Source organism: Ancylobacter koreensis (assembly GCF_023016525.1).
Lineage (GTDB): Bacteria > Pseudomonadota > Alphaproteobacteria > Rhizobiales > Xanthobacteraceae > Ancylobacter > Ancylobacter koreensis.
On record NZ_JALKCG010000002.1, the window covers coordinates 246,363 to 303,379 of the forward strand.

Genomic DNA, 57,017 nt, shown 5'->3' on the forward strand with positions numbered 1-57,017 from the left:
ATCATCACCCGTATCGGTCCGATGCTGGGCATCATGCCGCGTACCGACGTGCCGCCGGCGGAAAGCCTGCTGACCAACACCACGCTGGCGCAGGCCCAGTAAAGTGGAAACGCCGATTTCCGGTGCGTCAACCGCCTGGAATCGGCTATCTCGAAGACGGTCGGCGCCGCCCGGCCGGGATGCGGCCGGCGCCGACGCCGGGAGAGACGCCGGGATTGCGCGATGTCCGATCCGATACGACCCACGGCCGACTGTTCGCGAACCCTCACCCTGCGCGGGCTGGTGGGCGAGGATGCCGATTATGCCGGCGCCGATCCCGCCATCGAGGTGAGCGAGCCGGCGCTCGACAGCCGCCGGGCGCGGGCGGGTGACGTGTTTTTCGCCCTCTCGGGCAGCAAGGCCGACGGCATGGCCTTCGCGGCCGACGCCCTCAAGCGGGGTGCCGTCGCCGTCGTGGCGGAAAGCGAGCGGCCGGGCTGGCTCGATCCCGCCGTCTCCTATGTCCGGGTCGGCAATGCCCGGCGCGCCGTCGCGCTCGCCGCCGCGCGCGCCTTTCCACGCCAGCCGGAGACCATCGCCGCTGTCACCGGCACCTCGGGCAAGACCTCGGTCGCCGCCTTCGCAAGGCAGCTCTGGCAGGGGCTGGGTCATGCCAGCGCCAGCCTCGGTACGCTCGGCGTGGTGAAACCCTCCGGCGAGGTCTACGGGTCGCTGACCACGCCGGATCCCATCGAACTGCATCGCACGCTGCACGCGCTCGCGGGCGAAGGTGTCACCCATCTGTGCCTGGAGGCCTCCTCGCACGGGCTCGACCAGCACCGGCTCGACGGCGTGCGGCTGAAGGCGGGCGCCTTCACCAATCTCTCGCGCGACCATCTCGACTACCACCCGACCATGGACGCCTATCTCGACGCCAAGATGCGGCTGTTCCGCGATCTGGTGCCGCGCGGCGGCGGGGCGGCGGTGTGGGTGGACACCACCGAGGGTAGCCATGTCGCGCAGGTCGCCGCCGATCACGAGCTGGAGGTGCTCGGCATCGGCGTCGCGGGCGCAGGCATCGCGCTGCTGTCGCGCGCCGACGAGGGGCTCGGCCAGCGTCTGGAGGTCGAGGTCGAAGGCGCGCGCTACGTGCTGCGCCTGCCGCTGGTCGGCGCGTTCCAGGCTTGCAACGCACTGGTGGCCGCCGGGCTCGCCATGCTCACCGGGGCGAGCGCACGCGCGGTGCTGCCGCTGCTGGAAAAGCTCGCCGTGGTGCCGGGCCGGCTGGAACTGGTGGGCACGAAGGACGGTGCCGGCGTGTTCGTCGACTACGCGCACAAGCCCGACGCGCTCGCCAACGCGCTCGACGCGCTGCGCCCCTATGCCAGCGGCCGGCTGATCGTGGTGTTCGGCTGCGGCGGCGACCGCGACCGCGGCAAGCGTCCCCTGATGGGCGCCATCGCCGCCGCGAAGGCCGATGTGGTGATCGTCACCGACGACAATCCGCGCAGCGAGACCCCGGCGGCGATCCGCGCCGCCATCCTGGCGAGCGTACCGGGCGCGCGCGAGATCGGCGACCGCGCCGAGGCGATTTCCGCCGCCATCGCCATGGCACATGCCGGGGATGTCGTGCTGATCGCCGGCAAGGGCCATGAAACCGGCCAGATCGTGGGCGACCGGACGCTGCCTTTCTCGGACCGCGACGTCGCGGTCGCGCTGCTGGAGGAATGATCGACATGCTCGCCGCCCCGTCGCCGCTCTGGACCCCCGAGGCCCTCGCCGCCGCGACCGGCGGCACGCTGACGGGCGGGCCGGCCGGTCCCGTCGGCGGCGTGTCCATCGACACCCGCACGCTGAAGGCCGGCGACGTGTTCTTCGCCATTCGCGGCGACAACAGCGACGGCCATGCCTATGTCGGCAGGGCGGCGGAGAACGGCGCCGCGCTCAGCCTGGTGGAGCGCGGCCGGCTCGGCGAGATGCCGGAAGGCGTCGCCCTGCTCGCCGTGGACGACGTGCTCGGCGCGCTGCAGGCCGCCGGCCGCGCGGCGCGGGCGCGCACGGCGGCGCGCATCGTCGGCGTCACCGGCTCGGTCGGCAAGACCACGACCAAGGAGGCGCTGGCCCTCGCGCTCGGCGCCGACGGGCCGACCCATGCTTCGGCCGCTTCCTACAACAACCATTGGGGCGTGCCGCTCTCGCTCGCCCGCATGCCGGAGGCGAGCGCTTATGGCGTGTTCGAGCTCGGCATGAACCATGCCGGCGAGATCGGCCCGCTCAGCGCCATGGTGCGCCCGCATGTGGCGGTGATCACCACGGTCGAGCCGGTGCACATCGCCCAGTTCCCCAATGTGGAGGCCATCGCCGACGCCAAGGCGGAGATTTTCGCCGGCGTCGAGCCCGGCGGAGCGGCGGTGCTCAACCGCGACAATCCCCATTTCGAGCGCCTCGCACAGGCCGCGAAGGCGGCCGGCATCGGCACGGTGATCGGCTTCGGCGAGGCGGGGGATGCGCAGGTGCGCCTCCTCAGCGTGGCGCTGCAGGCGCAGGGCTCCACCGCCCTCGCCGACGTGATGGGCCAGACGGTCAGCTTCAAGATCGGCCTGCCGGGCCGGCATATCGTGCAGAACGCGCTCGCCGTGCTGGCGGCGGCCAAGCTGACGGGGGCGGACCTGTGCCTCGCCGCGATGGCGCTGTCCTCGCTCGGCCCGCCGCCCGGACGCGGCGTGCGCACCCGGCTCGCGGTGAAGGGCGGCGTCGCGACGCTGATCGACGAGAGCTACAACGCCAACACCGCCTCCATGCGCGCCGCCCTCGCCGTGCTCGGCACCACGCCGGTCGCCGGGCGCGGGCGGCGCATCGCCGTGCTCGGCGACATGCTGGAACTCGGCACGGCGGGGGAGGCGATGCACCGCGACCTCGCCCCCGCCGCCGCGACGGCCGATCTCGTCTTCTGCGCCGGCCCGCTGATGCGCGCGCTGTGGGAGGCGCTGCCGGAAGCGCGGCGCGGCGCCTGGGCGCCCGACGCGGCGGCGCTGCTGCCGCTGGTGGCCGAGCGGCTGCGCGGCGACGACGTCATCATGGTCAAGGGCTCGAACGGCAGCCGCATGGGCCCGCTGGTGCGCGCGCTGGCCGAGCGCTTTCCCGCGCCGAGCCTTGCCGAAGCGGCGGATTCGTCCGAATGAGGCCTGCCGGCCGCCGCTCTCCGATTCGATGCCTTGCTGCCCGGCGACATGCCGGCGTGCCGACCCGTTCCTCCGAAGGTTGATCCCCCATGCTGCAATGGCTTGCCGAACTCCAGGGAAGCGTCCCGGCAGTTAACGTCTTCCGCTACATCACCTTCCGCACCGGCGGCGCCATCATCACCGCCCTGCTCTTCGTCTTCATGTTCGGCCCGGCGATCATCGCGCTGTTGAGGCTGAAGCAGGGCAAGGGCCAGCCGATCCGCACCGACGGGCCGCAGTCGCACCTGCTCACCAAGAAGGGCACGCCCACCATGGGCGGGCTGATGATCTTCTCCGGGCTGATGGTGGCGACGCTGCTGTGGGGGAACCTCTCAAACCCCTATGTCTGGGTGGTGCTGTTCGTCACCATCGGCTTCGGGCTGATCGGCTTTTACGACGACTATCTGAAAGTGACGAAGCAGACCCATAACGGGCTCTCCGGCCGGGCACGCCTCGCCATCGAGGCGCTGATCGCCGGCACGGCGGCGGTGGTCATCATGCATGTCGGGCGCGAGCCGCTGTCCTCCTCGCTCGCCTTTCCGTTCTTCAAGGACCTGCTGATCGACCTCTCCTGGTTCTTTGTCGTGTTCGGCGCCTTCGTCATCGTGGCGGCCGGCAATGCGGTGAACCTCACCGACGGGCTCGACGGGCTCGCCATCGTGCCGGTCATGGTGGCGGCGGCCTCCTTCGGGATGATCTCGTATCTCTCGGGCAACGTGCTGTTCGCCGACTACCTGCAGATCCACTATGTCGCGGGGGTGGGCGAGCTGGCGGTGATCTGCGGCGCCATCATCGGGGCGGGCATCGGCTTCCTGTGGTTCAACGCCCCGCCGGCGCAGATCTTCATGGGCGACACCGGCTCGCTGGCGCTGGGCGGCCTGCTCGGCACCATCGCGGTGGCCACCAAGCATGAGATCGTGCTGGCGGTGATCGGCGGGCTGTTCGTGCTGGAGGCGGTGTCGGTGATCGTGCAGGTGGCCTCGTTCAAGCTCACCGGCAAGCGCGTGTTCAGGATGGCGCCGATCCACCACCATTTCGAGCAGAAGGGCTGGACCGAGCCGCAGATCGTCATCCGTTTCTGGATCATCGCGGTGGTGCTGGCGCTGATCGGGCTGTCCACGCTCAAGCTGCGGTGAGTTTTTCGTCATTCCGGCCGGTCGGCCGTTCCGGGAGGACCGGCAATCCCTGAAAACGCCGTCATGGCCGGGCTTGACCCGGCCATCCACGTCCTGGGGCCGGGGCACGGGAACAACGCCGTGGATCCCCGGGTCAAGCCCGGGGATGACGTCGTACGAAAGGGATGGGCGAGGCGCCTGCCGCCTCACCCGGGCAGCGCCAGCACCTTCTTCACATTGTTGGCGTGAACCTCCTCATAGGGCGCGAAATAGGTCAGCGCACCGGAGGCGATGTCCTCGGCGATGAAGGTGGAGAGGTCCTGGTCGGCCAGCGCCATGTCGGCGCGGGTGTAGAGCAGCTTCTTCACATAGCGGATCGTCGCGTCGATCAGCTCCGGCCCGTAGCCGCCCGCCGCGATCACCTCCGGCGCGCCATGATTGGGCAGGATGCGGGGATAGCCCCATGCCTTGATGCGCTTGAGCTCCTCCACATGCACGGCGAGCCGCTCGGGCTCGGCGACATAGGTGATCGGCTCCTCCAGCGTGTCGCCGGCCAGCATCAGGCCGAGCTCGGGCAGCAGCAGGATCAGCCCGTCATGGCTGTGGATCTCGGCCGGCTCCAGCTTCACCGTGAGCGCGCCGACCTTGAGTTCGGTCGGCCCGGTGATAACGCGGTTGGGCAGCACCAGCGGAAAGATCGGGGGATCGCCGTTCTCCAGCGCGATGCGGTGGCCGGCGAGCGCCTGCTCGGTGCGGTCGAGCGCGATGATCTCGCCGTCGGCGAACACCTCGTTGCCCGCCACATGGTCGTCGTGCCAGTGGCTCAGCACGACGCGGATCGAGGTGACGCCGGCGTCCTTCAGCGCGCGGCGCACGAGGCGGGCGTGCGGGATGGAGATGTGGGTGTCGTAGAGGATCGCCTCCGCGCCATCGACCACCGCATAGACGCACACGCCCAGCGCATAGGCGCCGTCGTCGAGCCAGTTGGGCGCGGCGGAATGGGCGCGCGCGCCCTCGATCCGCCCGTCATAGAAGGCGTAGACATTGGGATGCGGGCGCAGCACGCGCATCGTCGATCCGAGGGGAAGCAAGGCGGGCGCGGCCATCGCGGGCGACTCGTAAAGGGGTGAAGCGCCGATCATTTCATCGGCCCCCGAAATGCGCTAGCCAGATGTGCCCATAACGGGCCTATCCGAGGTCGCGCGTCCATGATTCCCGTCAGTTCCTTCAATGGCCGTCCCGTCGCCCTGTTCGGGCTCGGCGGCTCCGGCCTCGCCACCGCCCGCGCGCTCGTTGCCGGCGGGGCGCGGGTGACGGCGTGGGACGATTCGCCCGCCTCCGTCGAGAAGGCGGCGGCGGAAGGCATCGCGACCGGCGACCTGCGGGCGGCCGACTGGTCCGCCTTCGCCGCGCTGGTGCTGGCGCCGGGCGTGCCGTTGACCCATCCCGAGCCGCACTGGAGCGTGAGGCTGGCGCAGGCGGCCGGCGTCGAGGTGATCGGCGACATCGAGCTGTTCTGCCGCGAGCGCCGCGCCGCCACACGCCGCCCGCCCTTCGCCGCCATCACCGGGACCAATGGCAAGTCGACGACGACCGCATTGCTCGCCCACCTGATGCGGGTCGGCGGACGCGACGCGCAGATCGGCGGCAATTTCGGCCCGGCCATCCTTGGGCTGGAGCCGTGGAAGCAGGGACGGGTCTATGTGATCGAGTGCTCCTCCTACCAGATCGACCTCGCGCCGAGCCTCGACCCGGCGGTCGGCATCCTGCTCAACCTCTCGCCCGATCACATCGACCGGCACGGCACGATGGAGCATTACGCGCAGGTGAAGGAGCGCCTCATCGCCGGCATCGAGGCGGGAGGCACGGCGGTGGTCGGCGTCGACGACGACTGGGCTCGCGCCATCGCCGAGCGGGCGGAAGCGGCCGGCAAGAACGTGGTGCGCATTTCCGTGCGCGAAAAACTCGACGACGGCATCTGGCTCGACGGCACCGATCTCGCGGTCAGCGCGAAGGGCGTGCGCGTCTTTACCCTGCCGCTCGCCGGCATAGGTTCGCTGCGCGGCGCCCACAACGCGCAGAATGCGGCCGCCGCTTTCGCGAGCGCCCGCGCGCTCGGCCTCGCACCGGAGGTGATCGCGGCCGGCATGGCCAGCTTCCCCGGCCTCGCGCACCGCATGGAGCAGGTGCGCACGCTTCGCGGCGTGCTGTTCGTCAACGATTCCAAGGCCACCAATGCCGACGCCGCCGAGCGGGCGCTGACCTCCTTCGACGACATTTTCTGGATCGCCGGCGGCAAGCCGAAGGAGGGCGGCATCGCGCCGCTGCGGCCGTATTTCCCGCGCGTTCGAAAGGCCTACCTGATCGGGGTCGCGGCGGAGGAATTCGCCGCCACGCTGGGCGATGACGTCCCGTTCGAGATGAGCGGCACGCTCGACGTCGCGGTGGCGAGCGCGGCGCGCGATGCCGCCGCCTCCGGCCTGCCGCACCCGGTGGTGCTGCTGTCGCCGGCCTGCGCCAGCTTCGACCAGTACCGCAATTTCGAAGTGCGCGGCGATGCCTTCCGCGATCTCGTCAACGCGCTGCCGGTGGGCTGACCCGGCGCCATTAAGCCGGCGTCAACCTTAACCGTCCGATACTCCGGCATCTGTTTCCCGGAGTGGCGTACATGATCTCGCGTGCCGAACGGACGGTGGTCGGTGAGTGGTGGTGGACCATCGACCGGCTTCTGCTTGGGGCTCTCGCGGCGCTGATGATCATCGGCATCGTGCTGGCGCTGGCGGCGAGCCCGCCGGTGGCGGCGCGCCTCGGCATCGCCGATCCGTTCCATTTCGTGAACCGGCAGGTGATGTTCCTTGTGCCGGCGCTGATCGTGCTGATCGCGACGTCCTTCCTGTCGCCGCGCAACATACGCCGCATCTCGCTGGTGCTGTTCGTCGTGTTCCTGGCGCTGGTCTGCGCGACGCTGGTCATCGGCCCGGAGGTGAAGGGTGCCCGGCGCTGGCTCACCGTCGCCGGCATCACCGTGCAGCCTTCCGAGTTCCTGAAGCCTTCCTTCGTCATCATCGCCGCCTGGCTGTTCTCGGAGAGCGTGCGCCGGCCGGAAATGCCGGGGCAGTTCCTCGCCATCGGCCTTCTGGGCATGGTGGTGACGCCGCTGGTGATGCAGCCGGACTTCGGCCAGACCATGCTGTCGTCGCTGGTGTGGGGCAGCTTGTTCTTCCTCGCCGGGCTGCGCATCATCTGGGTGATCGGCCTCGCCGGCATCGGCGCGGCCGGGCTGTTCGTCGCCTATACGATGGTGCCGCACGTGACGGCGCGCATCGACCGCTTCCTCAACCCGGATTCGGGCGACACCTACCAGATCGACCTGTCGATCAACTCCTTCCTCAATGGAGGCTGGCTGGGGCAGGGGCCGGGCGAGGGCACGTTCAAGAAGGTGCTGCCGGACGGCCATACCGATTTCATCTTCGCCGTCGCCGGCGAGGAGTTCGGCGCCATCTTGTGCATGATGATCGCCGGCCTGTTCGCCTTCATCGTGCTGCGCGCGCTCTCGCGTGCCATGAACGACGAGGACCCCTTCGTGCGCTTCGCCACCGCCGGGCTCGCCATATTGTTCGGGCTGCAGTCCTGCATCAACATGATGGTCAACCTGCACATGATGCCGGCCAAGGGCATGACGCTGCCCTTCGTCTCCTATGGCGGCTCCTCGCTGCTCTCGCTCGCCTACGGCATGGGCATGCTGCTGGCGCTGACCCGCCGCCGCCCGCGCACCGCGACGCTGGCCGAGCTGGAGCGTCTGGGCACGCGCCTCGGCGCGCCGGCGGGCGCGTCGCCTGGCGGGTCTTCCGGCGCTCTGCGGCCGCGCGCCGCCTGAGGATTGTGATGACCGAGACAAGACCGCTCGTCGTGCTGGCCGCCGGGGGAACCGGCGGGCATCTCTTTCCCGCCGAGGCGCTGGCCGGGGTGCTGGCCGCGCGGGGCGTCGACGTCGATCTCGCTACCGACGAGCGGGCGGCGCGCTATGCCGGCCATTTCCCCGCCCGCCGCATCCACGTGCTGCCGGCCGAGACGGTGCGCGGGCGCTCCCCCCTCGCGCTGATGCGCACCGCCGTCACGCTGGGCTACGGGCTGGGGACGGGCTACCGGCTGATGCGGGCGCTCAGGCCCGCAGCGGTCGTCGGCTTCGGCGGTTACCCCACCGTGCCGCCGATCCTCGCGGCCCGGCTCGCCGGCATCCCGACGATCATCCACGAGGCCAACGCGGTGATGGGGCGGGCCAACGCGCTGCTGGCACCCCGCGTCACGGTGATCGCCACCGGCTATCCCGACATCTTCGCGTTCCGTCCGCCGCTGGCGGCCAAGGCGCAGCACACCGGCAACCCGGTGCGCCCGGCCGTGATCGCGGCCGTCTCGCCCTATCAGGCGCCGGCGGAGGGCGGCCCGCTCGACCTGCTGGTCTTCGGCGGCAGCCAGGGCGCGCGGGTGATGAGCGAGATCGTGCCGCCCGCCATCGAAAAGCTCGCCCCGGCGCTGCGGGCGCGGCTGCGCGTCGTGCAGCAGGCGCGGCCGGAGGACATCGAGGCGGTGCGCGCGACCTATGCGCGGATCGGCGTCGCGGCGGAGCTGGCGCCCTTCTTCGCCGACCTGCCGGCGCGCATGGCGCGGGCGCATCTCGTCGTCGCCCGCTCGGGTGCGATGACGGTGGCCGAACTCGGCGTGATCGGCCGGCCCTCCGTGCTGGTGCCGCTGCCCGGCGCGCTCGACCAGGACCAGCTCGCCAATGCGAGCGCGCTCGCCAAGGGGGGCGGGGCGGTGCTGATGCCGCAGGACCGCTTCACCCCGGAGGCCTTCGCCGAACTGATCGCCGTCTATGCCGCCAATCCCGGCGATCTCGCCGCCATGGCCGCCGCCGCCCACCGCATGGGCCGCGCGGACGCCGCCGAACGCCTCGCCACCCTCGTCCTCGCCACGGCCAAGATCGATGCGTGACGCGGCGGTGCGGGCGGCCCATGCGGCTTGGACCAAAGGTCGGGTGACGCGGCCGGCCGGCTCGTCTATTTCTGCGCCCCCGGTAACGCCCGCGCCTCTCAAGCGCGCGGGCGGAAGGAACATCGCATGAAGCTCCCGCTCTCCCTCGGCCCCATCCATTTCGTCGGCATCGGCGGCATCGGCATGAGCGGCATCGCCGAGGTGCTGCACAATCTCGGCTACACGGTGCAGGGCTCGGACGTCTCGGAAAGCGCCAACGTGAAGCGCCTCGCCGAGAAGGGCATCAAGGTGCTGATCGGCCATGCCGGCGCCAATATCGACGGCGCCGAGGTGCTGGTCGTCTCCTCCGCCATCAAGCGCGACAATCCCGAGCTGGTGGCGGCGCGCGCCAAGCGGCTGCCGGTGGTGCGCCGCGCCGAGATGCTGGCCGAGCTGATGCGGCTGAAAAGCTGCGTCGCCATCGCCGGCACGCACGGCAAGACCACGACGACCTCGCTGGTGGCCACCCTGCTCGATGCCGGCGGCTTCGACCCGACCGTGATCAACGGCGGCATCATCAACGCCTACGGCACCAATGCGCGCCTCGGCGACGGCGAATGGATGGTGGTGGAGGCGGATGAGAGCGACGGCACCTTCCTCAAGCTGCCGGTCGAGGTCGCCATCGTCACCAATATCGACCCCGAGCATCTCGACCACTTCAAGACGTTCGAGGCGGTGCAGGCGGCGTTCCGCAGCTTCGTCGACAACCTGCCCTTCTACGGCTTCGCGGTGATGTGCACCGACCATCCGGTGGTGCAGGACCTCGTCGGCCATGTCGAGGACCGGCGGGTCATCACCTATGGCGAGAACCCGCAGGCCGATGCGCGCCTCGTCGACCTCGACCTGCGCGGCGGCCTGTGCCGCTTCGGCGTCATCTTCCGCGACCGCGACGGCCAAGTGGTGCACGAGTTGCGCGAGCTGGTGCTGCCCATGCCGGGCCGTCACAACGCGCTCAACGCCACCGCCGCCATCGCGGTGGCGCGCGAGCTCGGCGCCACCGACGAGCAGATCCGCACCGCGCTTGCCGGTTTCGGCGGGGTGAAGCGTCGCTTCACCCGCACCGGCGAGGTCGGCGGCGTCACCATCTTCGACGATTACGGCCACCACCCCGTCGAGATCGCCGCCGTGCTGCGCGCGGCGCGCGCCTCCACCGAGGGGCAGGTGATCGCGATCGTCCAGCCCCATCGCTACACCCGGCTGCAATCGCTGTTCGACCAGTTCGCCACCTGCTTCAACGACGCCGACCATGTGATCGTCGCCGATGTCTACGCGGCGGGCGAGGCGCCCATCCCCGGCATCGACCGCGACCATCTGGTGGAAGCGCTGAGGGCGCGCGGCCACCGCTCGGTGATCGCGTTGCCGGGACCGGAGGCGCTGGCCGGCCTCGTGAAGGGGCTGGCGCGGCCGAGCGACTACGTGGTCTGCCTCGGCGCCGGTAACATCACCCAATGGGCCTACGCGCTGCCGGAGCAGCTCGGAGCGGGGGCGTGAGCTTCCCCGACATCACCCCGGAGCTTTCCGCCCGCATGCCGGACCTGCGCGGGCGGCTTCTGGCGAATCAGTCGCTCGCCGAGCTGACCTGGTTCCGCATCGGCGGTCCGGCGCAGGTGCTGTTCAGCCCGGCCGACGAGGCCGACCTCGCCTATTTCCTCGCCCATCTGCCGGCGGATGTCCCCGTGACCGTCATCGGGCTGGGCTCGAACCTCATCGTGCGCGATGGCGGCGTGCCGGGCGTCGTCATCCGGCTGGGGCGTGGCTTCAACGAGATCGCCGTGGAGGAGGGCCACCGCCTGCGGGCCGGCACGGCGGTGCCAGATGTGCGGCTCGCCAAGGCGGCGGCCGATGCCGGCATTGACGGCCTCGCCTTCTTCCGCGGCATTCCCGGTGGGCTGGGCGGGGCGCTGCGCATGAATGCGGGCGCCCATGGCGGGGAGACCCGCGACGTGCTTGTCGAGGCGCGCGGCGTCGACCGGGCCGGCAACCTGCGCACCTTCGCCAACGCCGATTTCGGCTTCAGCTACCGCCATTCCGGCGCACCGGCCGACGTGATCTTCACCAGCGCGCTGTTCCAGGGCCGGCCGGGCGAGCCGGCGGCGATCCTCGCCGAGATGGAGCGAATCACGCAGGCGCGCGAGGCCTCGCAGCCGATTCGCGAGAAGACCGGCGGCTCCACCTTCAAGAATCCGCCCGGCCACAAGGCCTGGCAGCTCATCGACGCGGCCGGCTGCCGCGGGCTCGCCAGCGGCCCGGCGCAGGTCTCGACGATGCATTGCAATTTCCTGATCAACACCGGCGGCGCTACCGCCGCCGATATCGAGGGACTGGGCGAGGAGGTGCGTCGCCGCGTGAAGGAGCATTCCGGCGTTACGCTGGAATGGGAGATCAAGCGCATCGGCGTTCCGGGCTGAGCCGTGCGGCCAGAGGGGCGTCCCAGGGGGCGCCGGGGGAGAACTCCATGACGAAGCATGTTGCCGTCCTGATGGGTGGCTGGTCGGCGGAGCGCGAGGTGTCGCTGCGCTCGGGCGAGGCCTGCGCCAAGGCGGCGGAGAGCGTGGGCTACCGCGTCACCCGGGTCGATGTAGGGCGCGACATCGCGCAGGTGCTGACCGCGCTCAAGCCGGATGCGGCGCTGAACATACTGCACGGGCGGCCGGGCGAGGACGGCACCATCCAGGGCATCCTCGAAATCCTGCGCATCCCCTACAGCCATTCGGGGGTGCTCGCCTCGGCGCTCGCCATGGACAAGGCGCAGGCCAAGATCGTGATGGCGGCGCACGGCATCCCCGTGCCGGAGGGGCGGGTGGTGACGCGGGCGGAGGCGGCGCGCGCCCATGTGCTGCCGCGCCCCTATGTGCTGAAGCCGGTGAGCGAGGGCTCCTCGGTCGGCGTGTTCATCGTGCGCGAGGACCAGGAACACCCGCCGCAGGAGCTGCATCGGCCCGACTGGACGCATGGTGATTTGCTTTTGGCCGAGCGTTACATCCCCGGATTGGAGCTGACCTGCGCCGTGATGGGCGATAAGGCGCTCGACGTCATCGAGATTCAGTCCGATCTAAGGTTCTACGATTACGAGGCAAAATACGCTCCCGGCGGATCGCGCCACATTCTCCCGGCACAAATTTTACCGAATGTTTACCAAAAGGTGCGGATGTTAGCGGTCAAGGCGCATCGCGCGCTCGGCTGTCGGGGCATCAGCAGGTCGGACTTCCGATACGACGATCGGACCGGGGACGAATCCGGTCTGGTCTGTCTGGAGGTCAATACCCAGCCCGGAATGACCGAGACGTCGCTTGTGCCCGAACTGGCTGCCCATGCGGGCCATTCGTTCGGTGAGCTTGTACGATGGATGGTGGAGGACGCTTCGCTCGATCGCTGACCCCGCGGCAGACGCCGGCGGGCAAGCGGACCGGCGCGGCCACTGGCGGGAATCAGCGCGGCACGCGCGGTCGGGAGCCTTCGCGCCCCACCGCGCCGGCCACGGATGAGCGTACGCGCCTGTTCGACCGGGCGGTGATCGGCGGGCGGCGGTTTTTCGTCGGGCTCTCCGCCTCGCGCGCGCTGAGCTGCGGCGCGGGCACCTGGCTCACCCTCGCGCTCTTCGCCGCCACCGGCGTCTACGGCCTGGAGCGCGGCGGCCACATGCCGGCCACCGTCGAGGCGATGCGCGACATGGGCGACGCCGCCGCCAACCTCGCCGGCTTCCGAATCGCCAACGTCAATCTCGCGGGCCAGAATCACGTCACTCCCGGCGACATCCTCGCCACGGCAGGCGTGAAGCCGACCTCCTCGCTGCTGTTCCTCGATGCCGAGGGCGCCCGCATGCGCCTTGAGGAACTCGCCTGGATCAAGCGCGCCACGGTGCAGAAGCTCTACCCCGACCGCCTCGACATCCAGATCGTCGAGCGCGAGGGCTTCGCGCTCTGGCAAAAGGACGGCAAGATCAACGTCATCGCCCGCGACGGCACGGTGATCGCCCCCTATTCCGACGATCCGCGCTACATCCGCCTCCCCGTCGTGGTGGGCGACGGCGCGCAGACCAATGTCGTCGAGATCGTCGAGGCGCTGAGCCTCGTGCCGGGCGTGCGCGACAAGGTGCGCGCCGCCATCCGCGTCGCCGACCGACGCTGGACGCTGAAGATGCGCAACGGCATCGACGTGCGCCTGCCCGAGACCGGCCTTGCCGACGCGCTGGAGCAACTCGCCCTTCTTGACCAGCAGAAATCGCTGCTGAGCCGCGACATCACCATCGTCGATCTGCGTCTGCCCGACCGCGTGTCGGTCCGTCTCTCCGACGCCGCCTATGAGGCGCGCCAGGCCGAGCTGAAGGCTCAGGCCAAGGCGAAGAAGGGGAGCAACACATGAGTTCGCGCGCACCGTTCGAGGTCGCCCCGAAGATGCGCCCGCTGGCGCCGCGCCGCACCGGCGTGGTCGGCGTGCTGGAGGTCGGCACCTCCAAGATCGTGTGCATGATCGCCCGGCTGAAGCCGCGCGACGCCACGTCGAGCCTGCGCCGGCGCACCCATTCGGTGGACGTGCTCGGCATCGGCCACACCAGCGCGCACGGCATCAAGGGCGGCACCGTCATCGACATGGAGCGCGCCGAGCACGCCATCCGCCGCGCGGTGGACGCCGCCGAGCGCATGGCCGGCGCGCAGATCGCCTCCGTTGTGGTGGCGCTGGCGGGCGGCCGGCTCTCCTCCGAGCATTTCAATGCCGAGGTCGACCTGCCGGAGCCCGCGGTGGCCGAGGGCGACATCCGCCGCGTGCTCGACGCGGCCTCCACCTTCGCCGTCGCCGAGGGCCGCACCATCCTGCACGCGCTGCCGGTCGGCTACGCGCTCGACGGGGTGGGCGGCATAGGCGAGCCGCGCGGCATGCTGGGGCGCCGGCTCGGCGTCGACCTGCACGTCGTCACCGCCGAGGCCTCGGCGGTGCGCAACCTGCTTCTGTGCATCGAGCGCTGCCATCTCGGCGTCGAGGCGATGGTGGCCGCCCCCTATGCCGCCGCGCTGTCGACCCTTGCCGATGACGAGGCGGAGCTGGGCGTGACGCTGATCGACTTCGGCGCCGGCACCACGACGGTCTCGGTGGTCGAGAACGGCCATTGCGTGCATGTCGACGGCATCGCCATTGGCGGCCAGCACGTGACCAACGATGTGGCGCGGGGCCTGTCGACCCGCCTCGCCGACGCCGAGCGCCTCAAGAGCCTGCATGGAGGCGTGATGGCGATGGGCGCCGACGAGCGCGAGATGCTCACCGTCCCCGGCATCTCGGACGACCATCACGACCAGCCGCGGGCGATCGCCAAGGCGCGGCTGGTGCGCATCGTGCGCCCGCGCGTCGAGGAGATCGTCGAACTGGTGCGCGACCGGCTGATCGCCTCCGGCCACGCCGCCGGCGCGGGCCGCCGCGTGGTGCTGACCGGCGGCGCGGCCCAGCTCACCGGGCTCGCCGAACTGGTCGGCAAGATCCTTGGGCCCCAGGTGCGAATCGGCCGACCGCTCGGCATCTCCAAGCTGCCGGAGGCGGCGCGCGGGGCGCCCTTCGCCGTCGCCACCGGGCTTCTCGTCTATCCGCAGGTCGCCGGGCTCGAACATTTCGAGGCTCGCCGGCGCCGGCTCTCGCAGGTCGAGGGCAGCGGCTACTTCTCGCGCGTCGGACATTGGCTGAGGGAGGCCTTCTGACGTGTTCCACTCAATCCGCGCCGGCGGAACCGGCACCAAAGTGATCGTGACGGGCCTCGTGCCCGCCGGCGTTAGGGGACACTAGAAATGACGATCAACCTCCAGGTACCGGATATCCGCGAGCTGCGTCCCCGGATCACCGTCTTCGGCGTCGGCGGCGCGGGCGGCAACGCCGTCAACAACATGATCACCGCCGGCCTGACCGGGGTCGACTTCGTCGTCGCCAACACCGACGCGCAGGCGCTCACGCTTTCCAAGGCGGAGCGCATCGTGCAGATGGGCGTCGCGGTCACCGAGGGCCTGGGCGCCGGCTCGCAGCCGGAAGTCGGCCGCGCGGCGGCCGAGGAGGCGCTCGACGAGATCCGCGATCACCTCGCCGGCGCGCACATGGTCTTCATCACCGCCGGCATGGGCGGCGGCACCGGCACCGGCGCCGCCCCGGTCATCGCCCGCGCGGCCCGCGAACTCGGCATCCTGACCGTCGGCGTCGTGACGAAGCCCTTCCACTTCGAGGGCCAGCGCCGCATGCGCATCGGCGAGATGGGCATCAACGAGCTGCAGAAGGGCGTCGACACCCTCATCGTCATCCCGAACCAGAACCTGTTCCGGGTCGCCAACGAGCGCACCACCTTCGCCGACGCCTTCGCGATGGCCGACCAGGTGCTCTATTCGGGCGTTGCCTGCATCACCGACCTGATGGTGAAGGAAGGCCTGATCAACCTCGACTTCGCCGACGTCCGCGCCGTGATGCGCGAGATGGGCAAGGCGATGATGGGCACCGGCGAGGCCTCCGGCGAACAGCGCGCTCGCCACGCGGCCGAGGCGGCGATCGCCAACCCGCTGCTCGACGAAGTGTCGATGCGCGGCGCCCGCGGCCTGCTGATCTCGATCACCGGCGGCAAGGACCTCACCCTGTTCGAGGTGGACGAGGCGGCGACCCGCATCCGCGAGGAAGTGGACCCCGATGCCAACATCATCCTCGGCGCCACCTTCGACGAGACGCTGGAAGGGCTCATCCGTGTGTCGGTGGTCGCCACCGGCATCGACCCGGCGGTGATTCCCGAGCAGATTCCGCACACGCTGAACAACCTGCCGGATATCGGCGGGCGCCGCGTGTCGAATGCCGGCCGCGCCGCCGTCGAGGCCCGCCGCGACGCCGCGCTGCGCTCGGTCGCCTCGGCGCTCGCCGACGACCTCTACGCCGCGCCGGCCGAGCCGACCTATGCCAGCCACGCCGCCGACGAGCACGTCTATGCCGGCGAGGCCGCCTATTCGCCGGCCCCCGCCGCCCCGGCGGCGATCGACGAGGTGACGATCCGCCCGATGGCCCCCAAGCCCGCCCTCTACGCCGACCACGAGCCGGCGCCGCTGAACGAGGCGGCCTATGAGGACTACGAGATGGAGCCGTTCATCCCGCCGCAGGCCGAGCGCCCGTCGCCGCGCATGCCGCGTGTCGACGAGCTGCCCATGCCGGCTCAGAACCAGATCCGCGCCGCCCGTGGCGAGGTGCCCGATCATCACCACGCCGACAAGAAGCGCATGACGCTGTTGCAGCGCCTCGCCAATGTCGGGCTCGGCCGCCATGCGGACGAGGAAGAGGCCGAGCCGCCGGCGGATATGCGTCCGGTGGTGCGCCGCGCGCCGCAGGCCGAATCGCGCCCGCTCACCGAAATGCGCCCCGAGGTGTCCGAATACGCCAAGCGCCCGGCGCTGCGCCCGGCCGAGGCGCGTCCGGCCCGTCCGGCCGAGGATGACCACCTCGACATCCCCGCCTTCCTGCGCCGTCAGGGCTGAAGGCAGGAGGATTTCGGACAGGGCGGCGCGTCCGCCCTGTTACACAAGCTGTAACGCGGCGCAGCGCAGGCTCGCGCCGCGTCGCCGTATCTGGCTGGAATTAAACGAATTTTCAGGATTGTGCGGCAGCGTTGCAACGGTAACAGAAGGTAAGCAAGCGTGATTTGGCGCTGACTCACGGCGCCGTTATCTTGCCAGCCAACGATAAGCCGCCGGCACGGAACTCGTTCCGCGTCTTTCCAAAAATGGCGGCTGAGTGTGTTGGTTTTGGGGAATGGGGAAAGCGGAGCGCCTCGCGCGTCCGCTTCGTGGGCTGAATGAACGCTGTGCGGCAGACCACCCTTGGCGATTGCGTGACGCTCACCGGCGTCGGCGTCCATTCCGGCAAGCCGGCGCGGTTGAGCATCGCTCCCGCCGAGGCCGATACCGGCATCGTTTTCCACCGTCTCGATTCGTCCCAGTCCGTGCGCGCCTGCCGCACCGCCGTGCGCGGCAGCGACCTTGCCACCGTGCTGCGTGATTCGAGCGGCCCCGCGGTTTCCACCGTCGAGCACCTGATGGCCTGCTTCGCCGGCCTCGGCGTCGACAACGCCCATGTCGAGATCGACGGGCCGGAAGTGCCGATTCTCGACGGCAGCGCCGGCGACTTCGTGGCCGCCGTGGACGAGGCCGGCATCGTCGAGACCGGCGGCGTGCGCCGCTACCTGCGCGTCCTCAAGCCGGTGCGCGTCGAATCGGAAACCGGCTTCGGCGAGCTCTCGCCTTACGATTTCGGCCTGCGGCTGGAGGTCGAGATTGATTTCGACCACGCCGCCATCGGCCATCAGCGCTTCGCCGCCACCCTGTCGCCCGACGTGTTCCGCAAGGAGCTCGCTGCGGCCCGCACCTTCGGCTTCGTCTGCGATGTCGAGCGGCTCTGGCAGGCCGGCTACGCGCTCGGCGCCTCGCTCGACAACACGATCTGCCTCGGCGACGAGGGCGTGATGAACACCACAGGCCTGCGCTTCGAGGACGAGTTCGTCCGCCACAAGGCGCTCGACGCGGTGGGCGATCTCGCCATCGGCGGCATGCCGATCCTCGGCCGCTACCGCTCCTATCGCGGCGGCCACAAGCTGAACTTCGCGGTCGTCGACGCGCTGCTGTCCGACCGCTCCGCCTACGAGATCGTCGAGGCGCGCATCCCGGCCCGCCGCAGCGTGCGCGGCAATGCGGGCCTGGTGACGGTCGCCGTCCCGGCCTACGCGCCGGAGCTCTGACGCTGCCGGCCTCGCTCTCGTCCGGCCGGTGCCGGCGGGCGGGTCTTCTCCGCCACAGGGCGCATCTTTCCGATCCTTTCGGCCGCGCCTTTGCCCTTGGCCCCGCCAGACGCCATAATCCGGTCGGAAAGCGGCCTTAGCGCGAGACGGCGCGGCACAGGCGGCGAACACAGCGACCAGATCGGGATCGAATTTGTGATGCGTCCTCTCCATCTCGGCCAGCCCACTCCGATGCCTGCCCATGATCGGGCCGCCGCCCGCGCGCGCGCCGCGACCTCCGGCGGCCTCAGGGCGGGCGCGGTGGCGCTGCGGCTGGCGGGGCTGGTGATGATGGGCGCCTCGCTCGGCGGCTGCGCGAGCTGGTTCGACACCAACAAGGAAGAGACCGTCTTCCCCGACGTGCCGGCGGAGCAGCGCTACAATGAGGGCCTGACCCTCATGGCGAAGGAGGAATATTCCGACGCCATCGTCCGCTTCGAGGACGTCGACCGCCAGCACCCCTATTCGGAATGGGCGCGCAAGGCGATCCTGATGACGGCCTATGCCTATTATCTGCAGGGCAAGTACGAGGAATGCATCTCGGCTGCGCGGCGCTACCAGTCGCTGCATCCGGGCTCGGAAGACGCCGCCTATGCGCAGTACCTGATCGCCCAGTCCTATTTCGACCAGATCCCCGACATCAGCCGCGACCAGATGCGCACCCAGCGCGCCATGGACCAGCTCGAAGAGGTCGTGCGCAAATGGCCGAACACCGAATATGCGGTGAGCGCCAAGAAGAAGCTGGAAATCGCCCGCGACCAGCTCGCCGGCAAGGAGATGATGGTCGGGCGCTACTATCTCGAACAGCGCAACTATGCCGGCGCCATCAACCGCTTCAAGGTCGTGGTCACGCGCTACCAGACCACGCGCCATGTCGAGGAAGCGCTGTACCGGCTGACCGAAGCCTATATGGCGCTCGGCGTGATCAGCGAGGCGCAGACCTCCGCCGCCGTGCTCGGCTACAATTTCCCCGACAGTTCCTGGTACAAGGACGCCTACAAGCTCGTGCAGTCGCGCGGGGTGAACCCGCAGATGAACGAGCAGTCCTGGATCGCCAAGGCTTTCAAGGGCTTCGGCCTCGGCTAGGTGCGCCTCTCCCCGCGCGTGTCTGGGACGCAGGCCCTCGACCTGCGGCCGAAAATCGGAACATAATGAGAACAGCGGTGCATGGCGGCGCGCGACCTGCTAGAAGAGCGCCCGTGATCCCGCGCGGATTCGGTCTGGAGCGTCACGCATGCTGGTCGCCCTGTCGATCAGGGATATCGTGCTCATCGAGCGGCTGGACCTGTCCTTCCAGCCGGGCCTGACCGTGCTGACCGGCGAGACCGGCGCGGGAAAGTCGATCCTGCTCGATGCCTTCACCCTCGCGCTGGGCGGACGCGGCGACGGCTCGCTGGTGCGCCACGGCACCGCGCAGGGCCAGGTGACGGCCGAGTTCGATCTCGCCGCCGGCCATCCCGTCCGCGCCCTTCTGCAGGAAGCCGGCATCGACGACGAGGGCGCGCTGGTGCTGCGCCGCGTCCAGCATGCCGACGGGCGCACCCGCGCCTTCGTCAACGACCAGTCGGTGAGCGCGCAGATGCTGCGCAGCCTCGGCCGGCGGCTGGTGGAGATCCACGGCCAGCACGACGACCGCGCGCTGGTCGATCCCGCCTCGCACCGCACGGTGCTCGACGCCTATGGCGGGCTCGGCGAACTCGCCGAGGCGGTGGGCGCCGGCTGGCGCCGCTGGCGCGCCGCGCGGACGGAGGCCCTCGCTGAAAAGGCGCGGCTGGACGAGGCGGCGCGCGAGGCCGATTTCATCCGCCATGCGGTCGACGAACTCACCGCGCTCGCCGCCGAGCCGGGCGAGGAGGAGCGCCTTGCCGCCCGGCGCACCGAGATGATGCGCTTCGAGAAGATCGCCACCGATCTCGCCGAGGCGCAGGAGGCGGTGGGCGGTGCCAATTCGCCGGTGCCGGGCCTCGCCGCCGCCGTGCGCCGGCTGGAGCGCCGCGCCGGCGAGGTGGAAACCCTGGTGCGCCCGGCGGTGGAGGCGATCGACGCCGCGCTGGCCGCGCTCGAACAGGCGAATTTCCATCTCGACGCGGCGCTGCGCGAGGCCGATTTCGACCCGCGTGAGCTGGAGCGGATCGAGGAACGGCTGTTCGCCCTGCGCGGGGCGGGGCGCAAATATGCCTGCACGGCGGACGATCTGCCGGCGGTGGCGGCGCGCTTCGCCGACCAGCTCGACGCGCTCGACCATGGCGCGCAGAAGCTCGCCGAACTGGAGGCCCGCACCGCCGCCGCCGAGGCCGACTACCGCCGCGACGCGCGCGAACTCTCGGCCCGGCGCAAGGCGGCGGCGCGGGCGCTGGACGCGGCGGTGAGCGCCGAGCTGCCGCCGCTCAAGCTGGAGCGGGCGCTGTTCGTCACCGACATCCAGACCGACGAGGCGGACGGACAGGCCGAGGGTTATGACCGCGTCGAGTTCTGGGTGCGCACCAATCCGGGCACGCGGCCGGGGCCGATGATGAAGGTCGCCTCCGGCGGCGAGCTCGCCCGCTTCCTGCTGGCGCTAAAGGTGGTGCTGGCCGACAAGGGCTCGGCGCCGACGCTGGTGTTCGACGAGATCGACACCGGGGTGGGCGGTGCAGTGGCGGACGCCATCGGCGCGCGGCTCGCCCGTCTTGCCGGGCGGGTGCAGGTGGTCGCCGTCACCCACGCCCCGCAGGTGGCGGCGCGCGCGGGCAATCATTTCCGCATCGCCAAGGAGGCGCTGGCCGATCTCGACCGCGTGGCGACCCGCGTCAGCCCGCTCGCGCGCGAGCATCGCCGCGAGGAGATCGCCCGCATGCTGTCGGGCGCCGAGATCACCTCGGAGGCGCGTGCGGCGGCGGACCGTCTGCTGAAGGGGGCCGTGGCGGACTGACCCATCGGCGCACCGCTCCCTGTCCCGCAGGGCGGGAGGTGCCACGCAATCCACCGTGGCCCTCGCCGCAAGGCTGCGCTAAACAGGCAGCCTCACTCGTTCCGGATCATCATGTCCCTGACCTTACCGATCTCTGCCGCGACCGAGCGGGGCGTGGCCCCGGACCTCACGGTCGTGCTTCCCACCTTCAACGAGCGCGGCAATCTGGAGCCGCTGGTCGCCAAGCTCGACACGGCGCTGGCCGGCATCGCCTGGGAGGCGATCTTCGTCGACGACAACTCGCCGGACGGCACGGCGGACGCGCTGCGCGCCATCGGCCGGCAGGACCCGCGCATACGCTGCATCCGCCGCGTCGGCCGCCGTGGCCTCGCGGGTGCCTGCATCGAGGGCATGCTGGCCGCGCAGGCACCGCTGGTCGCGGTGATGGACGCCGACCTCCAGCACGACGAGACGCTGCTGCCGCGCATGGTCGAGGCGATGGGCGCGGGCGCCGACGTGGTGGTGGCGACGCGCTACGCGCCGGGCGGGGCGGCGCAGGAAGGCTTCAGCGCCTTCCGCAGCTTCGGTAGCCAGCTCGCCACCCGCATCGCCCGCCGGGTGCTGGGCGTGACCTCCTCCGACCCGATGAGCGGCTTCTTCATGCTGCGCCGGGAGCTGGCGGAGAAGCTGGCGCCCAAGCTCGCCACCGACGGCTTCAAGATCCTGCTCGACATATTGTCGACGGCGGGCGAGGGGCTGCGCGTCACCGAGCTGACCTATAATTTCGGCACGCGGCAGAGCGGCGACAGCAAGCTCGACAACCGTGTGCTGATGGATTTCCTCGGGCTGATCGTCTCCAAGGCGACGGGCGGCTTGGTCTCGCTGCGCTTCCTCTCGTTCGCCTGCGTCGGTGCGGCGGGCCTCGTGGTGCATCTGCTGGTGCTGAAGGCGGCGCTGTCGAGCGATTTGCGCTTCCTCTACGCCCAGACCATCGCGACCTTCGTGGCGATGACGTTCAACTACATCGTCAACAACGTGCTGACCTATCGCGACCGTCGGCTTTCCGGCTGGCGCTTCCTCGCCGGGCTGCTGGCCTTCTATCTCATCTGCGGGCTCGGCGCGGCGGCCAATGTCGGCATCGCCGACTGGATGTTCTACGAGACCGCGCATTGGTGGGTCGCGGGCATCGCCGGCGCGGTGGTCGGCGCGGTGTGGAACTACGCGATCAGCCGCGCCGTGGTGTGGAAGGATTCCGCGTGAACGGGAGCGCGGGCGGGCCGATGTCCCGCCCGGTCCTTCCCGGCTTCGAGAGTGGCGGGCGGCTCGCCCTGGCCGTCATCGCCGCGCTGCTCGCCTGGCGGCTGGTGCTGGCGGCGAGCGTGCCGCTGGTGCCGGACGAGGCCTATTACGCGCTGTGGGCGCAGGGCCTCTCGGCGGGCTATTACGATCACCCGCCGATGATCGCCTTCTTCATCCGTGCCGGGCAGATGCTGGCCGGCGACACCGCGCTCGGGGTGCGGCTCGCCTGCGTGCTCTCGGTGGTGCCGGCGAGCTATTTCGTCTGGCGCGCGGCGGCGCTGCTGCTTGAGGACGAGCGCGCCGGACCGCTGGCGGCGGTGGTGTTCAACGCCACCATCTTCGGCTTTCTCGGCATGACGCTGGCGACGCCGGACGCGCCGCTGGCGCTGTTCAGCGCGGCGATGGTCTATTGCGCCGCCAGCCTGTTGCGGGAGCCGAGTCCGCCGCTCTGGCTCGCGCTCGGCGTGGCGACCGGGCTCGCCATGCTGTCCAAATATTCCGGCGCCATGCTCGGCGGCGGCGTCGGGCTCGCCGTGCTGGCGGTGCCGGAGCTGCGCCGCCAGCTTCTGCGGCCCTGGCCGTGGCTCGCGCTCGGGCTGGCGATCCTCGTCTTCCTGCCGAACCTCGTCTGGAACGCCGCCCATGGCTGGGAGACCTTCGCCAAGCAGGGCGGGCGCATCACCGCCCATGCGGCGCTGCGGCCCGGCTATGTCGTCGAATTCGTCGGCTCGCAGGTCGGCCTCGCCACGCCGCTGGTGTTCGTCTTCGCCGTTGCCGGCCTGCTTCCGCGTGCGGCCGGTGCCTTCCGCGCGCCTGGCGGGCGCCGTCTCGTGCTGGTCGCGCTGTTCGTGCCGCTCGCCTATTTCTTCGTTCATGCGCTGAGGAGCCGCGTCGAGGGCAATTGGGTGGGCTTCCTCTATCCTCTCGTCGCCATCGCCGCGGCGGCGGGAATGCTGGCGGTGGAGCCGGTGCCGCGCCGCTGGGTCGACGGGCTGCGCCGGGCCACCGTGCCGCTGGCGCTCGTCTTCGTCCTTGCGCTCGGCGTCCATGCGCTGGCGCCGCTGCCGGGCCTCGGCGGGCGCGATCCCATCGCCCGTATGACGCGCGGCTGGCCGGACTTCGCCGCCGAGGTGGAGGCGCTGCGCGTGCGCACGGGCGCCGGCCTGATCCTCACCGACAATTACCAGCTTGCCGCCATGCTGGGGCGCGAGCTCCCCGGCGTCACCGTCGAGCAGCTCGACGAGCGCGCGCGCTACCGCTTCCAGAACCTGCCGCCGCTGGCGGAGCGGAAGGGCACCGCGCTCATCGTCTCCGGCTATCGGCCCGAGCCCTATCTCGAAATCCTGCTCGGCCCGCTTAACCCGGTCGGGGCGCTGACGCGCCGCTTCCGTGGTCACGACATCAAGCCGCTGGTGCGTGCCTACACCGCCGTGCTTCCGCCGCCGGCGGGGCGGCCCTGAGCCGCCCGCGACGATCCTCAGGCTGCCCTTGAGCGGTTCGCCGATTTCTGGAATGGGAAGGAGCCGGCGGACAGCAAGCACGGCGGGAATTCGACGGAGGGTGCCATGACGAACGACGCCAAGTCTCCCGCTTCCGGGCCGCAGGCTCCCGCCGTCGAGACGCTGACGGCGGACGCCGCCGCCACCGAGCATGCGAAGCTCGGCGAGGAGATCGCCAAGGCCGACCGGCTTTACTACCAGAACGATGCGCCGACGCTTACCGACGCCGAATATGACGGCCTGCGCCGGCGCTACGAGGCTATCGAGGCGCAGTTTCCCGAGCTGAAGGGCATCGACAGCCTCTCCGAGAAGGTCGGCGCCGCGCCCTCCGCCAAGTTCGCCAAGGTCCGCCATGCCGTGCCGATGCTTTCGCTCGGCAACGCCTTCGACGACGAGGAGGTGGAGGAGTTCGTCGCCCGCGTGCGCCGCTTCCTCGGCCTGCCCGCCGACGCGGAGATCGCCTTCACCGCCGAGCCGAAGATCGACGGCCTGTCCTGCAACCTGCGCTACGAGAATGGCGTCTTCAAACAGGCGGCGACGCGCGGCGACGGCTTCGAGGGCGAGGACGTCACCAACAATGTGCGCACCATCGGCGAAATTCCCGCGCGCCTCGCCGGCAAGGACGTGCCCGACGTGTTCGAGGTGCGCGGCGAGGTCTATATGGGCCACGCCGATTTCGCCGCCATCAACGAGCGCCAGCAGGCGGCGGGCAAGCCGCTCTTCGCCAATCCGCGCAACGCGGCGGCGGGCAGCCTGCGCCAGCTCGACCCCTCGATCACGGCGAGCCGACCCCTGCGATTCTTCGCCTATGCCTGGGGCGAAGTGAGCGAGGACGCGCTGCCCGCCGATACCCAGTTTGGCGTGATTGAGGCGTTCGCGCGCTGGGGCCTGCCGACCAACCCGCTCACCGTGGTCTGCCGCTCTGCGGCGGAGCTGCTGGCGCATTACCGGATGATCGGCGAGCGGCGCTCGACGCTCGGCTACGACATCGACGGCGTGGTCTACAAGGTCAACGCGCTGGTGCAGCAGGCCGAACTCGGCTTCGTCTCGCGCTCGCCGCGCTGGGCCATCGCGCACAAATTCCCGGCGCAGCGCGCAGTGACCGAGCTGCTCGGCATCGAGATCCAGGTGGGCCGCACCGGCGCGCTCACCCCGGTCGCCCGGCTGGCGCCGATCACTGTCGGCGGCGTGGTGGTGTCCAACGCCTCGCTGCATAACGAGGACTACATTGCCGGCCTCGGCAGCGACGGCCAGCCGATCCGCGGCACCTTCGAGGAGAAGCCGGTCGACATCCGCATCGGCGATTTCGTGACCATCCAGCGTGCCGGCGACGTCATCCCGCAGGTGGTCGACGTGGTGCTGGAGCGCCGGCCGGCGGGCGCCGTGCCCTTCGCCTTCCCGCATCTGTGCCCGGCCTGCGGTTCGCACGCGGTGCGCGAGGAAGGCGAATCGGTGCGCCGCTGCACCGGCGGCCTGATCTGCCCGGCGCAGGCGGTGGAGCGCATCCGCCATTTCGTCTCGCGCAACGCCTTCGACATCGAGGGGCTGGGCGACGAGAATGTGCAGATGCTCTTCGAGGCGGATCTCTTGCGGACTCCCGCCGATATTTTCCGTCTGCACGCGCGTGGCGACGAGGTGCGCCGGGCCTTTCTCGTCCACCGCGAGGAGCGGGCGCGCCAGCGCGAGATCGAGACCGGACAGGCGCGCAAGAAGGTGCTGACGGAGGAGGAGCGGCAGTTCCTCGGCGTCGACAAGCTGTTCGCCTCGATCGACGAGCGGCGCGAGGTGGCGCTTGCGCGCTTCATCTTCGCGCTCGGCATCCGTCATGTGGGGGAGACCACCTCCAAGGCGCTGGCACGCACCTATCGCAGCGTCGAAGCCCTGGTCGCCAGCCTGGAGGCCGCGGCTCCCGGCCGCCCCGGAGAGGCCTGGACCCGGCTGGAGAGCGTGCCGCGGATTGGCCGGATCAGCCTGACAGCGCTTGCCGATGCGGTGAGCGAAATCGACCGCAGCCTCGACGGCGAGGAGGCGGTGCGGTCACTCTTCAGGGCGGCCCACCTCAATGCCGCGCAGCGCACGGAGATGCGGTCCTTCTTCATGGGCGCGGCCGAACTCATCGAGGCGGTCGAGAGCGCCGCCCGCGAGGCGCCGTCGGAGGCGTTCGAGGCGCTGGCGGCGGTGCCGGATGTCGGCCCGGTCGCGGCGGCGTCGCTGTGCGAGTTCTATGCCGAGGCGCATAACCGGGCCCTGCTCGACGAGCTTCTGGCCGAGGTGAGGGTGGCGCCCGCCGAACAGCCGGCCGCCGCCGCCTCCGGCGCGGTCGCCGGCAAAACGGTGGTGTTCACCGGCGCGCTGGAGAAGATGACACGCGAGGACGCCAAGGCGATGGCCGAACGGCTCGGCGCCAAAGTGGCAGGCTCGGTGTCGAAGAAGACCGACTATGTCGTGGCGGGGGCGGATGCCGGCTCCAAGCTCGCCAAGGCACGCGAACTGGGTGTCACGGTGTTGAGCGAGGATGAGTGGCTGGCGCTGGTAGGCGGTTGACAGATACCTGTCCGGCGGCGGACCGTGGCGCTCCGTGCCCCCGCAGCCTACCCGGCATTCCCGAAGCAACATCCGGAGCCCATCGTGGCCGACACCGCGCTTCTCGTGATCGACGTGCAGAACGACTACTTTCCCGGCGGCAAGTATCCGCTCGCCGGCATGGACGCCGCCGCTGCCAAGGTCGCCGACCTCATCGCCGCCGCGCGCTGGAACCGGATCCCGGTGATCCATGTGCGTCATGAAAGCCCCAGTTCGGAGGCGGACTTCTTCGCCGAGGGCACGCCCGGCGCGGAGATCCATGGGGCGGTGGCTCCGCTCCCCGACGAGCCGGTGGTGGTGAAGCACAATGTCAACGCCTTCCTCGATACCGGCCTCGACGGGCTGCTGAAGGAGAAGGGCATCGGCTCGCTCGTGATCGTGGGCGCGATGAGCCACATGTGCGTGGACGCGGCCACCCGCGCGGCGCTGGATCTTGGCTATGGCGTGACGCTGGCGCACGACGCCACGGCGACGCGTGATCTCGCCTTCGGCGATGTCGCGGTTCCGGCGGCCAGCGTCCAGGCCGCGCTGATGGCGGCGCTGGAGTTCGCCGGCGCCACGCCGCGCACGGCCGGCGCCATCGTCACCGACTGGGCCGGCTGAGGCGTCGACGCATGGGCATGCAAAAGGGCCGCCGGCTTGCGCGCGGCGGCCCTCGCTCCCGTTTCTACGGTGGCCCCGGCGCTAGATGCGCCCGGTCAGCATCATCACGATGAGAATGATAAGAAGAACGGTCACGAGACCGCTCGGGCCGTAGCCCCAGCTCCGGCTGTAGCCCCAGCTCGGCAGGGCTCCGACAAGTATCAAGACAAGAATGATGATAAGAATGGTGGTCATTTGGCGTCTCCGTCTGCCCGGCTACAGGGGTCGCGGAGTAAACGCCGGCATGACGCGATGGTTCCATTGAACCGCCACGCTGCCGCCGCGCTTTGGTCGCGGCGTCACTGAGCGCGGTCAGCCGGCGAGTGGCGCGGTTGCGGCCTCCAGCCAGGCGCGCGTCGCCGTATCGACCAGCGGGCCGATCTCGCCCCGCACGCGCGCATGATAGGCGTCGATCCAGGCCAGTTCCCCGGGCGTGAGCAGGGCGGGCTCAATCGCCCGTCGGTCGAAGGGGGCGAGCGTCAGCGTCTCGAAGGCGAGCAGCGTCTTCTCCGCGCCCGCGACGGCCGGCCCGTCGGCGACGATCTCCAGATTTTCCAGCCGGATGCCATAGGCGCCGGTCTTGTAGTAGCCGGGCTCGTTGGAGAGCACCATGCCGCGCGCCAGCGGCACCGTGCCGAGCTTGGAGATGCGCGCCGGTCCTTCATGCACCGAGAGATAGGCGCCGACGCCGTGGCCGGTGCCGTGGTCGAAATCGAGCCCCGCCGCCCACAGGTGCTGGCGGGCGAAGCTGTCGAGCTGCGAGCCGGCGGTGCCGAGCGGGAATACCGCGCGGGCGATGCCGATATGGCCCTTGAGCACGCGGGTGAAGCGGTCGCGCATCTCGGGGCTGGCGGTGCCGACGACGAGGGTGCGCGTCACGTCCGTTGTGCCGTCCTCGTACTGCGCGCCGGAATCGATGAGGAACAGTTCGTCCATGCCGACGCGCCGGTTGGTCGCCTCGCTGACGCGGTAATGCACGATGGCCCCGTTCGGCCCCGCGCCGGAGATGCTGGGGAAGGACACGTCCTTCAGTGCGCCGGTTTCGCGGCGGAAGGTTTCCAGCGCCGCCACCACATCGATCTCGGTAAGCACGCCCTTCGGCGCCTCGGCGTCGAACCAGGCGAGGAAGCGGGCGAGCGCGGCGCCGTCGCGCAGATGGGCGGCGCGCATGCCGGCGAGCTCGGCGGCGTTCTTCGCCGCCTGCATCAGCGCCACCGGGCTGGGGCCGGCGGACACCTTGCCGCCCGCCGCCTCGATGCGCGCGGCGAGAAGCGAGGGCGCGGTCGCCTGATCGAGCCGGATCGTGGCGCCGCCGCCGGCGGCCATCTCCACCGCCCGCTCCAGCAGCACCGGCTCGGCGATCTCGGCGACCTGCGCCAGCGAATCGCGGGCGGCGTTGGAGAGCTTGCGCCCGTCGACGAACAGCGTCGGGCGGCCCTCCCTCGGCACGATGGCCCAGGAGAGGGGCAGCGGCGTGAAGGCGACGTCGCCGCCGCGGATGTTGAAGGTCCAGGCCACCGAATGGGGATCGGAGATCACCAGCGCGTCGAGCTTCTGCTCGGCCAGCGCCGCCTTGATGCGCGCGATCTTGTCGGGCGCCGCCTCGCCGGCCAGCGCGGGATCGCGCAGCGTGACCGGGGCGAGCGGTGGGGCGGGACGGTCCAGCCACACCGCATCGACCGGGTTGCCGTCGACCGCGACCAGCGAGCCGCCGGCAGCGGCGACGGCGCGGCGCAGCTTGGCTTCGCCTTCCACCGTGATCAGCCAGGGATCGAAGCCGAAATGCGCGCCGGCCGGCAGGTGCTTCTCCAGCCAGCGCTCCGGCGTGGTCTCGGCGAGCGGCACGACCTCGAAGGAGGCGGTGTCGACCTGCGCCGCCGCCTGCAGCGTGTAGCGCCCGTCGACCACGATGGCGGCTTCCTCGCGCAGCACCAGCGCCACGCCGGCCGAGCCGGAGAAGCCGGTGAGCCAGGCGAGGCGCTCGTCGCAGGGCGGCACATATTCGTTCTGGTGCGCGTCCGCGCGCGGCACGATGAAGCCGTCCAGCCCGCGCCGCTCCAGCTCCGCGCGCAGCAGCTTGAGGCGTGCCGTGCCGAGCGCGGGCGCGGCGGCGTCGGAGAAGGTCTGGAACTTGGCTTCGAACATGGAAGGCACCTGAGCACGTCTGTCGGGGCGGAAAGGCCGCGATCAGAACATGCCCGGTGCCGTCAGGCCAGAGCGTTTCGCCATCCGGCGGCGCCGGTCCCAGTTGGTGGGCCGGCGTCGCCCGCGTCAGCGCGCAGCGGTCGCGGCGGCGATGGAGTCGGAGACGATCTCCAGCCCGAGGTCTATCTCGGCCTCCGACACGGTGAGCGCCGGGGCGATGCGGAACACGCCGCCCATGCCGGGCAGCTTGACGATGTTCATGCTGAGGCCGCGCGTCATCGCCTCCTCCATGACGCGGGCGCCGAGCTCGAAGCCGGGCTCCTTCGTGTTGCGGTCGAGCACGATCTCCAGCCCGAGCAGGAGGCCGCGCCCGCGCACGTCGCCGACGCATTCGTAGCGCTGCTGCAGGGAGAGCAGGCCGTCCTTCAGCCGCTGCCCGCGTGCGATCGCCTGATCCACCAGCCCGTCGCGCTCCACCACGTCGAGCACGGTGACGCCGACGGCGGCCGGCAGCGGGTCGGAAACATGGGTGGTGTAGAACAGATAGCCCTTCTCATGCGCCTTCTCCTCGATCGCCGTGGTGGTCATCACGGCGGCGAGCGGCAGGCCGGCGCCCAGCGTCTTGGAGAGCGTCATGATGTCGGGCGTCACGCCGTCGCGCTGGAAGGCGAACATGTGGCCGGTGCGCCCGATCCCGGTCTGCGCCTCGTCGAGGATGAGCAGCATGCCGCGCTCCTCGCACTTCTGCTTCAGGGCCTTCAGGTAGCCGGGCGGCAGTTCGAGGATGCCGCCGCTCGACAGGATCGGCTCGGCGATGAAGGCGGCGAGGCTGCCGGTGGACTGGCGGTCGATCAGCTCGAAAGCGTCGTTCAGTTCGGCTTGCCAGTCGTTCGAGCCGTCCGGGCGGGTGAAGCGCGGGCGGTAGGAATTCGGGGCGGGGATGACGAAGGAGCCCGCCGCCACCGGCCCGTAGCCCCGGCGCCCGGCGCTGTAGGTGGCCGCGGCCGCCGCCCCGGTCATGCCGTGCCAGCTCTGCGCGAAGGCAACGACCTCGTGCCCGCCGGTGACGAGCTTGGCCATGCGGATGGCGGCCTCGTTGGATTCCGCGCCGGTGGAGAGAAGCTGCACGCGGTCGAGCCCCGGCGCCAGCGCGGCGAGGCGCGAGGCGAGTTCGACCACCGGGCGCGAGAGCATGCCGGAGAACAGATGCGCGACGCGGCCCATCTGGCGGTCGACCGTCTCCACGATGTCGGGGTGGGTGTGGCCCAGCACCGCGCTCATCTGTCCGGAGGTGAAGTCGAGTATGCCGCGCCCGTCCGCGTCGTAGACGAAGCTGCCCTCGGCCTTTTCGACGATGATGGATTCGAAGCTCGGCCCATAGCGGGTGAGGTGCTTGTTGGCGGCAGCCCAGAACTCGGCATCGGCGTTCAACGACATGGGATCACCCTGAAAGGACCTGCGGTGAAAATGGCCTGCATGAAGTGCTAGCGGTGCTTGCGGCTTCGGGCAAACTGATATTCTTTCATTCGGATATCGACATAATTGATGCCCTCGGTAGTGCCCGTGCCGGATCTCGACCTCGCCTTGCTTCGCAGCTTCGCCGTGGTGGCGCGCACCGGCTCGATCAGCGGCGCCTGCCTGCAGATCGGCCGCACGCAATCGGCGCTCAGCATGCAGATGCACCGGCTGGAAAGCCAGATCGGCCAGCCGCTGCTGCACCGCAGCGGCTCGGGCGTGCGGCTCACCACGGCGGGCGAGAAGCTGCTGGTGCATGCCGAGGCGCTGCTCGCCCGCCATGACGAGATCCTCGCCGACATGGGCGGCACGGGTTTGCGCGGCTCGGTGAGCTTCGGCTGCCCGGAGGACTATTCGGCCGCCTTCCTGCCCGAGCTTCTGCGCGGCTTCTGCGCGCGCCATGCCGATGTCGAACTGCGCATGGTGTGCGCCCCGACGCTGGAGCTGCGCCCGCTGCTGCACCGCCGGCAGATCGAGATGGCGCTGGTCTCGCTGCCCGACGCGGCGGGACGCGAGGCGATCCGGCAGGAGGATTTCGTCTGGGTGGCCAATGAGCCCGAGCCGGCGGTGCTCCAGCAGGCGAGCCTGCCGCTGGCGCTTTCCGCGCCGCTGACGCTCGACTATCGCGCGGCCTGCGCGGCGATGGAGGCGGTGGGGCGTCGCTACCGGGTGGCCTTCGCCAGCAACAGCCTCGCCGGGCTTATCGCCATCGCCCGCTCCGGCCACGCCATCAGCGTGCTGACCCGCATGGCGGTGCCGCCGGACCTTCATGTCGTCACCGCCGGCCTGCCGCCGCTGCCGACCATCGGCATCGCGCTGGAATTCGCCGATCCGCGCCCCTCGCTCGCCGCCCGGGCCTTTGGCGAGCATATCGGCGCCGTGCTGCCGACCCTTCACTATGGTGCGAGGTGAAGACGCGGCCCGTCTGGCTGGTGGACCGGCACCGACAATTGCTTCAGCATTGGCGCGGTTGCGGATTGACGTCGGTTGCAGCGGACACATGGGAGGGGCCATGAACGTCGCGGTGCGTCCACTTCTGCGCGCCGTCGGCCTCGTCGTCGCGAGCCTCGCGATCGCCGTGCTGGCGACGTTGGCTTCCGTTCGCGCCCAGGCGGCCGAGCCGCGCATGACGCTGCGCGTCGGCACCTTCGCGGACAACCGGCCGTGGGAGTTCCACGAGAACGGTCGCCTCTCCGGCTTCGACGTGGATCTCGCGAAGGCGCTCGCCGCGCGGCTCGACGCCGATGTGAACTTCGTCGAGATGCCCTTCGCGCAGCTCTTCGCGGCGCTGGCGGAAGGGCGCATCGACGCGGCGATCTGCTCGATCACCATCACGCCCGAGCGGCGGCGGCAGTTCGATTTCACCCAGCCCTACTACCAGACCTCGCAGGGCGTGGCGGCGATGAAGCATTCGCGGCTTCGCGCCATGGAAGACCTCGCGGGAAGGCGGGTCGGTACCGAAGCGGGTTCCAGCAATGAGCAATGGCTGGCGCAGAACCGCGCGCGCTACGGCTTCGGCCCCGTCGTGCCGTCCGAAGGGCTGGACGCGGCGGTCCGCCAGCTTCGCGCCGGGGAGATCGACGCCTATGTCGGAGACCTGCCGGCGTTGCTCTACCGGCTGCTCAAGCAGACCGACCTCGCCGTCATGATCCGCCTGCCGACCGACGACCAGTACGCCATCGCGCTGCCGCTGAATTCACCGCTGACCCCACGGGTCGACGCCGCGCTGTCCGAGCTCAAGCGCGACGGCACGCTGGCGGCGATCCACCAGCGCTGGTTCGGCATGAAGCCGGAGCCGAATTCCCCCGTCACCACGGTGCTGCCCCGTCCCTGAGCGGCACGCACAGGCGAACTAGGCCCTGCCCTCGCCAAACGGGCATGCCGATGCCATTTTGTTCTGATCTAGAATCATGCCTATTCATGCCGATGACAGCGAGCGGGCCTTTGGCCGACCGGAAGCAGACGCAAGACGATCCCTTCGACATTCCCTTCGACCTGCCGGCCGGTGAGAACCGGGCATCCGGCGGCCGGGATATGGACGACGCCTTGCCCGTGCCTGCCCCGCGCCCCGGCGGCATCGCCGCGCGCGCGGCGGCCATGGCCAATCCCGGCCGGGCGGCGGCCGGACGCGGGGTCTATCTCGACGGGCTCAACCCCGAGCAGCGCGAGGCGGTGGAAGCCACCGACGGCCCCGTTCTCGTGCTCGCGGGCGCCGGCACCGGCAAGACGCGGGTGCTGACCACCCGCATCGCCCACATCCTCTCGCTCGGCCTCGCTTGGCCCTCGCAGATCCTTGCCGTGACCTTCACCAACAAGGCTGCGCGCGAGATGAAGGAGCGCATCCACGCCATGGTCGGCGAGGAGGTGGAGGGCATGCCGTGGCTGGGCACCTTCCACTCCATCGGCGTGCGCATGCTGCGCCGGCACGCCGAGCTGGTGGGGCTCAGGTCCGGCTTCACCATTCTCGACACCGACGACCAGATAAGGCTGCTGAAGCAGCTCCTTCAGGCCGAGAACATCGACGAGAAGCGCTGGCCGGCGCGGCTGCTCGCCAATGTGATCGACGGCTGGAAAAACCGGGGGCTCGGACCCCAGCAGGTGCCGGCGGGCGAGGGCGCCTCCTTCGCCAACGGGCGCGGACAAAAGCTCTATGCCGACTATCAGGCGCGGCTGAAGGCGCTCAACGCCGTCGATTTCGGCGATCTGCTCTTGGAAGGCATCCGCCTGTTGCGCGAGAACCCGGACGTGCTGGCGGATTATCACCGGCGCTTCCGCTACATCCTCGTCGACGAGTATCAGGACACCAACGTCGCCCAGTATCTCTGGCTGCGGCTGCTGGCGCAGGGCTCGCGCAACGTCTGTTGCGTCGGCGACGACGACCAGTCGATTTATGGCTGGCGCGGCGCCGAGGTGGACAACATCCTGCGCTTCGAGACCGATTTCCCCGGCGCCAAGGTGGTGCGGCTGGAGCGCAACTACCGCTCCACCGGCCACATTCTCGGCGCCGCCGCCCATCTCATCGCCCATAATGAGGGCCGGCTCGGCAAGACGCTGTTCTCGGAAGGCGAGCGCGGCGAGAGGGTGACGGTGACGGGCGCCTGGGACAGCCAGGAGGAAGCCCGCGCCATCGGCGAGGAGATCGAGCAGCTCCAGCGGCAGGGCCATGCGCTGACGCAGGTCGCCATCCTCGTGCGCGCCTCGTTCCAGATGCGCGAATTCGAGGACCGCTTCGTCACGCTGGGCCTGAACTACCGCGTCATCGGCGGGCCGCGCTTCTATGAGCGGGCGGAAATCCGCGACGCGCTGGCCTATCTGCGCGTCATCGCCTCGCCCTCCGACGATCTCGCCTTCGAGCGCATCGTCAACGTGCCCAAGCGCGGGCTGGGCGACGCCGCGCTGCGGCAGATCCACGACCATGCCCGCGCGGCGCAGCTCCCGCTCGTCGAGGCGGCGCGCGAACTGGTAACGAGCGAGGAGCTGAAGCCGAAGGTGCGGCAGACCCTGCGCGACCTCGTCGGCTCCTTCGACCGCTGGCGCGAGCAGATGGCGACGATGCCCCATCACGAGCTTGCCGAGATCGTGCTGGATGAATCCGGCTACACCGAGATGTGGCAGAAGGACCGCTCGGCCGACGCCACCGGGCGGCTGGAGAACCTGAAGGAACTCGTGCGCTCGATGGAGCCGTTCGAGAACCTGATCGGCTTCCTCGAACACATCTCGCTGGTGATGGATGTCGACGGCGGCGCGGGCGGCGACGCGGTCAACATCATGACGCTGCATTCTGCCAAGGGGCTGGAATTCGACACCGTGTTCCTGCCCGGCTGGGAGGAGGGCGTGTTCCCCAACCAGCGCGCGCTCGACGAGCAGGGCCGCGCGGGGCTGGAGGAGGAGCGCCGCCTCGCCTATGTCGGGCTCACCCGCGCGCGGCGCCGCGCCAAGGTGTTCTTCGCCTCCAACCGGCGCATCCACGGGCTGTGGCAGTCCGCCGTGCCGAGCCGCTTCCTCGACGAATTGTCGGAGAAGGACGTGGAGGTGACCGAATCGCGCGGCGGCTCGGGCTGGGGCGGCGGGCAGTCGGGCCGCTACGGCTACGGGCCGAGCCGCTTCGACGAGGCGCAGAGCTTCGGCTCCTCCTATTCGACGCCGGGCTGGCAGCGGGCGCAGGCGCGCCAGGAGAGCGGTCGCCAAGGCGCGTTTTCCGGCGGGGGCTCTGTGGGCGGTGGCTTTGCCGACAACCGCCCCTCGCGCTTCGCGGCGAGCGAGGGCGCGCGCGGCCGGGTGATCGAGGGCGAGTTGATCGCCAAGTCGACCGGCACGCCCGCGCGCTTCGCGCTCGGCACGCGGGTGTTCCACCAGAAGTTCGGCTATGGCGAAGTGACCTCGGTGGAAGGCAACAAGCTGACCGTGCTGTTCGACAAGGCGGGCGAGAAAAAGGTCGTCGACAGCTTCGTCGAGGCCGCGTGAGGCGGGGCGCCCCGGTCCGCCGACGTCCCCGGCCGGGTAGTCGGCAGCCCTGTCTTCAGCGACCAGCGGCGCCCGTCTCAGGCCGGGAATGACACGCCTGTCAGACGTTCGGAGACCTCCCACAGTTTCGCGGCGGCTTTCCTATCCTGCGCTTGCGGCATTGCCTTCGCGGGCTTCGGCGGTCCCTTGAGCTCGTAGAACCCATCCGGCCCGTAATAGGCGCCGCCGCGAGCTTCTGGCGCGGTGGCGGCAAACAGGGTGGGCAGCGCGCCCTCGGCGGCGGACTGGCTGGCAAACGGGCGAATAAATCCGGTCAATTTGAAGAGCCAGCGGTCTGTGCCGGGTCCGTTGGCGATGAGCTCGGTCCGCGCGTAACCGGGATGGGCGGCATTGCTCATCAGGCCCCACCCGCCGGCGTCGCTCCGCCGTTGCAGCTCGAAGGCGAACATCAGCATCGCCAGCTTCGATTGGCCGTAGGCTGCCCATGGCCGGTACGAGCGCTCCCATTGCAGATCGTCGAAGTGGAGGGCGCCGCCGCGATGAGCGAGGCTGCTGAGGTTGACCACGCGGGGCGCGCGCGCCTTCGACAGGAGCGGCAATAATCGCCCGGTCAGCGCGAAGTGGCCGAGATAATTGGTGCCGAACTGAAGCTCGAAGCCGTCCGAGGTCGCCTGCCGGCTCGGCGGCGTCATAACCCCGGCATTGTTGACCAGCAGATCGAGAGACGTGCTTTCGGCAAGCAGCCGGCCGGCGAAGTCCTCGACCGAGGCGAGACTGGCGAGATCGAGCCGTTCAAAGCCGATCCTTGCCGCAGGCACGTCCGCCCTGATCCTGGAAACCGAGTCCGCCCCCTTCTCCGGATTGCGGCCGGCCAGGGTCACCTCCGCTCCGGCCCGGGCGAGAGCCAGCGCCGTCTCATAGCCGAGCCCGCCCGTTCCGGTTACGACCGCCCTGCGGCCCTGCTGCGAAGGGATATCGGAAAAGCTCCAACCCGCCATCTGTCCGCTCCAACATTCATCGTAATATATTGCACTCAGTGCAACATTGCAATCGGGGCAAATTTACGGCAGGCTGTGACGGATGAGTGAGCACCGGACGACAAACCGGCCTGAAGGGCTGCGCGAGCGAAAGCGGCGGCAGACACGCCAGCGCATTGCGGAGGCCGCGTTGCGGCTGTTCCTGGAAAAGGGATTTGACGAGACGACGCTCGACGAGATCGCGGTCGCTGCGGACATCTCCCGGCGGACCGTATTCCATTACTTTGAGTCCAAGGATGCCATCCTGCTCGCCTGGCAAAGCGGTACCGAAGAAATATTCCGCGCGTCCCTGGCCGTGGCGCCCTCCGACCGCGCGCCGATCGATGTCGTCCGGGACGCCTTGCTGACGATGGTTTCGAAATTTGAGAATCGGGAGGCCGTCGCCATCGATCGCCTGCTCCGCTCCACGGAGGCGCTGCGGGCGCGCAAGCAGGCAAGTTACGGGCGCCAGGAAGAAGAACTGTTCGCGGCCCTTGCGCAGAAATGGCCCGCACCTGAGAAGCGCGTTCGCCTTCGCGTCGTCGCCATGATGGGCATCGGCGCGATGCGGATCGCCGCCGAGGCGTGGAGCGCCGAACAGGGCGCCCGCCCGCTCGAGACCTATGTGCGGGAAGCATTCGCGGCGCTCGCCGAGCGTACACCGTGAGGGCGGTACGCCCTTTTGGGCCGTGCGCGAAGGTCTCCGCAGCCGGCGACGCGATAATCTGTGGCTGGCATCGACCTTCGAGCAGGGCCGAGCTGAATCAGGCACTGTCGCGGGGGCGCCCCCCGGGCGGCATGCCGACGTTTCCGCGCAGCCCCTCGCGCCGCTGGCCTTCCGCCGCGTCCTCGCTTAGACAGCGCGCGTCCGAATTTTCAGCCGGGGATCGCCATGCTCGAAGGATTGCCGCCGAACGGCGCCACGCATGTGATGCGCGTGGATGCGCCCGAGCATGAGGCCCGCGCCATCGCCGAGTTCCTCGGCGAGACCTTCGATCCCGCCGAAGTCGCCACCGCCGCCTTTGAGGTGGAGGACCGCGCGGAGGGCTCGGGCTGGGCGGTCGAGGTCTATTTCGGCGAGGCGCCGGACGAGGACGGCGTGCGCGAGCTGATCGCGCTGGTCTCGCCGCAGGCCGCGGCGGCGGCGGTGTTCCTGCTGCTCGACAAGAAGGACTGGGTAAGCGCCTCGCTCGAAGGGCTGGCGCCGGTCGCCATCGGGCGCTTCGTGGTGCACGGCTCGCATGATCGCGGGCGCCTCGCGCCCGGCCAGATCGGCATCGAGATCGAGGCGGCGCTCGCCTTCGGCACCGGCCATCACGGCACCACCAAGGGGTGCCTCGCGGCCATCGTGGCCTATGGCAAGCAGCGCCGGCCCGGCCGCACGCTCGACATCGGCACCGGCACGGGCGTGCTCGCCATGGCGGCGGCGCGGCTGTTCCATGCGCCGGTGCTGGCGAGCGACATCGACAAGGTGGCGGTGACGACCGCGCAGGCGAACGCGGTGGCGAACCATGCCGCGCCGCATATCCGCTTCCTGCACGCGCCGGGGCTGGGGGCGGGGGAGTTCGTCCGGCAGGGCCCCTACGACCTGATCCTCGCCAACATATTGCTGCCGCCGCTCAAGGCGATCGCCCGGCCGCTGTCGCGGCTGCTGGCGCCCGGCGGCACGGTGGTGCTGTCCGGGCTGCTGCCCTCGCACGCCAATGCGGCGCTGGCGGCCTATCGCGCGCAGGGGCTGCGCCTCAAGCGCCGGCGCACCATCGAAGGTTGGACCACGCTGGAACTGGCCGCCGACCGCGGGCGCAACGCGACGCCCGCCGGCACGCGGTGAGACAGGTTCAGCGCGGCGTCACGCTCACAGCAGGCGGATCGGCAGGTTGATCGGCCGACCGAGCCCGTCCGGCGCGGGCAGCGCGCCATGGGCCGCCCGCATGAGCGCCAGGCGCTCCAGCACCTCGTCGGGGAACGGCGCCACGCGGCGCGTGCCGGCCTCGATGTGCTGGGCGATCTGCTCGTGGGTGGCGGCGATCCAGCCCTCACGGGCGTGGTGCAGCTCCTGGAACAGATGCATGCGCTTGTCGTCGTAATTGACGAGGCGCAGCGTCACCCGCACCTCCTGGCCCACGCGAAGCTCGCGCAGGAAGCGCTGATGAGCCTCCGTCGTGAGGAAGGAGGCGCTGCGGCTCTCGAAGCGATGGGGCCCGAGACCCACGAGGAACACCGCCTCTTCGACCGCACGGTCGAAGAGAAGGCTGTAGAAGGCTGTGTTCAGCCGCCCGTTGTGATCGGCCCAGCCCGGTTCGACCGTCATCACGGACGAAACGAAGGGCGCGAAAAACACGGGTTCGAAATCGATCCCGTCCAGCATGACACCATTCCCGACCGTGGAGCGCATCTAGCGCGCTGCCTTATTGACAAGCATTGTGCCGACTTTCAGTGCAGTCGTCACCTGTTCTGATGGCTATTGGATGGCCGAAATTTCGCGATCCGAGGGTTTCGTCGTGCTTTTTACGCGGCCCCGCCCGCCGGTCGGGCTCGCGGCCCCGGTTGTTTAGGTATATGCCGTCCCCGCCGACTGGCGGGCAGGTACGGTGAAGAGGAGAGCGCCTTGGGAGAACTGGCTCGGGAGATATCCGCCACGGCGACGACGCGTGAGGCGGCAGGGACGGCCGTGGCTTCCGTCATCGCCGAGCTTTCCGCCGTCTTCGGCGACCGGCTGACGGCCGGCCGGGCGATCCGCGAGCAGCACGCCAACACCATCACCTGGCTCGACAACGAGGCGCCCGACGCGGTGGTGTTCGTCGAGAGCACGGAGGAGGTGCAGGCGGTGGTGCGTGCCTGCGCCCGCGAAGGCGTGCCCGTCATCGCCTTCGGCACCGGCACCTCGCTCGAAGGCCAAATCAACGCGCCGCGCGGGGGCATCTCCATCGACCTGTCGCGGATGAACCGCGTGCTCTCGGTGCACCCGGAGGACCTCGACTGCGTGGTCGAGCCGGGCGTTACCCGCAAGCAGCTCAACGAGCATCTGCGCGACGCCGGCCTGTTCTTCCCCATCGACCCCGGCGCGGACGCCTCGCTCGGCGGCATGGCCTCCACCCGCGCCTCCGGCACCAATGCGGTGCGCTACGGCACGATGAAGGAGAACGTGATCGCGCTGACGGCGGTGCTCGCCAATGGCGAGGTCATCACCACCGCGCGCCGGGCGAAGAAGTCGTCCGCCGGTTACGACCTCACGCGCCTCTTCGTCGGCGCCGAGGGCACGCTCGGCATCATCACCAGCCTGACGCTGCGCCTATCCGGCATACCGGAGGCGATCTCCGGCGGCGTCTGCGGCTTCCCGACGGTGCGCGCGGCCTGCGACGCGGTGATCCTCACCATCCAGTCCGGCCTGCCGGTGGCGCGCATCGAACTGCTGGACGAGGTGCAGGTGCGGGCCTGCAACGCCTATTCCAAGCTCGACCTCGCCGAGCAGCCCACGCTCTTCGTGGAGTTCCACGGCACACCGGCGAGCGTGCACGAGCAGGCCGAGCGCTTCGGCGAGATCGCGGCGGAATATGGTGGCGGCGATTTCAAATGGGCGACGCGCCCGGAGGATCGCACCAGGCTCTGGCAGGCGCGGCACGATGCCTACTGGGCCTGCCTGCCGCTCAAGCCCGGCGCCAAGGCGCTGGCGACCGATGTGTGCGTGCCGCTCTCGCGCCTTGCCGACTGCGTGGACGAGACCAAGCGCGACATCGAGGAGATGGGCATGCTGGCGCCCATCGTCGGCCATATCGGCGACGGCAATTTCCACACGGTCACGCTGGTCGACATGAGCGATCCGCAGGACGTCGCCAAGGCCGGGGACTTCATCTCGCGCATGGTCAAGCGCTCGCTCGCCATGGGGGGCACCGCCACGGGCGAGCACGGCGTCGGGCAGGGCAAGCGCAAATATATGGAGGCCGAGCACGGCGCGGCGACGCTCGATGCGATGCGCGCGGTCAAGCAGGCGCTCGATCCGCAGAACATCATGAATCCCGGCAAGATCCTGCCCTGACGGGCGATCCGGCACCGGGAGCCGGCGCCGGGCACGGGGTGCTGCGGCCTGCCGGCCCCGGCGGGTTCAATTGGCGCTTTGCGGGCGGCGCGGAGAATGCAAAAAATATCAACAATCTAGCCTAGAGTGGTGCAGCGCCCCGATTTCCGGGACGGGGTGCGCGGGAGACCAACCGGAGGGATAGCGTGCAGAACCTGCTGCTGACGATCGCGAGCGCCGTCATTCTGGCCGTGGTGGCCGCCTTCGCCGCACCCTTCGTCGTGGACTGGACGCAGTGGCGCTCGGTGTTCGAGGCGCAGGCCGCCCGCACCATCGGTGCGCCCGTGCTCATACGCGGTCCCATCGACGCCTCCATCCTGCCGACCCCTCGCATCGTGCTGCGCGACGTCTCCATCGGCGTCGACGGCGGCGGCACAGGCCTCACCGTGGCGGAGCTTTCCGGCCGCCTCTCGCTCGGCGGGCTGCTGCGCGGCGAGGTGGTGGCCGAGCATCTCACGCTGCTGCGCCCGCGCGCGCGGCTGGTGGTCGACGCCACCGGCAAGGTCGCGCTGCCCACCGGCGCCGTGCGCCCGCGCGGCTTCAGCGTCGCCGAGCTCTCGGTGGTCGACGGCTCGGCCGAGCTTATCGACCGCGCCAATGGCCGCGCGCTGAAGCTCGATGACATGGACCTCGCCGGCGACATCGGCGGCGCCGCCGGTCCCATGCGGCTGGAGGGCGAGGTCGAGACGGGCGGCGTGCGCCGCAGGCTGCGCCTGTCGCTCGCCGGCTTCGCCGCCGACGGCACCGCCAAGGGGCGCCTCGGCGTGCAGAATGTCGGTTCGCCCTTCAGCCTCGACGCCGACGGCGTGTTCAGCCTTGCGGGTGGCAAGCCGGCGTTCCGGGGACGGGCCGCGCTCGCCCAGACCAACGCTCCCGCCGGCGCGCCGCGCGGCGCGGACGGCCAGCCCGCGACCGGGTCCCCGGACGTGCTGAAGGGCTGGAACCTCTCCGGCACGGTGGAGGCCAGCGCGCAGCAGGTCACCGCCAGCGAGCTTGCGCTCACGCTGGAGGGCGCCCAGCGCCCAGTCGAGCTCTCCGGCACGGCCCGCCTGTCGGGCGGCACGCAGAACCAGCCGGAATCGCGCCTCGAACTCAAGCTTGCCGCGCGGCAGGTCGACCTCAACGCCATGACAGGTGGCGCGGCGCCGCTCGCCGCTTTCGATGCGCTCGCCCGCACCATCGCGCCGCTGGCGGGTGTCGCCGCAAACGGCACGCTCGACCTGTCGAGCGACACGGTGCTGCTCTCCGGCGCGCCGCTGCGCGAGGTAAAAGCCGGGCTCGACTGGTCGGCGGCCGGCTGGCGCGCCCGCGATCTGCAGGCCCGTCTTCCCGGCGGCACCCGGGCGCAGCTTTCCGGCAGCCTGCCGAGCGTAACGGCGGCGACCGGCGACCCCGCCCGCGCCCTGTTCGGCGGCACCGTGCTGCTGGAGGCGCAGGACCTTCCCGCCTTTGCCGCCTGGGCGGCACCGGAGGCGCGCGGCCTGCTCGCCGGCCTTCCGGCGGGTGGGGCGCGGCTCGCCGCCGACATCAATGTCGCGGCGGGGCGCATCGCCCTCGACAAGCTGGACGTCGTCGCCGGCGATGGCCGCTTCTCCGGCACCGCCGCGTATACGCTGCCCGCGCCCGGCGCACGCGGGCGCATCGACGCCGTGCTGTCGAGCACCGATATCGACCTCGACGCGCTGCTGCTGACCGCCCGCCGCCTCGTCGGCTTCGGGCTGGAGCGTACCGATCTCGCGCTCAGCCTGTCCGGCCGGCAGGTGAAGCTCGCCGGCCTCGACGCGGCGGGCATCGACCTCATCCTCAAGGGCGGGGCCGACGGCCTCGGCATCGAGCGGCTTGCCATCGAGGATTTCGCCGGCCTCACCCTCGCCGGCTCGGGGCGGCTCGCGGCCTTCGGCGAGGCGCAGGCAACCGGCGGGGTCGCCGATGGGCGTTTCGAGGCCAAGCTCACCGGGCCGCGCGTCGACGCCCTGCCGGCGCTGGCGCGAGCCTTCGGCCTGACGCAGGCCGACGCCGTGCTGTCGCGCGCCGGCGCCGCGCTGGCGCCGGTCGATCTGCGCGTCGTCGTCGAGCAGAAGGCCGGACGCACGAGCGTCGACGCCAGCGGCCGGCTCGGCGTGCTGTCCGGTTCCGGCCGCGTCGGCTTCGGCGCCGACCGCCCGCTCGACGGGCGCGCACAGCTTGACGCCAGCGACGGCAGCGCCGTGCTGGCGCGGTTCGGCGTGCCGGGGCTGCGTCCCTCTCTCGGGGCGGGCCGGCTGAACGTGGAGTTCGGCGAGAGGCTCGACGCCCGCCTCACGCTGGCCGGCGCCAGCCTCACGGCGCGCGGCACGCTCGGCAGCGACGGCGAGGGCCGCGTGCAGCCCGACCTTTCCATCGTGCTGGACGGGGCGGATCTGGCCGCCCTTTTGCCCGGCATCGCCGCCAGCGGCGCGCGCAGCGTGCCCGCCGCCTTCAAGGGCGCGCTCGGCCGCGAAGGCGAGACCTGGTGGCTGCGCGGACTTGCCGGCTCCATCGCCGGGCAGAAGCTCGACGGCGCGCTCGCCTATGTGCCGGGCCAGTCTGTGGAGCTGGAGATCAACACGCCCGACTGGAGCGCCGCGCGCGCGCTGGGGCTGGTGGCCGGCGCTGCCGCCGGAAGCGGCGAGGGCTGGCCCAAGGGGCGCTTCGGGCCGCCCGCGCTCGGCGGGCTGGCGCTCAACGCCAGGCTCGGCATCGGCAGGCTCGATCTGCTCGGCGGCCTCTCGCTCGGCGCCGCAAAGGTGCAGGCGCGGCTTTCCGGCGGGCGGCTGTCGGTCGAGGAGTTCTCCGGCGCCTTCGCCGGCGGCACGCTGTCGGGCCGTTTCAATCTCGGACGCGAGGGCGAGACGGCGCAGTTCGACGGGCGGCTGACGATGGCCGGGGCCGATGGAACGGCCCTGCTGGCGGCAGCCGGGGTGAAGAAGCCGGGCGTGCGCGGCAAGGTCTCCGCCACGCTGGACCTGACCGGGCGGGGCAATTCGCCCTTCGCGCTGGCGAGCCAGCTTCAGGGGCAGGGCAGCTTCGCCGTAGAGGGGCTGGAGATCGATTATAACGACCCGACCGCCCTGCAATATGTGATGCTCGCCACCGATCGCGGGCTGCCGCCGGATCAGGCGCGCCTCGTGCAGATGCTCAATGCCGGCCTGTCGAAAGGCCCGCTGCGGCTCGCCCGCGCCGAGGCGTCGGTGAGCGTGGTGGACGGGGTGGCGCGCACCAGCACGGCGCGCCTCGCACAGGGCGACCAGCGCTTCGGGCTGAGCGGATTCCTGGACATTCCCGCGCTCGGCTTCGAGGCGACGCTGGAGATGCAGGATGTCGGCAATGAGGGGCTGCCGGCCGCGCCGGCCGCCGCCGTGCAGTGGCGCGGCCCGCTCGCCGCGCCGGAGCGGCGTTTCGACATCACCGCGCTGACCACGGCGATCAACATGCGCGCACTCGACCGAGAGACCAAGCGGCTGGAGGCCGAATACGGCCGCACGCCGCTGACCAATGGCGGCCAGACCACCGACGCGCCCGCCCGTCCGCCCATGCCGCAATACGCCCCGCAGGCGGTGCCCCGCCTTCCGCCGCAACAGCCTGCCCCGCAGCAGGCCGCGCCCCGTCAGGCGCCGGCCACGCCGCCGCGCGCGGCCGCGCCGCAATCCTATTACGGGCAATATGCGCCGCCGCAGGCCGTTCCGCCCGCTTCCTCGTCCGGCGCTCTCGCTCCCGGAAGCCTCGCGCCCGGCAGTGCCGCGCCGCCGCTGGCGCCGCCGGTCGACATTCCGGCCGATCCGCTGCGCAGCCCGATCATGGCGCCGCCGCTGGCGCCGTGAGCGCCGCTCAGGCCGTCACGAATTCGTCGGCGGCATAGCCCTGCAGATAGAGCAGCGCGGTGAGGTCGCCATGGTCGATGCGCACTTGCGCAGCGGCCGCGACTGCCGGCTTGGCGTGGTAGGCGACGCCGAGCCCCGCCTCGCCGATCATGGCGAGGTCGTTGGCGCCGTCGCCGACCGCCAGCGTGTCGGCATGGCCGAGGCCGAGCTCGGTGCGCAGCTCGACGAGCGAGGCGAGCTTGGCCTCGCGGCCGAGGATCGGCTCCTCAACGAGGCCGGCGAAGCTCTCGCCATCCGCCACCAGCACGTTGGCACGATGGGCATCGAAGCCGATGAGCGCGGCGACGCGCTCGGTGAACAGGGTGAAGCCGCCGGAGACCAGCAGCGTATGCGCGCCGTTCGCCCGCATGGTGCGCACCAGTTCGGTGCCGCCCGGCGTCAGGCGGATGCGCTCGGCGATCACCTCGTCGACGACCGCGAGCGGCAGGCCCTTGAGCAGTGCGACGCGTTCGCGCAGCGCCGGCTCGAAGGCGATCTCGCCGCGCATGGCGCGCTCGGTGATGGCCGCGACATGCGCCTTCATACCGGCATAATCGGCCAGTTCGTCGATGCATTCCTGCCCGATCATGGTGGAATCCATGTCGGCGAGGAACAGTTTCCTGCGCCGTCCTTGCGCCGGCAGCAGGGCCACGTCGACGGGGGCGTCGCCCAATGCTGCCCGCACTGCCGCGATATCGCCGTCGCCCGAAAACGGGATCTCGGCGGCGATGCCGGGGGCGAGCGTGCGCGCCGCGCCGGGGGCCGGCAGCGCCGCGCGGGCGGCCGCGATCGCGGCGGCATCGACCGCCGGGGCGGCCGGATTGGAGATGAGGACGGCGACGCTGGGGAATGTATCGGTCATCGGGGCATGCTGGGGAGAGACTGAGGGGAAACGCTTGCCGCCGGGCCGGAGGCGGGCAACAAGGCGGAACGGGCGCGGAATCTGGAGGCGGGCGTGACGGAGAAGGGGCGGCGCCCGCGCGCGGTGCTTATCGCAGGACCGACCGCGAGCGGCAAGTCGGCGCTGGCGCTGGAACTCGCCGAGCGCAGCGGCGGCGTGGTGATCAACGCCGACTCCATGCAGGTCTATGCCGATCTGCGCGTGCTGTCCGCCCGTCCGACCCCGGCAGAGGAGGCCCGCGCGCCGCACCGGCTCTACGGCCATGTCGACGGCGGCGAGGAGTATTCCGTCGCCCATTGGCTGGAGGATGCCCGCCGCGCGCTGGCCGAGGTGGAGGCGCAGGGGCGGCTGCCGATCTTCATCGGCGGCACGGGGCTTTACTTCAAGGCGCTGACGCAGGGCCTCTCGCCCATGCCGGCGATTCCGGCCGAGGTGCGGGCGCGGGTGCGCGCGCTGAGCGAGGACGCGCCCGCGCTGCACGCCCGGCTCGCCGCCCTCGATCCCGAGACCGCCGCGCGGCTGCGCCCTTCCGACACGCAGCGGCTGATGCGGGCTCTGGAAGTGTTCGAGGCGACCGGCCGCCCGCTGGCGCGCTGGCAGGCAGAACGTGCCGGGCCGCCGGTGCTGCCGGGCGAGGAGGCCGTGCGGCTGTTCCTCGCCACGGACCGAACGCGGCTGCGCCAGCGCATCGCCGAGCGTTTTCACGCGATGATGGATCAGGGTGCGCTGGAGGAGGCGCGGGCGCTGCTGGCGCGCGGCCTGCCGGCCGACCGCACCATCCTGAAGGCGCACGGCGTGCCGTGGTTCGCCCGCTATCTCGCGGGCGAGATCACCCGCGAGGAGGCTATCGAGGGGGGCATTCTCGACACCCGCCGCTACGCCAAGCGGCAGGACACCTGGTTTCGCCACCAGCTCGAAGGCTGGAGCGCGGTGCCCGCGGCCGAAGCCGCCGCCTGGCTGCGCGCCGCCCTCGGCTGAGGCTCACAGGCCGAGGTCGGACAGGCCGGGATGGTCGGCCGGGCGCGGGCCGGAGCGGTCCCAGAAGAACTTGCGCTCGCTCTCGCGGATCGGCAGGTCGTTGATGCAGGCGAAGCGGCGCTGCATCAGGCCGCTGGCGGCGAATTCCCAGTTCTCGTTGCCGTAGGAGCGGAACCAGTTGCCGGAATCGTCGTGCCATTCATAGGCGAAGCGCACGGCGATGCGCTCCTCGGTGAAGGCCCAGAGTTCCTTGATCAGCCGGTAGTCCAGCTCCTTCGCCCATTTGCGGGTGAGGAAGGCGACAATCTCGGCGCGGCCGGTGACGAATTCGGCGCGGTTCCGCCACTGGCTGTCGGGCGTGTAGACCAGCGAAACGCGGGTGGGGTCGCAGGAATTCCAGCCGTCCTCGGCGCCGCGCACCTTCCGGGTGGCGGTCTCGCGGGTGAAGGGCGGCAGGGGCGGGCGGGTTTCGTCGCTCATCGCGGGGCTCCGGGCGTGGCGGATGGTGGATCGGGCTGGTCGGCGCGCGGTCAGGCCCTCGCCTGCCGCCGCACCGGCAACGGACGCCACCGTAGCGCCAGCGTGCTGGCGAGGCTTGCGACAAGGCCCGCCGCGAAGACCCACCAGGCCGGGCGGATCGAATAGGCGAAGTCGAGATTGGCGGCGAGCACGCGCGCCGGGTCGATGCCCGTGGCGGCGAGATACCAGCCGGCCTCGATCAGGGCGGTGGCCAGCCCGCTGAAGGCGGCGAGGGCGAGGAGGTTGAGAAAGCCCGTGCCGCGCCCGTAGCGCTGCATCACCCGCCAGCCCATGAGCCAGACGAACAGGCCGGCCATCAGCGTCGGCTCGGTGACGTCGAGCTTCTGCTGCATGAAGAAATGCAGGATGCCGAGCGCGGTGGCGGGATAGATGAGCGCATGCAGCCGGCCCCAGCGCACCCCACCCAACCAGCGCAGCGCGCCGTCCCACGAGGTCGCCGCCAGCGCGGCGAAGGCGAGCAGGGCGATGAAGCCGATGGTGAGGTAGATGCGCAGCACGATCTCGCGCGCCGCCATGCCGAGATCGCCGATGTCGACGAGATAGGCGGTGAAATGGATCGCCAGCAGCAGGGCGGCCCCGAGGCCCAGGGTGCGGCGTGCGCTCAGCAGCTTCGGCCAGTTTAACAGCCGCCGGGCCGGCGTCACCGCGAGGGTGAGCAGCAGCAGGCGTATTGTCCAGTCGCCGATGAAGCGGATCACCTCGACGAGCGGACGGGCGCCGAGCGCCGGCTCACCGGGGCCGGCACCCAATCCACCGCCTCCCAATCCACCGCCTCCAAGGCCGGGAGCGCCGAGGCCGCTACCCCCCAGCCCGCCACCGGGGCCGGGACCGAGGCCTGCCGCGCCGAACGGGTCGGCCGGCGCGAAGCCGCCGGAAAGCGCGCGCACGGCGAGCAGGATGAGCGGCAGCAGCACGACGAGCAGCGCTCCGATCTTCTCGGGGCTCAGCTTGCCGGAATTCTCGCGCAGGAAGGGCATGGGCGGTCCATCTTCAGGGAACTCACCCGGCTATACGGCGTCAGCAGCGGCAATATTTCAACGCCGCCCGCACGATGGCGTGAGGGCGTGCGATTGCGCAAGGCGGCGCGCCGCCCTCATTCCTCGAAGATGCGCGTCACATGGCCCATCTTGCGGCCGGGGCGCGCTTCCGCCTTGCCGTAGAGGTGGAGATGCGCGCCGGGCTCTTCCAGCACGGCGAGCCAGTCGTCGGCCTCGTCGCCGATGAGGTTGGTCATCTCCACCCGGCCGAGCCGCTCCACCGCGCCGAGCGGCCAGCCGGCGATGGCGCGCACGTGCTGTTCGAACTGGCTGGTGACGGCGCCGTCCAGCGTCCAGTGCCCGGAGTTGTGCACGCGCGGGGCGATCTCGTTGACGATAACGCCCTGCGCGCCGTCGACCACCACGAGGAACAGCTCCACCGCGAAGACGCCGACATAGCCGAGCGCCTCGCCGAGCCGCCGGGCGATCTCGCGCGAGACCGCCTCCACCGCCGGCGACACGTCGGCCGGCACCGTCGAGCGGAAGAGGATGTGATGGCGGTGCTCGTTCTCCGTAACCTCATAGGCATTGAAGCGTCCGTCCTCGGTGCGGGCGGCGACCACCGAGACCTCGCGCTCGAAGGGCACGAAGCCTTCCAGAATGGCGGGGTGGTGGCCGATGGCGGCAAAGGCGGCGGCGGGGTCGTCGCCCTCGCGGATGATCGTCTGGCCCTTGCCGTCATAGCCGAAGCGGCGGGTCTTCAGCACCGCCGGCCGGCCGATGGCAGCGAGGGCTTCCTCCAGCTCCTCGACGCTGTTGACCGGCGCGAAGGGGGCGGTTTCGATGCCGAGGCGGGAGACGAAATTCTTTTCTTCCAACCGGTCCTGCGTGATGCCGAGCGCCTTCGCGCCCGGGTGCACCGGCACATGGCCGGCGAGGAACTCGGCCGTGTAGACCGGCACGTTCTCGAATTCGTAGGTGACGACGTCGACGGACTTGGCGAAGCGCTCCAGCGCGCCGAGGTCGTCATAGGCGGCGCGGGTGACGGCATCGGCCACCTGGAAGGCGGGGCTGCCTTCCTCGGGCGCGTAGATGTGCGCCTTCAGCCCGAGCGGGGCGGCGGCGAGAGCGATCATGCGGGCGAGCTGCCCGCCGCCGAGAATGCCGATGGTATCGCCCGGCTTGAGGGTCCTGGGGGTGCTCATTCCGGGCGCTCCGTCACCGCGGCGGTGCGGGCGGCGCGCCAGGCGTCGAGCCGCTCCGCCAGCGCCGGGTCGGAAAGCGCCAGCACGGCGGCGGCGAGCAGTCCCGCATTGGTGGCGCCGGCCTTGCCGATGGCGAGCGTGCCGACCGGGATGCCGGCGGGCATCTGGACGATGGAATAGAGGCTGTCGAGGCCGGACAGCGCCTTCGATTCCACCGGCACGCCGAACACCGGCAGGCTGGTAAGCGAGGCGACCATGCCGGGCAGATGGGCGGCGCCGCCGGCCCCGGCGATGATCGCCCTGTAGCCGGCCGCCTTCGCGCCTTTGGCGAAGGTGAACATGCGCTCGGGCGTGCGATGGGCGGAGACGATCAGGCAGTCGTGACCGACGCCCAGCGCCTCCAGCATCTCGCTGGCATGGCGCATGGTCTCCCAGTCCGACTGGCTGCCCATGATGATGGCGACGGGCCGCGCGCCGGCCGTGCTCTGGTCGCTCATTCTGTCTGCTCGCACCCCTCAGAGAAAGGCGCGGATTATAGGAATCGCGGCCCCGACGGCAAGGGCGGAACGCGGCTCACTGCACCCGCCCGCGCGCCGCGCCCTCGGGGCGCTTCGTCGCAGGCCTGCGCGACCGGCCCGGCGGGCCAACATGCTTAACATGACCTTTACCGTGACGGGGCAATGTGCGCGAAACGGGCTGCCGAAATCGGAACTTTGCCGTCTTCGTGAGTTGAACGGGAGAGGGTCGGCGGTGAAGGTGGGGCGTCGCGCGGGCGTCCACCGGCCCCGGCAGGCAATATAACAGGCGGAGAGAGCGATGTCGGGTCGCGGCGAAATGGTGGGGCGTGGACGCGCGGGGCGCGTGACGGCGGCAGGCGGGCTCGCGCTCGCTCTTGCGGCCTTCGGTCTCGCGATCCCCGGCCCTGCGCCCGCGCGGGCGCAGGAAATGTCCGGAACCGCCATCGCGCTCGACCGTGCCGGCAACGGCACCGGCGACGGCCATTCCGGGGCGTCGCAGATCTATGGCGGCGGGCAGGGCGCTTCGCCGCTGCCGGTGGTCGCCGCCGACAGCCAGCCCTTCGACATGACCGGCGCGCGCACGCCGAGCCCGGCCCGCAGCGCCGCGCTGGCGCTCTATGCCTCGCCGACCGATGCCGTGACCCCCTCCGAGCCCTCCATCGGCGCCGGCGCGCCCGGCACGGGTTCGGGCACCTCCGGCCCTGCGCCCGCGCATGAGGCGACGCCGGCCGCGAACCCGGCCCCCGTCGGCACCCCCGCCAGCGCGAGCCCGGCCCCGGCCTCCACCACGCCGCCGGCTTCCACCCCGCCGGCGGTGGCCGCGCCCAGCGCTCCGGCCGCGCCGGTCCCCGGCGCCACTGTGCCGGCCAAGCTCGCCGAACTGCTCGGCGGTCCGCTGGTGCGGCTCACGCCACGCCAGTCCGAGCAGCAGGCGCTGGTCGCCTTCTACACGGCGCGCGGCTTCCAGCCGGTCTTCACCGGCGCCGGCAAGCTCGCCCCGCTCGGCCAGATCGCGCTCGACACCTTCGCTGCCGCTGCAGTGGAAGGCCTGAACCCGGCCGATTACGCGGTGCCGGTGCTGCCCGCCGCGCCGAGCGACGCGCAGCTCGCCGAGATGGAACTGCGCCTTGCCGCCACCACGCTGCTCTATGCGCGCCACGCGCAGAGTGGACGCTTCAATCCCGCCACCATCTCCAAGGACGTCGACCCCAGCCCGACCGTGCCGGACCCGGCCGGCGTGCTGGCAAGCGTGAGCGGCCAGCCCAATCCGCGCGCCGCCTTCGCCGCCTTCGCCCCGCAATATGATGAGTACCGGCTGCTCAAGCAGCAGCTCGCCCGGCTCATGGCGGAAGGCCAGGTGGCCGGTCACGCGCCGATCCCGCCCGGTCCCCTGCTGCGTCCGGGCGAGAGCGATCCGCGCGTGCCGCTGCTGCGCGCGCGGCTCGGCATCGGCGGCGCACCGGAGGACGAGATCTATGATTCGCTGCTCGTCGAGGCGGTGCGCGACTTTCAGCGCCTGTCCGGCCAGAACGCCGACGGCATCGTCGGGCGCGCCACAATCGGCGCGCTCAACGGCTCAGGCGGTGATCAGATTCCCGAGATCATCGCCAATATGGAGCGCTGGCGCTGGGTGCCGCATGACGTGGCGCCGATCTATGTGATGGTCAACATCCCCGAGTTCATGGTCCGCGCCGTGGTCAACGAGCAGACCGTGCACGAGACCCGCGTGGTGGTCGGCAAGCCGGAGACGCCGACGCCGCTGCTGTCGGAGACCATGCAGTATGCGGTGTTCAATCCGTCCTGGAACGTGCCGCCGAGCATCATCCGCAACGAGATGCTGCCCAAGCTGATGTCGGACCCCTATGCGCTGGAGCGCCAGGGCATCGACGTGGTGCGCAACGGGCGCATCGTCGATCCCGGCTCGGTCGACTGGAGCCGCGGCGCGCAGGGCTACGCCTTCCGGCAGGAGCCGGGCGAGCGCAACGCGCTGGGCCGCATGAAGTTCATGTTCCCCAACAAGCACGCGGTCTATCTGCACGACACGCCGAGCCGCGCGCTTTTCGCCCGCGAGCGCCGCGCCTTCAGCCATGGCTGCGTGCGGGTGCACGAGCCGCTCGCCTTCGCCGAGGTGCTGTTCTCGCTTGGCCTGCCGGGCGAGGGCTGGACCCAGCCGAGGATCGGCAAGCTGATCGGCGGCAACGAGAAATCGGTGCCGCTGAAGCGCCGCTTCCCGGTGCATCTCGTCTATTTCACCACCTATGTCGACGCCGATGGCCGCCTCGTCACCCGCGAGGACCTCTACGGCATCAACGCCGCCACCAAGACGATTCTCGGCCTCGACGGCACGCGCCGCGTCGCCGATCGCGGCCCCTCGACCCTGGCCCGCTGAGACGAACGCGCGGGACGTTAGGCGAAAAGGTAATGGAGCGTGGCGTGTGAGCCACGCTCCAGAGAAGAATGCCTCCCGACCGCCCGATTGCGCGAGAATTTGACCGGCAGGCACTCTTTTGCCACAGTCACTTCTTAGCGATGGACGCCAAGAAACGTGGGGGCGGGGTCGTAAGGGCCTCTTAACCAAACCCGACAACACTGTGTTCACCATGTCCGGCCCGGACGCTGCTGTCCGTGCCGCCTCAAGGAACGTCTGTACCGGGTTCGGATTCGTGCGCATCGGCAAAGTTCTTCTCACGGGCAAGGCCCTCAGGGCGACCGCGCTGGCCGGCATCGCCACCTTCGCGTCGCTGTGCGGCACCACGCTGCTGCAGGATGCGGTGGCCAATGGCGACACGCGCTCGCTGACCCTGCACCATGTGCATTCGGGCGCCAGCGCCACCGTCACCTTCAAGAAGAACGGCCGCTACGACCCGGCGGCGCTGAAGCAGCTCAACGTTCTCCTGCAGGACTGGCGGCGCAAAGAGCCGACCAACATGGACCCGCAGCTCTTCGACATCGTGTGGGAAGTGTACCGCGAGGTGGGCGCCACCCAGCCGATCGAGGTGATCGGCGGCTATCGCTCGCCCGAGACCAATTCCATGCTGCGCGCCCGCTCGCGCGGGGTTGCTCAGACCAGCCTGCACATGCAGGGGCGGGCGATGGACTTCTACATTCCCGGCGTGCCGCTGGCGAAGATCCGCGAGGCCGGGCTTCGGCTCCAGCGCGGCGGCGTCGGCTTCTACCCCACTTCCGGCTCACCCTTCGTGCATCTCGACACCGGCGGCGTGCGGCACTGGCCGCGCATGAGCCGGCCCGAACTCGCCCGCGTCTTCCCGACCGGCAAGACCGTGCATATTCCCGCCGACGGCAAGCCGATGCCCGGCTATGCGCTGGCGCTGGCCGACGTCGAATCGCGCGGCTCCGAGCCGGGCGGGGCGGGCGCCGCCTTCGCCGGGCTTTCGGGCGGCAACGATCCCAAGCGCGGGGCCAAGCCGACCAAGAACCTTTTCGCCAGCCTGTTCGGCAAGGACGAGGACGACGAGGAGAGCGCCCCCGCCGCGACGCCGGCGGCGTCCGCTCCCGCCGTCGCGAGCAACGATGCCGACGAGGCGCCCGCTACCGCGCCTGCCGCCCCGCCGGTGGCGACCCGGCTTGCCTCAGCCGATCCGGTGCCGCTGCCGCAGCCCAACCCGCTGCCGCGCGCCGCCGCCACGCCCGTTATCGCCGCCGCGCCGGTTCCGACGCCTCCCGCGCCGCCGGCTGCCGGCGCGAAGCCGGAACTCGCCGCGCTCGCCGCCGCTATTCCCATGCCGAAGTCGCGTTCCGCAGGCGCCGGCCAGCCCGCGCTCGCCGGGACGGTGGTCGCCGCCGCCGTGCCGGTGCCGCAGGCCCGTCCGAGCGAGGCCGGCGGTCTTCCCGAGCTCATCGTGCGCGGCACCGGCGGGCAGGGCCCGGCGCTCGCCTATGCCGATGCCAGCGGCAGCCTCTTCTCCGCCGAGCGGCTCCAGCCCGGCCGCGCGCCGGCGGCGCCCGCCAATTCGCCCGAGGCCGGCCGGCAGATGCCGGCTTCCTCTGCCGCCAGCGCGCGCAACAAGCCGCGCGCCCATTCGGCGGAGATGCTGGCCGAGATCCGCAGCCTGTTCAGCGGCCCGGCGGTTTCCGGCAACGCCTCGCTGCACACGCCCGAGCTGAGGCGCTTCGCCGCCTTCGTCGCCCCGCCGCGCCAGGTTGTGGTGGTGCATTTCGGCGACGATGCCTCGAACGGCCTGTCGACGACGCATTTCAGCGGCGCCGCCATCGTCGCGGTGCCGGTCGTCGCCATGGTCTCCGGCCCGGCGCCGCTGAAGAACCCGCTCTGAGGGTTCTCGCGGGTTTCCGCTGGCAGACTGACGTGTCCTGATGGCTGGCGACGACGCCCGCAAGGCGTCACGGCCGGGTGGCCCGGCCATGCTTCACGCCCCCACTCCTGCGAGCGACGACGTGGATCCCCGGGTCAAGCCCGGGGATGACGTATGGGCAGGGAGGGGGTGCCGTGGGAGCGCCCTTGGCTTGCAGCCTTCAGCCCACCATGCCGAGCGCCTGGAGGTACAGGTCGACGATGGCCTCGTGCTCGGCGCGCTGGTCGGCGTCCTGCTTGCGGATCTTCAGGATCTCGCGCAGCGCCTTGGTGTCGAAGCCGGTGCCCTTGGCTTCGGCGAACACGTCCTTGATGTCGTCGGCGATGGTCTTCTTCTCCTCCTCAAGCCGCTCGATGCGCTCGATGAAGGATTTCAGCTGCTCCTTGGCGAAGCCGGCGGCGGCGTCGGAAAGCGGCTGGTCGTTCGGGATATCGGACATGGTGTCTCCGGGATCATCGGAAGCGGGCCGGCCCGCCATCCGGTAGGAAATGTGGGCGGCGATGAGGAGCCGAACGGGGCCGGCGCGTCAAGACACGTGCGGGCCGCAGGCCGTTCCGCGCGGCTGCTGGCCCCGCTATCCACCGGGTTTCGGCCCTGTTCGGCTGCGGATCGGGCCTCGCCTTGATGCTCAGTGCGCGCCGGGGCCGGTGAAGGCGGCCTGCTGCTCGGGGCTCGCCTCCTTCTGGTGCAGCGCCTTCCACTCCTCATAGGGCATGCCGTAGACGGCGAGGCGCGCGGCGTCCTTGTCCAGCGGCACGCCGCGCTCGCGGGCGGCATCCACCATCCAGTTGGACAGGCAGTTGCGGCAGAAGCCGGCCAGATTCATCAGCTCGATGTTCTGCACGTCGGTGCGCGCGCGCAGATGCGCCACCAGGCGGCGGAAGGCGGCGGCCTCCAGCTCAGTGCGCGTGCGGTCGTCGATCTCGCTCATAGGTCCTCTCCCAAGGGGCGGGCTGCGCCCTCCCGCTAGATAGGCGGCACAGGCCCGGTGCGCGAGCCGTAGGAGCGCACCTCGTGCAGCTCCGGCCGGGCGAGGATGGCGGGCAGCAGCCCGGCCAGCCGCTCGGCCCATTCGCGCTGGCCCTCCTCGTCGGCGATCAGGTCCTGCCGGATTTCCAGCAGCGTGCTGGCGAGGCCGCGCAGCGTGGCGTGGCGGAACAGGCAGTCGCCGCGCAGCGCGCCGTCATAGGGTTCGTTGTCGCCGACGATGAGGTCGCCCGGCGCTTCCAGCGCGTCGATCAGCTCGCGGGTGAAGCGCGGGTCGCTGTCCCACAGGATCGCCGCGTGCCACGGCCGCGCGCGCCCGCGCCAGCTCGGGGTGAAGCTGTGCATGGAGAGGATGGCGGGCACCACGCCAGCGGCCAGCGCCGCCTCGATCTCCTCATTGACGGCGGCATGGTAGGGCCGGTGGAAGTGGGCGAGCCGGCGTTCCACCTCGGCGGCGTCGGCGTTGCGGTTGCCGGGGATCACCGCGCCGTCGGAAAGGCGCATGACGAGGGTGGGATCGTCCTCGCCGCGATTGGGGTCGATCAGCAGGCGCGAGAAGCGGGTGAGCAGCGCCGGGCAGCCGAGCCGGTGCGCCAGCATGCGGGTGACGCCGGCGGCGCCGATATCGTAGCCGATGTGGCGTTCCAGCTCCGCCTTGGGTAGGCCGAGCGAGCCGTAGCCGGGCGGCAGCGCGTTCGAGGCGTGGTCGCAGAGCAGGATAAGGCCGGCGTCCAGCGAGCCGGGAACGCGCTCGAAGGCGGCGTAGGTTTCGGAAGCATCGTCGGCCGGTCCGGCGGCGGTCGGGTCGGTCGCGAGCTCTTCCGTCGAGAGGCGGCGCATATTTCCCCGTGAGCTTCGACTAAGTGCGGAGAGGATAGTGACGTGAGCCTTCCAGTGCCATAGGAATACGCCCGTTTCGCGTCGTTCCACCGGATTCGGCGGGCGCGCGCAAGGCTCAAGACCCGCCGTCAAACCGGCGGAAAGGCCCCCGGAGGGGCGGGTAGGACAAAGATGACGGATGCTTCGGCGCGTGCCTTTCTCGATCGCCTGTTCACCGCCGCCGTCGCGGCCGCGCATCCCTCCACCTGCCTGCCGCCCGCCCTGCCGCCTCCGCCCGCCCATGGCCGGCTGATCCTGCTCGCCGCCGGCAAGGCCGCCGGATCGATGCTGGAAGTCGCCGAGCGCCATTATCTCGACGAGCTGGGCTTCGATCCCGCCCGTCTCGCCGGCATCGGCGTCGCCCGCCATGGCTATGGCCGCCCGACCCGCCTTCTGGAGATGGTCGAGGCCGGCCATCCGGTGCCGGATGCGGCAGGCCTCGCCGCAGCCCAGAAGGCGATCGACCTTGCGGCCTCCGCCACGGCGGACGACCTCGTTCTGGTGCTGCTGTCGGGTGGCGCCTCGGCCAACTGGATCGCCCCGGCGCTCGGCGTCGAGCTCGACGACAAGCGCGCCCTGACACGCGCCCTGCTGCGCTCGGGCGCCAACATCACCGAGATCAACACGGTGCGTAAGCATCTCTCGCGCATCAAGGGCGGGCGTCTGGCGGCGCTGGCCCAGCCGGCGAAGGTCGTCACGCTGTCGGTTTCCGACGTGCCGGGCGACGACCCGGCGGTGATCGGCTCCGGCCCGACCGTTCCCGATCCGACGACGCTCGCCGAGGCGCGCGACGTGCTGGCGCGCTACCGCATCGATCCGCCGCCCTCCATCGCGGTGGCGCTGCGCGACGCGGCCAATGAATCGCCCAAGCCCGGCGATGCCGCCTTCGCCAATTCCGAGTACCTGCTGATCTCGCGCCCGGCCGATTCCTTCGTCGCGGCGGAGAAGATCGTCCGCGAGGCCGGCATCGAGCCGATCCTGCTGGGCGACAATCTGGAAGGCGAGGCGCGCGAGGTGGCGGCGGCGCAGGCCGCGCACGCGCTGGAGCTGAAGGCGGCCGGCACCCGCGCCGTGCTGCTCTCCGGCGGCGAGCTCACCGTGACCATGCGCGGCCAGGGCCGCGGCGGCCCCAACCAGGAATTCGCGCTGGCGCTCGCGGTCGCGCTCGACGGCGCCCCGGATATCTATGCGGTGGCCGGTGACACGGACGGCACCGATGGCGGCGGTGGCGACGCCAGCGACCCGGCCGGCGCCTATGTGCTGCCGGACACGCTGGCGCGCGCCCATGCGGCCGGTCTCGATCCTGCCGCCTTTCTCGCCAATAACGATTCCACCAGCTTCTTCGAACCCTTGGGCGACCTGCTGACGCCGGGTCCGACCTGCACCAACGTCAATGATTTCCGAGCCGTCTTCGTCGACGTCTGACATCGCTGCAGCACGCGCGGCGCGGCTTTCCCGCGCCGTCCGTGCGCTGCTGCCGGCGCTCGCGCTGGCGCCGCTGCTCGCCGTGCTGGCCCCGGCGCCGGCCTCGGCCGATTTCCGCCTGTGCAACCGCTCCACCAGCCGCGTCGGCATC

General features: G+C 70.7%; 46 protein-coding genes (2 of these 46 cut by a window edge). 32 read left to right on the forward strand and 14 right to left on the reverse strand.

All coding sequences use genetic code 11. The features are described 5' to 3' along the window. From MWN33_RS08270 to mraY, 4 genes are all read left to right on the forward strand, one after another. Window positions 1–102, forward strand: partial view of a peptidoglycan D,D-transpeptidase FtsI family protein gene (locus MWN33_RS08270; protein WP_247200013.1) — the end only. The gene continues 1,761 nt to the left of window position 1, outside the view; 102 of the gene's 1,863 nt are visible here — the last part of the coding sequence; the start codon falls outside the window, past its left edge; it ends in the stop codon at window positions 100–102. A 120-nt stretch (window positions 103–222) separates the two neighbouring features. Beyond that, window positions 223–1,710, forward strand: coding sequence for a UDP-N-acetylmuramoyl-L-alanyl-D-glutamate--2,6-diaminopimelate ligase (locus tag MWN33_RS08275; protein ID WP_247200014.1), 1,488 nt, complete (start codon window positions 223–225; stop codon window positions 1,708–1,710). Beyond that, window positions 1,707–3,161, forward strand: a complete 1,455-nt coding sequence (locus MWN33_RS08280; RefSeq protein WP_425531976.1) for a UDP-N-acetylmuramoylalanyl-D-glutamyl-2,6-diaminopimelate--D-alanyl-D-alanine ligase — start codon at window positions 1,707–1,709, stop codon at window positions 3,159–3,161. Before MWN33_RS08275 ends, MWN33_RS08280 begins: the two co-directional genes overlap by 4 nt. Window positions 3,162–3,250: 89 nt before the next feature. Beyond that, window positions 3,251–4,336, forward strand: coding sequence for a phospho-N-acetylmuramoyl-pentapeptide-transferase (gene mraY, locus MWN33_RS08285; protein ID WP_247200016.1), 1,086 nt, complete (start codon window positions 3,251–3,253; stop codon window positions 4,334–4,336). Window positions 4,337–4,521: 185 nt separating this feature from the next. On the opposite strand, the gene MWN33_RS08290 is transcribed toward mraY, so the two are convergent. Continuing rightward, window positions 4,522–5,421, reverse strand: coding sequence for an MBL fold metallo-hydrolase (locus tag MWN33_RS08290; RefSeq protein WP_247200017.1), 900 nt, complete (start codon window positions 5,419–5,421; stop codon window positions 4,522–4,524). 102 nt (window positions 5,422–5,523) lie between these two features. Here MWN33_RS08290 and murD point away from each other — a divergent pair, with 102 nt between their 5' ends. The 16 genes from murD (at window position 5,524) to MWN33_RS08370 (ending at window position 26,993) form a co-directional block, all read left to right on the forward strand. Then, window positions 5,524–6,912 (forward strand): UDP-N-acetylmuramoyl-L-alanine--D-glutamate ligase, encoded by a 1,389-nt coding sequence (gene murD / locus MWN33_RS08295; protein WP_247200018.1) that lies wholly within the window; start codon window positions 5,524–5,526, stop codon window positions 6,910–6,912. A gap of 71 nt (window positions 6,913–6,983) precedes the next feature. After that, window positions 6,984–8,192, forward strand: a complete 1,209-nt coding sequence (gene ftsW / locus MWN33_RS08300; RefSeq protein WP_247200019.1) for a putative lipid II flippase FtsW — start codon at window positions 6,984–6,986, stop codon at window positions 8,190–8,192. A gap of 8 nt (window positions 8,193–8,200) precedes the next feature. Then, window positions 8,201–9,307, forward strand: coding sequence for an undecaprenyldiphospho-muramoylpentapeptide beta-N-acetylglucosaminyltransferase (gene murG / locus MWN33_RS08305; RefSeq protein WP_247200020.1), 1,107 nt, complete (start codon window positions 8,201–8,203; stop codon window positions 9,305–9,307). 126 nt (window positions 9,308–9,433) lie between these two features. Then, window positions 9,434–10,837, forward strand: coding sequence for a UDP-N-acetylmuramate--L-alanine ligase (gene murC / locus MWN33_RS08310; RefSeq protein WP_247200021.1), 1,404 nt, complete (start codon window positions 9,434–9,436; stop codon window positions 10,835–10,837). Next, window positions 10,834–11,754, forward strand: coding sequence for a UDP-N-acetylmuramate dehydrogenase (murB, locus tag MWN33_RS08315; RefSeq protein WP_247200022.1), 921 nt, complete (start codon window positions 10,834–10,836; stop codon window positions 11,752–11,754). The genes murC and murB overlap by 4 nt, the downstream gene beginning before the upstream one ends. Window positions 11,755–11,801: 47 nt before the next feature. Beyond that, complete coding sequence (locus MWN33_RS08320) at window positions 11,802–12,722, forward strand: D-alanine--D-alanine ligase (protein ID WP_247200023.1); 921 nt, start codon at window positions 11,802–11,804, stop codon at window positions 12,720–12,722. Beyond that, complete coding sequence (locus MWN33_RS08325) at window positions 12,689–13,708, forward strand: cell division protein FtsQ/DivIB (RefSeq protein ID WP_247200024.1); 1,020 nt, start codon at window positions 12,689–12,691, stop codon at window positions 13,706–13,708. Before MWN33_RS08320 ends, MWN33_RS08325 begins: the two co-directional genes overlap by 34 nt. Next, window positions 13,705–15,030, forward strand: coding sequence for a cell division protein FtsA (gene ftsA, locus MWN33_RS08330; RefSeq protein ID WP_247200025.1), 1,326 nt, complete (start codon window positions 13,705–13,707; stop codon window positions 15,028–15,030). Before MWN33_RS08325 ends, ftsA begins: the two co-directional genes overlap by 4 nt. Before the next feature lie 87 nt (window positions 15,031–15,117). Then, complete coding sequence (ftsZ, locus tag MWN33_RS08335) at window positions 15,118–16,824, forward strand: cell division protein FtsZ (RefSeq protein ID WP_247200026.1); 1,707 nt, start codon at window positions 15,118–15,120, stop codon at window positions 16,822–16,824. A gap of 317 nt (window positions 16,825–17,141) precedes the next feature. After that, entirely contained in the window at window positions 17,142–18,080 is a 939-nt protein-coding gene (gene lpxC, locus MWN33_RS08340; RefSeq protein WP_247200027.1) for a UDP-3-O-acyl-N-acetylglucosamine deacetylase, read from the forward strand. A gap of 327 nt (window positions 18,081–18,407) precedes the next feature. Next, window positions 18,408–19,205, forward strand: coding sequence for an outer membrane protein assembly factor BamD (locus MWN33_RS08345; protein ID WP_425531987.1), 798 nt, complete (start codon window positions 18,408–18,410; stop codon window positions 19,203–19,205). Window positions 19,206–19,353: 148 nt separating this feature from the next. After that, window positions 19,354–21,030, forward strand: coding sequence for a DNA repair protein RecN (recN, locus tag MWN33_RS08350; RefSeq protein WP_247200028.1), 1,677 nt, complete (start codon window positions 19,354–19,356; stop codon window positions 21,028–21,030). 111 nt (window positions 21,031–21,141) lie between these two features. Continuing rightward, the gene (locus MWN33_RS08355) at window positions 21,142–22,269 is read left to right on the forward strand and encodes a glycosyltransferase (protein ID WP_247200029.1); all 1,128 of its coding nucleotides are present in this window, start codon (window positions 21,142–21,144) and stop codon (window positions 22,267–22,269) included. A gap of 20 nt (window positions 22,270–22,289) precedes the next feature. Next, window positions 22,290–23,768 (forward strand): glycosyltransferase family 39 protein, encoded by a 1,479-nt coding sequence (locus MWN33_RS08360; RefSeq protein WP_247200030.1) that lies wholly within the window; start codon window positions 22,290–22,292, stop codon window positions 23,766–23,768. A 105-nt stretch (window positions 23,769–23,873) separates the two neighbouring features. Continuing rightward, window positions 23,874–26,351 carry an NAD-dependent DNA ligase LigA gene (ligA, locus tag MWN33_RS08365; RefSeq protein WP_247200031.1) on the forward strand — a complete coding sequence of 826 codons (2,478 nt, stop codon included), beginning with the start codon at window positions 23,874–23,876 and terminating at the stop codon, window positions 26,349–26,351. Window positions 26,352–26,435: 84 nt separating this feature from the next. Next, a complete protein-coding gene (locus tag MWN33_RS08370) occupies window positions 26,436–26,993 on the forward strand; it encodes a cysteine hydrolase family protein (protein WP_247200032.1) in 558 nt (185 codons plus the stop codon). 81 nt (window positions 26,994–27,074) lie between these two features. On the opposite strand, the gene MWN33_RS08375 is transcribed toward MWN33_RS08370, so the two are convergent. From MWN33_RS08375 to MWN33_RS08385, 3 genes are all read right to left on the reverse strand, one after another. Continuing rightward, complete coding sequence (locus MWN33_RS08375) at window positions 27,075–27,227, reverse strand: DUF3309 domain-containing protein (protein ID WP_247200033.1); 153 nt, start codon at window positions 27,225–27,227, stop codon at window positions 27,075–27,077. 117 nt (window positions 27,228–27,344) lie between these two features. Continuing rightward, the gene (locus MWN33_RS08380; protein WP_247200034.1) at window positions 27,345–29,177 is read right to left on the reverse strand and encodes an aminopeptidase P family protein; all 1,833 of its coding nucleotides are present in this window, start codon (window positions 29,175–29,177) and stop codon (window positions 27,345–27,347) included. Between the two features lie 126 nt (window positions 29,178–29,303). Beyond that, a complete protein-coding gene (locus MWN33_RS08385; RefSeq protein WP_247200035.1) occupies window positions 29,304–30,614 on the reverse strand; it encodes an aspartate aminotransferase family protein in 1,311 nt (436 codons plus the stop codon). Window positions 30,615–30,722: 108 nt separating this feature from the next. Here MWN33_RS08385 and MWN33_RS08390 point away from each other — a divergent pair, with 108 nt between their 5' ends. The 3 genes from MWN33_RS08390 to MWN33_RS08400 all read left to right on the forward strand — a co-directional run bounded on the left by MWN33_RS08390 (window position 30,723) and on the right by MWN33_RS08400 (window position 35,156). Beyond that, on the forward strand, window positions 30,723–31,604 hold the full coding sequence (locus MWN33_RS08390) for a LysR family transcriptional regulator (RefSeq protein ID WP_247200036.1): 882 nt from the start codon (window positions 30,723–30,725) through the stop codon (window positions 31,602–31,604). A 100-nt stretch (window positions 31,605–31,704) separates the two neighbouring features. Continuing rightward, on the forward strand, window positions 31,705–32,526 hold the full coding sequence (locus tag MWN33_RS08395) for an ABC transporter substrate-binding protein (RefSeq protein ID WP_247200037.1): 822 nt from the start codon (window positions 31,705–31,707) through the stop codon (window positions 32,524–32,526). 200 nt (window positions 32,527–32,726) lie between these two features. After that, the gene (locus MWN33_RS08400; RefSeq protein ID WP_425531988.1) at window positions 32,727–35,156 is read left to right on the forward strand and encodes an ATP-dependent helicase; all 2,430 of its coding nucleotides are present in this window, start codon (window positions 32,727–32,729) and stop codon (window positions 35,154–35,156) included. Window positions 35,157–35,233: 77 nt separating this feature from the next. Here the strand turns inward: MWN33_RS08400 and MWN33_RS08405 are convergent, their stop codons facing one another. Next, window positions 35,234–36,154: an SDR family oxidoreductase gene (locus tag MWN33_RS08405; protein WP_247200038.1), complete on the reverse strand. Its 921-nt coding sequence runs from the start codon at window positions 36,152–36,154 to the stop codon at window positions 35,234–35,236. Between the two features lie 82 nt (window positions 36,155–36,236). Here MWN33_RS08405 and MWN33_RS08410 point away from each other — a divergent pair, with 82 nt between their 5' ends. Both MWN33_RS08410 and MWN33_RS08415 read left to right on the forward strand, forming a co-directional pair. After that, window positions 36,237–36,839 (forward strand): TetR family transcriptional regulator, encoded by a 603-nt coding sequence (locus tag MWN33_RS08410; protein WP_247200039.1) that lies wholly within the window; start codon window positions 36,237–36,239, stop codon window positions 36,837–36,839. Window positions 36,840–37,064: 225 nt separating this feature from the next. Beyond that, window positions 37,065–38,003 (forward strand): 50S ribosomal protein L11 methyltransferase, encoded by a 939-nt coding sequence (locus MWN33_RS08415; RefSeq protein WP_247200040.1) that lies wholly within the window; start codon window positions 37,065–37,067, stop codon window positions 38,001–38,003. 24 nt (window positions 38,004–38,027) lie between these two features. Here the strand turns inward: MWN33_RS08415 and MWN33_RS08420 are convergent, their stop codons facing one another. Beyond that, window positions 38,028–38,540 carry a thioesterase family protein gene (locus tag MWN33_RS08420; RefSeq protein ID WP_247200041.1) on the reverse strand — a complete coding sequence of 171 codons (513 nt, stop codon included), beginning with the start codon at window positions 38,538–38,540 and terminating at the stop codon, window positions 38,028–38,030. A 261-nt stretch (window positions 38,541–38,801) separates the two neighbouring features. Between MWN33_RS08420 and MWN33_RS08425 the strand changes: the two genes are divergently transcribed. Beyond that, on the forward strand, window positions 38,802–40,208 hold the full coding sequence (locus MWN33_RS08425) for an FAD-binding oxidoreductase (protein WP_247200337.1): 1,407 nt from the start codon (window positions 38,802–38,804) through the stop codon (window positions 40,206–40,208). 185 nt (window positions 40,209–40,393) lie between these two features. After that, window positions 40,394–44,086 (forward strand): AsmA family protein, encoded by a 3,693-nt coding sequence (locus tag MWN33_RS08430; RefSeq protein WP_247200042.1) that lies wholly within the window; start codon window positions 40,394–40,396, stop codon window positions 44,084–44,086. A 7-nt stretch (window positions 44,087–44,093) separates the two neighbouring features. Here the strand turns inward: MWN33_RS08430 and serB are convergent, their stop codons facing one another. Further along, window positions 44,094–44,987, reverse strand: coding sequence for a phosphoserine phosphatase SerB (gene serB, locus MWN33_RS08435; protein ID WP_425531977.1), 894 nt, complete (start codon window positions 44,985–44,987; stop codon window positions 44,094–44,096). Between the two features lie 93 nt (window positions 44,988–45,080). Between serB and miaA the strand changes: the two genes are divergently transcribed. After that, window positions 45,081–46,004 (forward strand): tRNA (adenosine(37)-N6)-dimethylallyltransferase MiaA, encoded by a 924-nt coding sequence (gene miaA / locus MWN33_RS08440; protein ID WP_425531978.1) that lies wholly within the window; start codon window positions 45,081–45,083, stop codon window positions 46,002–46,004. A gap of 3 nt (window positions 46,005–46,007) precedes the next feature. On the opposite strand, the gene MWN33_RS08445 is transcribed toward miaA, so the two are convergent. The 4 genes from MWN33_RS08445 to purE form a co-directional block, all read right to left on the reverse strand. After that, the gene (locus MWN33_RS08445; protein WP_247200043.1) at window positions 46,008–46,484 is read right to left on the reverse strand and encodes a nuclear transport factor 2 family protein; all 477 of its coding nucleotides are present in this window, start codon (window positions 46,482–46,484) and stop codon (window positions 46,008–46,010) included. A gap of 50 nt (window positions 46,485–46,534) precedes the next feature. After that, window positions 46,535–47,521 (reverse strand): protein-methionine-sulfoxide reductase heme-binding subunit MsrQ, encoded by a 987-nt coding sequence (locus tag MWN33_RS08450; protein ID WP_247200044.1) that lies wholly within the window; start codon window positions 47,519–47,521, stop codon window positions 46,535–46,537. 116 nt (window positions 47,522–47,637) lie between these two features. Next, window positions 47,638–48,726, reverse strand: a complete 1,089-nt coding sequence (locus MWN33_RS08455; protein WP_247200045.1) for a 5-(carboxyamino)imidazole ribonucleotide synthase — start codon at window positions 48,724–48,726, stop codon at window positions 47,638–47,640. Next, window positions 48,723–49,223 carry a 5-(carboxyamino)imidazole ribonucleotide mutase gene (gene purE / locus MWN33_RS08460; RefSeq protein ID WP_247200046.1) on the reverse strand — a complete coding sequence of 167 codons (501 nt, stop codon included), beginning with the start codon at window positions 49,221–49,223 and terminating at the stop codon, window positions 48,723–48,725. The genes MWN33_RS08455 and purE overlap by 4 nt, the downstream gene beginning before the upstream one ends. Before the next feature lie 319 nt (window positions 49,224–49,542). Between purE and MWN33_RS08465 the strand changes: the two genes are divergently transcribed. Together MWN33_RS08465 and MWN33_RS08470 are read left to right on the forward strand one after the other, a co-directional pair. Continuing rightward, window positions 49,543–51,633, forward strand: coding sequence for a L,D-transpeptidase family protein (locus tag MWN33_RS08465; protein ID WP_247200047.1), 2,091 nt, complete (start codon window positions 49,543–49,545; stop codon window positions 51,631–51,633). Between the two features lie 274 nt (window positions 51,634–51,907). Beyond that, the gene (locus MWN33_RS08470) at window positions 51,908–53,536 is read left to right on the forward strand and encodes a peptidoglycan L,D-endopeptidase MepK (RefSeq protein WP_247200048.1); all 1,629 of its coding nucleotides are present in this window, start codon (window positions 51,908–51,910) and stop codon (window positions 53,534–53,536) included. Window positions 53,537–53,735: 199 nt separating this feature from the next. Here MWN33_RS08470 and MWN33_RS08475 read toward each other — a convergent pair whose 3' ends face one another. The 3 genes from MWN33_RS08475 to MWN33_RS08485 form a co-directional block, all read right to left on the reverse strand. Continuing rightward, entirely contained in the window at window positions 53,736–54,014 is a 279-nt protein-coding gene (locus MWN33_RS08475) for a DUF2312 domain-containing protein (protein WP_247200049.1), read from the reverse strand. Window positions 54,015–54,203: 189 nt separating this feature from the next. Further along, window positions 54,204–54,506 carry a DUF1244 domain-containing protein gene (locus tag MWN33_RS08480; RefSeq protein WP_247200050.1) on the reverse strand — a complete coding sequence of 101 codons (303 nt, stop codon included), beginning with the start codon at window positions 54,504–54,506 and terminating at the stop codon, window positions 54,204–54,206. 35 nt (window positions 54,507–54,541) lie between these two features. After that, window positions 54,542–55,402 (reverse strand): N-formylglutamate amidohydrolase, encoded by an 861-nt coding sequence (locus MWN33_RS08485; protein ID WP_247200051.1) that lies wholly within the window; start codon window positions 55,400–55,402, stop codon window positions 54,542–54,544. 171 nt (window positions 55,403–55,573) lie between these two features. Here MWN33_RS08485 and MWN33_RS08490 point away from each other — a divergent pair, with 171 nt between their 5' ends. Together MWN33_RS08490 and MWN33_RS08495 are read left to right on the forward strand one after the other, a co-directional pair. Next, window positions 55,574–56,866, forward strand: coding sequence for a glycerate kinase type-2 family protein (locus MWN33_RS08490; protein WP_247200052.1), 1,293 nt, complete (start codon window positions 55,574–55,576; stop codon window positions 56,864–56,866). Beyond that, window positions 56,835–57,017, forward strand: the start of a protein-coding gene (locus MWN33_RS08495; protein WP_247200053.1) for a DUF1036 domain-containing protein. Its footprint extends 354 nt past the window's final position; only the first 183 of its 537 coding nucleotides appear in the window; its start codon is at window positions 56,835–56,837; its stop codon lies beyond the right edge, outside the window. Before MWN33_RS08490 ends, MWN33_RS08495 begins: the two co-directional genes overlap by 32 nt.

Excerpts from the sequence above, each read along its gene's own strand:
- MWN33_RS08275 (WP_247200014.1), top strand. The coding sequence starts at position 223 with ATGTCCGATCCGATACGACCCACGGCCGACTGTTCGCGAACCCTCACC.
- MWN33_RS08280 (WP_425531976.1), top strand. The coding sequence starts at position 1,707 with ATGATCGACATGCTCGCCGCCCCGTCGCCGCTCTGGACCCCCGAGGCC.
- mraY (WP_247200016.1), top strand. The coding sequence starts at position 3,251 with ATGCTGCAATGGCTTGCCGAACTCCAGGGAAGCGTCCCGGCAGTTAAC.
- MWN33_RS08290 (WP_247200017.1), bottom strand. The coding sequence starts at position 5,421 with ATGGCCGCGCCCGCCTTGCTTCCCCTCGGATCGACGATGCGCGTGCTG.
- murD (WP_247200018.1), top strand. The coding sequence starts at position 5,524 with ATGATTCCCGTCAGTTCCTTCAATGGCCGTCCCGTCGCCCTGTTCGGG.
- ftsW (WP_247200019.1), top strand. The coding sequence starts at position 6,984 with ATGATCTCGCGTGCCGAACGGACGGTGGTCGGTGAGTGGTGGTGGACC.
- murG (WP_247200020.1), top strand. The coding sequence starts at position 8,201 with ATGACCGAGACAAGACCGCTCGTCGTGCTGGCCGCCGGGGGAACCGGC.
- murC (WP_247200021.1), top strand. The coding sequence starts at position 9,434 with ATGAAGCTCCCGCTCTCCCTCGGCCCCATCCATTTCGTCGGCATCGGC.
- MWN33_RS08320 (WP_247200023.1), top strand. The coding sequence starts at position 11,802 with ATGACGAAGCATGTTGCCGTCCTGATGGGTGGCTGGTCGGCGGAGCGC.
- MWN33_RS08325 (WP_247200024.1), top strand. The coding sequence starts at position 12,689 with ATGGATGGTGGAGGACGCTTCGCTCGATCGCTGACCCCGCGGCAGACG.
- ftsA (WP_247200025.1), top strand. The coding sequence starts at position 13,705 with ATGAGTTCGCGCGCACCGTTCGAGGTCGCCCCGAAGATGCGCCCGCTG.
- ftsZ (WP_247200026.1), top strand. The coding sequence starts at position 15,118 with ATGACGATCAACCTCCAGGTACCGGATATCCGCGAGCTGCGTCCCCGG.
- lpxC (WP_247200027.1), top strand. The coding sequence starts at position 17,142 with ATGAACGCTGTGCGGCAGACCACCCTTGGCGATTGCGTGACGCTCACC.
- MWN33_RS08345 (WP_425531987.1), top strand. The coding sequence starts at position 18,408 with ATGATGGGCGCCTCGCTCGGCGGCTGCGCGAGCTGGTTCGACACCAAC.
- recN (WP_247200028.1), top strand. The coding sequence starts at position 19,354 with ATGCTGGTCGCCCTGTCGATCAGGGATATCGTGCTCATCGAGCGGCTG.
- MWN33_RS08355 (WP_247200029.1), top strand. The coding sequence starts at position 21,142 with ATGTCCCTGACCTTACCGATCTCTGCCGCGACCGAGCGGGGCGTGGCC.
- MWN33_RS08360 (WP_247200030.1), top strand. The coding sequence starts at position 22,290 with ATGTCCCGCCCGGTCCTTCCCGGCTTCGAGAGTGGCGGGCGGCTCGCC.
- ligA (WP_247200031.1), top strand. The coding sequence starts at position 23,874 with ATGACGAACGACGCCAAGTCTCCCGCTTCCGGGCCGCAGGCTCCCGCC.
- MWN33_RS08375 (WP_247200033.1), bottom strand. The coding sequence starts at position 27,227 with ATGACCACCATTCTTATCATCATTCTTGTCTTGATACTTGTCGGAGCC.
- MWN33_RS08380 (WP_247200034.1), bottom strand. The coding sequence starts at position 29,177 with ATGTTCGAAGCCAAGTTCCAGACCTTCTCCGACGCCGCCGCGCCCGCG.
- MWN33_RS08385 (WP_247200035.1), bottom strand. The coding sequence starts at position 30,614 with ATGTCGTTGAACGCCGATGCCGAGTTCTGGGCTGCCGCCAACAAGCAC.
- MWN33_RS08390 (WP_247200036.1), top strand. The coding sequence starts at position 30,723 with ATGCCCTCGGTAGTGCCCGTGCCGGATCTCGACCTCGCCTTGCTTCGC.
- MWN33_RS08395 (WP_247200037.1), top strand. The coding sequence starts at position 31,705 with ATGAACGTCGCGGTGCGTCCACTTCTGCGCGCCGTCGGCCTCGTCGTC.
- MWN33_RS08400 (WP_425531988.1), top strand. The coding sequence starts at position 32,727 with ATGGACGACGCCTTGCCCGTGCCTGCCCCGCGCCCCGGCGGCATCGCC.
- MWN33_RS08405 (WP_247200038.1), bottom strand. The coding sequence starts at position 36,154 with ATGGCGGGTTGGAGCTTTTCCGATATCCCTTCGCAGCAGGGCCGCAGG.
- MWN33_RS08410 (WP_247200039.1), top strand. The coding sequence starts at position 36,237 with ATGAGTGAGCACCGGACGACAAACCGGCCTGAAGGGCTGCGCGAGCGA.
- MWN33_RS08415 (WP_247200040.1), top strand. The coding sequence starts at position 37,065 with ATGCTCGAAGGATTGCCGCCGAACGGCGCCACGCATGTGATGCGCGTG.
- MWN33_RS08420 (WP_247200041.1), bottom strand. The coding sequence starts at position 38,540 with ATGCTGGACGGGATCGATTTCGAACCCGTGTTTTTCGCGCCCTTCGTT.
- serB (WP_425531977.1), bottom strand. The coding sequence starts at position 44,987 with ATGACCGATACATTCCCCAGCGTCGCCGTCCTCATCTCCAATCCGGCC.
- MWN33_RS08445 (WP_247200043.1), bottom strand. The coding sequence starts at position 46,484 with ATGAGCGACGAAACCCGCCCGCCCCTGCCGCCCTTCACCCGCGAGACC.
- MWN33_RS08450 (WP_247200044.1), bottom strand. The coding sequence starts at position 47,521 with ATGCCCTTCCTGCGCGAGAATTCCGGCAAGCTGAGCCCCGAGAAGATC.
- MWN33_RS08455 (WP_247200045.1), bottom strand. The coding sequence starts at position 48,726 with ATGAGCACCCCCAGGACCCTCAAGCCGGGCGATACCATCGGCATTCTC.
- purE (WP_247200046.1), bottom strand. The coding sequence starts at position 49,223 with ATGAGCGACCAGAGCACGGCCGGCGCGCGGCCCGTCGCCATCATCATG.
- MWN33_RS08465 (WP_247200047.1), top strand. The coding sequence starts at position 49,543 with ATGTCGGGTCGCGGCGAAATGGTGGGGCGTGGACGCGCGGGGCGCGTG.
- MWN33_RS08475 (WP_247200049.1), bottom strand. The coding sequence starts at position 54,014 with ATGTCCGATATCCCGAACGACCAGCCGCTTTCCGACGCCGCCGCCGGC.
- MWN33_RS08480 (WP_247200050.1), bottom strand. The coding sequence starts at position 54,506 with ATGAGCGAGATCGACGACCGCACGCGCACTGAGCTGGAGGCCGCCGCC.
- MWN33_RS08485 (WP_247200051.1), bottom strand. The coding sequence starts at position 55,402 with ATGCGCCGCCTCTCGACGGAAGAGCTCGCGACCGACCCGACCGCCGCC.
- MWN33_RS08490 (WP_247200052.1), top strand. The coding sequence starts at position 55,574 with ATGACGGATGCTTCGGCGCGTGCCTTTCTCGATCGCCTGTTCACCGCC.